Source organism: Chitinophaga sp. (assembly GCF_039596135.1).
Classification (GTDB): domain Bacteria; phylum Bacteroidota; class Bacteroidia; order Chitinophagales; family Chitinophagaceae; genus Chitinophaga.
Genome location: NZ_JBCNKH010000014.1, coordinates 1 through 57,671, shown reverse-complemented (window position 1 = coordinate 57,671; position 57,671 = coordinate 1). Strand labels below are relative to the sequence as shown.

The 57,671-nt window shown below is 46.1% G+C and carries 42 protein-coding genes and 1 riboswitch (1 of these 43 running past the window's edge); of the genes, 21 read left to right on the top strand and 21 right to left on the bottom strand.

Annotated elements, in window-relative coordinates; genetic code table 11:
• Positions 1-520, bottom strand: the 5' portion of a protein-coding gene (locus tag ABDW16_RS11720) for a carbon-nitrogen hydrolase (protein WP_343669927.1). Its footprint begins 356 nt before the window's first position; only the first 520 of its 876 coding nucleotides appear in the window; its start codon is at positions 518-520; its stop codon lies off the left edge, out of view.
• 47 nt (positions 521-567) lie between these two features.
• A complete protein-coding gene (locus tag ABDW16_RS11715) occupies positions 568-2,304 on the bottom strand; it encodes a hypothetical protein (protein WP_343669926.1) in 1,737 nt (578 codons plus the stop codon).
• 73 nt (positions 2,305-2,377) lie between these two features.
• Positions 2,378-2,570, top strand: a riboswitch (cobalamin riboswitch).
• A gap of 111 nt (positions 2,571-2,681) precedes the next feature.
• On the opposite strand from ABDW16_RS11715, the gene ABDW16_RS11710 reads away from it, so the two are divergent.
• The 7 genes from ABDW16_RS11710 (at position 2,682) to ABDW16_RS11680 (ending at position 10,234) form a co-directional block, all read left to right on the top strand.
• Complete coding sequence (locus ABDW16_RS11710) at positions 2,682-3,743, top strand: DUF5074 domain-containing protein (protein WP_343669925.1); 1,062 nt, start codon at positions 2,682-2,684, stop codon at positions 3,741-3,743.
• Between the two features lie 2 nt (positions 3,744-3,745).
• Positions 3,746-5,686: a TonB-dependent receptor gene (locus ABDW16_RS11705; RefSeq protein WP_343669924.1), complete on the top strand. Its 1,941-nt coding sequence runs from the start codon at positions 3,746-3,748 to the stop codon at positions 5,684-5,686.
• A 5-nt stretch (positions 5,687-5,691) separates the two neighbouring features.
• Complete coding sequence (locus tag ABDW16_RS11700; RefSeq protein ID WP_343669923.1) at positions 5,692-6,789, top strand: YncE family protein; 1,098 nt, start codon at positions 5,692-5,694, stop codon at positions 6,787-6,789.
• A gap of 3 nt (positions 6,790-6,792) precedes the next feature.
• Complete coding sequence (locus ABDW16_RS11695; protein WP_343669922.1) at positions 6,793-7,605, top strand: hypothetical protein; 813 nt, start codon at positions 6,793-6,795, stop codon at positions 7,603-7,605.
• Between the two features lie 63 nt (positions 7,606-7,668).
• Positions 7,669-8,772, top strand: coding sequence for a family 20 glycosylhydrolase (locus ABDW16_RS11690; RefSeq protein WP_343669921.1), 1,104 nt, complete (start codon positions 7,669-7,671; stop codon positions 8,770-8,772).
• Positions 8,773-8,844: 72 nt separating this feature from the next.
• The gene (locus ABDW16_RS11685) at positions 8,845-9,048 is read left to right on the top strand and encodes a cold shock domain-containing protein (protein ID WP_343669920.1); all 204 of its coding nucleotides are present in this window, start codon (positions 8,845-8,847) and stop codon (positions 9,046-9,048) included.
• Between the two features lie 109 nt (positions 9,049-9,157).
• On the top strand, positions 9,158-10,234 hold the full coding sequence (locus ABDW16_RS11680) for an NADH:flavin oxidoreductase/NADH oxidase (protein WP_343669919.1): 1,077 nt from the start codon (positions 9,158-9,160) through the stop codon (positions 10,232-10,234).
• A gap of 38 nt (positions 10,235-10,272) precedes the next feature.
• On the opposite strand, the gene ABDW16_RS11675 is transcribed toward ABDW16_RS11680, so the two are convergent.
• The 5 genes from ABDW16_RS11675 to ABDW16_RS11655 form a co-directional block, all read right to left on the bottom strand.
• The gene (locus ABDW16_RS11675) at positions 10,273-10,716 is read right to left on the bottom strand and encodes a polymer-forming cytoskeletal protein (RefSeq protein ID WP_343669918.1); all 444 of its coding nucleotides are present in this window, start codon (positions 10,714-10,716) and stop codon (positions 10,273-10,275) included.
• Position 10,717: 1 nt separating this feature from the next.
• Entirely contained in the window at positions 10,718-11,773 is a 1,056-nt protein-coding gene (locus tag ABDW16_RS11670) for a ParM/StbA family protein (protein ID WP_343669917.1), read from the bottom strand.
• A 260-nt stretch (positions 11,774-12,033) separates the two neighbouring features.
• Entirely contained in the window at positions 12,034-13,008 is a 975-nt protein-coding gene (locus ABDW16_RS11665; protein WP_343669916.1) for a hypothetical protein, read from the bottom strand.
• A 210-nt stretch (positions 13,009-13,218) separates the two neighbouring features.
• Positions 13,219-14,961: an ATP-binding protein gene (locus ABDW16_RS11660; RefSeq protein ID WP_343669914.1), complete on the bottom strand. Its 1,743-nt coding sequence runs from the start codon at positions 14,959-14,961 to the stop codon at positions 13,219-13,221.
• A gap of 162 nt (positions 14,962-15,123) precedes the next feature.
• Complete coding sequence (locus ABDW16_RS11655) at positions 15,124-17,724, bottom strand: M1 family metallopeptidase (protein ID WP_343669912.1); 2,601 nt, start codon at positions 17,722-17,724, stop codon at positions 15,124-15,126.
• A 152-nt stretch (positions 17,725-17,876) separates the two neighbouring features.
• On the opposite strand from ABDW16_RS11655, the gene ABDW16_RS11650 reads away from it, so the two are divergent.
• The gene (locus tag ABDW16_RS11650) at positions 17,877-19,496 is read left to right on the top strand and encodes a hypothetical protein (RefSeq protein WP_343669911.1); all 1,620 of its coding nucleotides are present in this window, start codon (positions 17,877-17,879) and stop codon (positions 19,494-19,496) included.
• A gap of 81 nt (positions 19,497-19,577) precedes the next feature.
• On the opposite strand, the gene ABDW16_RS11645 is transcribed toward ABDW16_RS11650, so the two are convergent.
• From ABDW16_RS11645 to ABDW16_RS11630, 4 genes are all read right to left on the bottom strand, one after another.
• Positions 19,578-21,374 carry an ATP-binding protein gene (locus ABDW16_RS11645; protein WP_343669909.1) on the bottom strand — a complete coding sequence of 599 codons (1,797 nt, stop codon included), beginning with the start codon at positions 21,372-21,374 and terminating at the stop codon, positions 19,578-19,580.
• A 438-nt stretch (positions 21,375-21,812) separates the two neighbouring features.
• Entirely contained in the window at positions 21,813-23,300 is a 1,488-nt protein-coding gene (locus ABDW16_RS11640; RefSeq protein ID WP_343669908.1) for a reverse transcriptase family protein, read from the bottom strand.
• A 413-nt stretch (positions 23,301-23,713) separates the two neighbouring features.
• Positions 23,714-25,360: an SWIM zinc finger family protein gene (locus tag ABDW16_RS11635; RefSeq protein WP_343669906.1), complete on the bottom strand. Its 1,647-nt coding sequence runs from the start codon at positions 25,358-25,360 to the stop codon at positions 23,714-23,716.
• 11 nt (positions 25,361-25,371) lie between these two features.
• Complete coding sequence (locus ABDW16_RS11630) at positions 25,372-28,605, bottom strand: HEAT repeat domain-containing protein (protein WP_343669905.1); 3,234 nt, start codon at positions 28,603-28,605, stop codon at positions 25,372-25,374.
• 142 nt (positions 28,606-28,747) lie between these two features.
• Between ABDW16_RS11630 and ABDW16_RS11625 the strand changes: the two genes are divergently transcribed.
• On the top strand, positions 28,748-29,785 hold the full coding sequence (locus tag ABDW16_RS11625; protein ID WP_343669904.1) for an SGNH/GDSL hydrolase family protein: 1,038 nt from the start codon (positions 28,748-28,750) through the stop codon (positions 29,783-29,785).
• 189 nt (positions 29,786-29,974) lie between these two features.
• On the top strand, positions 29,975-32,923 hold the full coding sequence (locus tag ABDW16_RS11620; RefSeq protein WP_343669903.1) for an FAD-linked oxidase C-terminal domain-containing protein: 2,949 nt from the start codon (positions 29,975-29,977) through the stop codon (positions 32,921-32,923).
• A 69-nt stretch (positions 32,924-32,992) separates the two neighbouring features.
• On the opposite strand, the gene ABDW16_RS11615 is transcribed toward ABDW16_RS11620, so the two are convergent.
• The gene (locus tag ABDW16_RS11615; RefSeq protein WP_343669902.1) at positions 32,993-33,880 is read right to left on the bottom strand and encodes a DUF4349 domain-containing protein; all 888 of its coding nucleotides are present in this window, start codon (positions 33,878-33,880) and stop codon (positions 32,993-32,995) included.
• Between the two features lie 93 nt (positions 33,881-33,973).
• Here ABDW16_RS11615 and ABDW16_RS11610 point away from each other — a divergent pair, with 93 nt between their 5' ends.
• On the top strand, positions 33,974-34,414 hold the full coding sequence (locus ABDW16_RS11610; RefSeq protein ID WP_343669901.1) for a hypothetical protein: 441 nt from the start codon (positions 33,974-33,976) through the stop codon (positions 34,412-34,414).
• A 297-nt stretch (positions 34,415-34,711) separates the two neighbouring features.
• Entirely contained in the window at positions 34,712-35,248 is a 537-nt protein-coding gene (locus tag ABDW16_RS11605; RefSeq protein WP_343669899.1) for an NAD(P)H-dependent oxidoreductase, read from the top strand.
• On the opposite strand, the gene ABDW16_RS11600 is transcribed toward ABDW16_RS11605, so the two are convergent.
• The 3 genes from ABDW16_RS11600 to ABDW16_RS11590 all read right to left on the bottom strand — a co-directional run bounded on the left by ABDW16_RS11600 (position 35,245) and on the right by ABDW16_RS11590 (position 38,052).
• Positions 35,245-36,252, bottom strand: coding sequence for a hypothetical protein (locus tag ABDW16_RS11600; RefSeq protein ID WP_343669898.1), 1,008 nt, complete (start codon positions 36,250-36,252; stop codon positions 35,245-35,247). The two genes, ABDW16_RS11605 and ABDW16_RS11600, sit on opposite strands and share 4 nt — an antisense overlap.
• Before the next feature lie 368 nt (positions 36,253-36,620).
• Positions 36,621-37,766: a hypothetical protein gene (locus tag ABDW16_RS11595; RefSeq protein WP_343669897.1), complete on the bottom strand. Its 1,146-nt coding sequence runs from the start codon at positions 37,764-37,766 to the stop codon at positions 36,621-36,623.
• A gap of 7 nt (positions 37,767-37,773) precedes the next feature.
• The gene (locus ABDW16_RS11590; RefSeq protein ID WP_343669895.1) at positions 37,774-38,052 is read right to left on the bottom strand and encodes a SelT/SelW/SelH family protein; all 279 of its coding nucleotides are present in this window, start codon (positions 38,050-38,052) and stop codon (positions 37,774-37,776) included.
• 104 nt (positions 38,053-38,156) lie between these two features.
• Between ABDW16_RS11590 and ABDW16_RS11585 the strand changes: the two genes are divergently transcribed.
• Positions 38,157-40,181, top strand: a complete 2,025-nt coding sequence (locus ABDW16_RS11585; RefSeq protein ID WP_343669893.1) for a tetratricopeptide repeat-containing sensor histidine kinase — start codon at positions 38,157-38,159, stop codon at positions 40,179-40,181.
• On the opposite strand, the gene ABDW16_RS11580 is transcribed toward ABDW16_RS11585, so the two are convergent.
• Positions 40,178-41,035, bottom strand: coding sequence for a neutral zinc metallopeptidase (locus tag ABDW16_RS11580; RefSeq protein WP_343669892.1), 858 nt, complete (start codon positions 41,033-41,035; stop codon positions 40,178-40,180). The two genes, ABDW16_RS11585 and ABDW16_RS11580, sit on opposite strands and share 4 nt — an antisense overlap.
• Before the next feature lie 100 nt (positions 41,036-41,135).
• On the opposite strand from ABDW16_RS11580, the gene fdhD reads away from it, so the two are divergent.
• Positions 41,136-41,936, top strand: a complete 801-nt coding sequence (gene fdhD, locus ABDW16_RS11575) for a formate dehydrogenase accessory sulfurtransferase FdhD (RefSeq protein ID WP_343669891.1) — start codon at positions 41,136-41,138, stop codon at positions 41,934-41,936.
• Positions 41,933-44,233, top strand: coding sequence for an FdhF/YdeP family oxidoreductase (locus tag ABDW16_RS11570; RefSeq protein WP_343669890.1), 2,301 nt, complete (start codon positions 41,933-41,935; stop codon positions 44,231-44,233). Before fdhD ends, ABDW16_RS11570 begins: the two co-directional genes overlap by 4 nt.
• Here the strand turns inward: ABDW16_RS11570 and ABDW16_RS11565 are convergent.
• Together ABDW16_RS11565 and ABDW16_RS11560 are read right to left on the bottom strand one after the other, a co-directional pair.
• Positions 44,219-46,069: a hypothetical protein gene (locus tag ABDW16_RS11565; protein ID WP_343669889.1), complete on the bottom strand. Its 1,851-nt coding sequence runs from the start codon at positions 46,067-46,069 to the stop codon at positions 44,219-44,221. The genes ABDW16_RS11570 and ABDW16_RS11565 overlap by 15 nt on opposite strands.
• A gap of 212 nt (positions 46,070-46,281) precedes the next feature.
• Positions 46,282-47,043 (bottom strand): DUF695 domain-containing protein, encoded by a 762-nt coding sequence (locus ABDW16_RS11560; protein WP_343669888.1) that lies wholly within the window; start codon positions 47,041-47,043, stop codon positions 46,282-46,284.
• A 147-nt stretch (positions 47,044-47,190) separates the two neighbouring features.
• On the opposite strand from ABDW16_RS11560, the gene ABDW16_RS11555 reads away from it, so the two are divergent.
• Positions 47,191-49,656: an outer membrane beta-barrel family protein gene (locus ABDW16_RS11555; RefSeq protein WP_343669887.1), complete on the top strand. Its 2,466-nt coding sequence runs from the start codon at positions 47,191-47,193 to the stop codon at positions 49,654-49,656.
• A 107-nt stretch (positions 49,657-49,763) separates the two neighbouring features.
• Positions 49,764-50,240, top strand: a complete 477-nt coding sequence (locus ABDW16_RS11550) for an acyl-CoA thioesterase (protein WP_343669886.1) — start codon at positions 49,764-49,766, stop codon at positions 50,238-50,240.
• A gap of 1 nt (position 50,241) precedes the next feature.
• On the opposite strand, the gene ABDW16_RS11545 is transcribed toward ABDW16_RS11550, so the two are convergent.
• Together ABDW16_RS11545 and ABDW16_RS11540 are read right to left on the bottom strand one after the other, a co-directional pair.
• On the bottom strand, positions 50,242-52,008 hold the full coding sequence (locus tag ABDW16_RS11545; protein ID WP_343669885.1) for an ABC transporter transmembrane domain-containing protein: 1,767 nt from the start codon (positions 52,006-52,008) through the stop codon (positions 50,242-50,244).
• Between the two features lie 193 nt (positions 52,009-52,201).
• On the bottom strand, positions 52,202-52,447 hold the full coding sequence (locus tag ABDW16_RS11540; protein WP_343669884.1) for a hypothetical protein: 246 nt from the start codon (positions 52,445-52,447) through the stop codon (positions 52,202-52,204).
• A 432-nt stretch (positions 52,448-52,879) separates the two neighbouring features.
• Between ABDW16_RS11540 and ABDW16_RS11535 the strand changes: the two genes are divergently transcribed.
• The 3 genes from ABDW16_RS11535 to nfi are packed head-to-tail and all read left to right on the top strand — an operon-like array spanning position 52,880 to position 55,434.
• Entirely contained in the window at positions 52,880-53,548 is a 669-nt protein-coding gene (locus ABDW16_RS11535) for an MgtC/SapB family protein (protein ID WP_343669883.1), read from the top strand.
• Between the two features lie 3 nt (positions 53,549-53,551).
• On the top strand, positions 53,552-54,757 hold the full coding sequence (locus ABDW16_RS11530) for a DUF763 domain-containing protein (protein ID WP_343669882.1): 1,206 nt from the start codon (positions 53,552-53,554) through the stop codon (positions 54,755-54,757).
• Between the two features lie 5 nt (positions 54,758-54,762).
• Positions 54,763-55,434, top strand: a complete 672-nt coding sequence (gene nfi, locus ABDW16_RS11525; protein WP_343669881.1) for a deoxyribonuclease V — start codon at positions 54,763-54,765, stop codon at positions 55,432-55,434.
• A gap of 87 nt (positions 55,435-55,521) precedes the next feature.
• Here nfi and ABDW16_RS11520 read toward each other — a convergent pair whose 3' ends face one another.
• Positions 55,522-57,213: a hypothetical protein gene (locus tag ABDW16_RS11520; RefSeq protein WP_343669879.1), complete on the bottom strand. Its 1,692-nt coding sequence runs from the start codon at positions 57,211-57,213 to the stop codon at positions 55,522-55,524.
• Between the two features lie 241 nt (positions 57,214-57,454).
• On the opposite strand from ABDW16_RS11520, the gene ABDW16_RS11515 reads away from it, so the two are divergent.
• Positions 57,455-57,671, top strand: a 217-nt coding sequence (locus ABDW16_RS11515; RefSeq protein WP_343669996.1) for a UbiA family prenyltransferase, incomplete at its 3' end; no start/stop codon positions are given.

The window sequence follows — 57,671 nt, the reverse complement described above, 5'->3', positions numbered from 1 at the left end:
ACAGGATTTCAGCACCCATGAGGGCGGTGATACGGGCAGCTTCAGGATACCACTGATCCCAGCAGATGAGTACACCGATGGTGGCAAATTTGGTTTTGAAAACTTTATAGCCTAAATCACCGGGCGTGAAATAGAATTTTTCGTAGTAAGCCGGATCGTCCGGGATGTGCATTTTGCGGTATTTGCCAAGATAAGACCCGTCAGCGTCCAACACAGCAGTCGTATTGTGATACAGGCCCTGTGCTCTTTTTTCAAAGAGGGAGGCGATGATCACAACACCCAGTTCACCTGCTACTTTCTGCAATGCATCTGTAGATGGACCAGGAATAGGCTCGGCGAGAGAGAAGTTGTCGTAATTCTCTTCATCACAAAAATACAGGGAAGTAAACAGCTCCTGTAAGCAAACGATCTGTGCACCTTTGGCGGCAGCAACTTTTACCTGCTCAATTGCTTTGGCAAGGTTTTCCGCCTTATTGGCCGTACAAGTCATTTGCACAAAACCTACTTTGACTTTTGACATTTACCAGTGTTTAAATTTGAAAAAGAAGGGGCAAATTTACAGAATTTTTAGAAGAAACTAAACCCTACATGCCAACCAAACCAACAGTAAAGGTTATCGCTGAATTTAATGGCCCCATATGGACCCGGTATCTTCGTCTTGTATCCCGCCACGTTGGCATTCTTATAATTAAAATACATGGTAAATGCTGGTCCTATAAAGATCCTCGCATTTTTACCGATCTCCTTATTCCATGCCGTTTGTAACCGCGCTATAGTACCTATCGTCTCCCAACTGCCCAGGTACAGGTTCTGCTCCGTAATCTCTACACTATAATCCTTAAAAGACTTTCCTATACCATACCCAAAACTATATGCCTTCGACCCCTCTATAAAACTAGCTCCCGCCAGCATGAGGCTATATAAGTTCTTATTTCCGGACTTGAACGCCAGGTTGAACGGTAATAGTTCTGTATTATATACCAATAACTGGTGGTACCCCCTGCGCACTATACTGACCACCCCGATACTATACCCATCAGAAGAATCTGCATAATTGACCACACCTATCTGCACACCTTTCAGGACCCGCGTTATATTCAACACACCAGCCGCCTGAACTCCTTTCGTTGTATCAGCCACGTTGAACACGCCTGCGGCCTGCACACCATTTTCCGTCATCCGCGTCATATTTCCTATTCCTGCCGCCATTACCCCATAACTATCCTTCCAATAAATATTGAACACACCCGCGGCTCCCACACCCCTCGTCACACCGGTAGACATATTAAAGATCCCCGCCAGCTGCACGCCTTCATAGCCCCTGGCAGTGATATTACCAAACCCCGAAGCCTGTAATCCTTTCACGGAATCCATGACCTGGTTATGCAAGCCACTCAGCTGCACACCTTCCATTTTCCCACCCACCACATTGAAAAGTGAGGCAAACTGGGCATATTTCACATCTTTCTGGTCTATATTAAATGCCCCGGATATCTCCACACCATTCAACCCTGCTGTATACCCCCCAATGAAGTTCAACGAGATCTTATTCACCACCTGGGAACTCAACTTACCATGTGTACCCAAACCGGGTATTAAAGACGACTGATAAGGTTGATCTGCAAAAAATCGGCTCAGGTTCAAAGACTGCATACGTTGTTTGGAAGTCAGGAAGACCTTTCCAAACCAGGTCTCACTCACCCGTGAATACTGGTTCACATCCACCGTAGTCAGCATGATCGGCGCCGCAGGCTTAATGCTCACACTGATCTCCTGGTCATACCCGCTCGCCACCATCATGATGGTATCTTTATAGAGCTCCTTACTCACTGTCAGCATCAGGGGCAAAGGGCGTTCCTTCTCCCTGAGTCGCAGGCGGTAATAACCCTGCTCATTCGTCATGGTCGAGATCAGCTGTACCCCTTCGTATACACTCGCATTATTCAGCGGTTTCCCGTTGCTGGCGTCTGTAACATGCCCGCTCACATAGAACCACTTTTCCCTGTTAGGTTGCAGCAACACCTGGCTGCCCGCGTCTTTATAGGCCATGCTTCCCTGGAACAACTGGTCCAGTACCTGCTTTACCGTTCTATTATTGACGCGTACCGACACAAGGCTATCGGCATGCACCATTTCACGTACATAAGAAAAGTGAAAATTACCCTGAATTTCTATTGCATCCAGCACAGAAGATATCGGCTGCCGGGTCATGGTGACTGAAACAGTCTTACTCAGGTTGCCCTGGGCGTAGCTATAGGTGACGCCGCATAGGAGGACCACAAACAGGAAAAGTTGTCTCAACAAAACGGATTATTTAAAAATTTGCGGCAAGATAGGCGAAAAAACGTTTCAATTTGGTTATTCCACCCTCATAGTGTAGGTTTGTGCCGCATTTGGTGCCTGTCACTAGATAGGCTTAAAAGGGAATCCGGTGCAAAACCGGAGCTATCCCCGTAGCTGTAACCTGAGAACGTAGTTTCGGCTCTACTCTATGCCACTGTCCACCACGGATGGGAAGGCCGCCGGAATATCAGGAAGCCAGAAGACCTGCCAGTATGCAACAGATCCATTCAGCGCTTTCGGGTGAAAAGCTTCAGGATATACTCAATGATATTACGCCTTATCATGCTGAATGATCTATTCCGAAAGGAACAATTCAACTATTACAATATTTAAACAGCATGCAAAGAAAATTACACGCATTCCTATTAGCATTCTCTGTATTATTAGTAGCATCCTGTTCAAAGGATGACGACACTGCTATTATTTCCAAAGGGAAATATGACAACGGTTATTTTATTTTAAATGAAGGTAACTATAGCGTAAAAGCCGGGGACCTGAGCTTCCGTAGTTATGATGCGGATACCCTTTCGCAGGACAACTACCTGGCAGTGAATCCTTCCGGCTCACTGGCTACCACCACCCAGACACCAGAGTATGGCACCATTTATAACGGCAAACTGTACCTCGTAACCAACTATGGCGGTCCACTGGTGGCAGCTGATGAATATTCCCTGAAAGAAAGCGCCAGAAACGCCAGTCTGCCTGCAAATGGACATGCCTTCATTGGTATTGACAACAGCAATGGTCTGCTCAGTACTGACAATGGTATCTATCCTGTAACCTTATCTTCACTGAGCCTGGGTTCCAAAATTGCAGGCATAAGTGGTGACGTCAGTGATATGCTCAAATCGGGTAACTATATATTTGCATTGACTGCCAGTGATGGCATCGTAGCACTCAAGACCAGCGACTATAGTGTAGCAAAGAATTTAGGTACCGCCATCGCAGGTTTTGCCCAGGGTAAAGATGGTTATGTATATGCAGCGCAAACAAACGCCCTGTTGAAAATCGATCCATCTACATTGAAGGTCGATACCATTACAACGTCCTTCAATGTACGTTATAATGAATTTGTTTTTACCAGCGGCTCTATTGTAGCTTCTACCCAGGAAAACGCTATTTACGTATTAAGCAGCGACCAGAAGGTGTACCGCTATGTATCGGGCAACAACAGTTCACTGGCCAGCGCTTACATCACCCTGCCTGCAGGTAGTTACTTCTATGGCAAAGGCATTGGCTACGATGCAGCGAAAAATACCCTGGTATTGACTACAAATGCCAGTGTATGGGGCAGCGATGTGAACAATACGCTTTACACTTACAGCGCCGCAGACGCTGGTTTAAAATCTACGATTACCTACACTGGCAATTATTATCCAGCCATGGTCGTGTTCCATTAATTATGAAGGAAACCAGTTTTATAATATGCCTCATTATGCTGTGCCTGCGTTTACAGGCACAGCATAATGATACGACCCATACTTTGCAGACGATTACCATCTTCTCTGCCAGACCTGGCGCCATTACGCCCGTTCAAACCCTCAGCGGAAAAGCACTGGAAAAGATGAACAGCCTCTCCGTGGCCGATGCTGCCCGGTTCTTTTCAGGCGTTCAGATCAAAGATTATGGAGGGGTAGGCGGTCTCAAAACCCTGAATGTACATAGCATGGGTACGAACCAGCTGGGCGTATTTTACGACGGCATTCAACTGGGCAATGCGCAAAATGGCACTGTAGATCTGGGCCGGTTTTCCCTTGATAATATTGAACAGATAGACCTCTACAACGCCCAGAAAGGCGTAATCTTCCAGCCTGCAAAAGGATTTGCGTCTGCAGCTTCTATTTATCTGCAAACGAAAAAACCTGTCTTTCAGGATGCTGCCACCTTACATGGTAAAGCCGGCTTTAAGACCGGTAGTTTTGGATTGATCAATCCTGCTGTGAGGATAGAGCAAAAGCTATCTGCACGCACATCTGCTGTCATCAGCACAGAATGGACCCGTGCAGACGGACAGTACAAATTCCGTTACCGCTACAATGATTATGATACCACCGCTGTTCGCAAAAATGGTGATATAGACGCATGGCGCATAGAAGCAGGTGTATATGGCAATGGCAAAGATAGCAGCAATTGGCACGTACAGGGCTATTATTATAATTCAGCCCGTGGGCTCCCTGGCCCCGTTGTAAAAGGGCATTTCGAAAACGGGCAGCGACAATGGGATAGAAATGCGTTTGTACAGGGAGGTTATAGTCAAAAATCCGACAGGTACAGCATGCAGTTGAATGGTAAGTATATGCTGGATTATGTGCGTTATCTCGATACAACCATTGTAACTACGAGCGGTCCGCTGATGAACCGTTTCCGCCAGCATGAATACTATCTGTCTTCTGCTAATCAATATCGCATCAAAGACTGGTGGGATGTGGCTCTCTCCGCAGATTTCCAGGTAAACCAGATGACAGCTGTGAACCTCGATCACTTCTCTATCCCCACAAGAGTAACCACGTTGGTAGCAGGTGCTACGCAATTACATTTCAACAGGATAGATCTACAGGGAAGCCTGCTGGCGAGTGTCATTAATGAAAGTACCAAACTTTATACGAGTGGGGGGAACAGGAGAGCTTATACCCCTGCAATGATTGCCTCCTGGCAACCATTTGCCAATCCGGCCTTGCGGGTGAGGGCCTTTTATAAGGAGATTTTCCGCATGCCTACGTTCAATGATCTCTACTACACCACTACCGGCAATCCCACGCTGAAGCCAGAATATAGCAGGCAATATGATATAGGTGGCAGTTATACAAAGACCTCCGCTGGCTGGTGGCAATACTTTGCTATTCAGGCAGATGCATATTACAGCAGGGTAACAGACAAGATCGTAGCAGTGCCGGGTAAACTCTTCCGCTGGCAGATGCAAAATATCGGGTTGGTGAATATCTACGGGATAGATGCAGGTGTACAAACCTCACCCCGGTTCTTCAAAGAAATTGGAACGAACTTCTCTCTTAAGTATACTTTTCAGAAAGCTACCGACAATAATGATCAACAGATCGTATACGTACCTTTGCACAGCGGGTCCTTTACCACCAACCTTTCCTGGAAAGCATGGGACCTGAATTATAACTTTGTGTATGTAGGATCCCGTTATTATGGCAGCGTCAATATTCCGGAGTATTATATAGCGCCCTGGTATACCCATGACCTGTCTTTGTCATGGCATATCAGTCAGCTGAAATTAACAGGAGAAATCAATAATGTATTCAACCAGTATTACGATGTAATTTATAACTATCCCATGCCGGGGCGTTATTATCGTATTACTGCCAGTGTAAATTTTTAACTGATATGAGAAAATGGATCTTCGTTTTACTGGTATTAGGTGCATGTAGAAAGAGTGGTACTGACAGCAGTTCCAGTGAGACTACGCACCTAACGGACGATACGAACCAAAGTTCCTTCTATTTATTAAATGAAGGGAATATGGGATTGAACCAGACCAGCCTTGACTATTTCAACGGGTCGAAAGGAGATTATAAACTGGATATATACGGAGAGATCAACCCTACGATAGTAAAGGAATTGGGAGATGTAGGCAACGATCTGAAAATATATGGCAATAAGCTTTATGCCGTGATCAGCGGATCGGATAGGGTAGAAGTGATGGATAAACACACCGCCAAACACCTGGGTGAGATCAGTGTGCGCAGCTGCAGGTATATTTCCTTTTATAATGGCAAAGCGTATGTGAGTTCTTATGCTGCGGCAAGTGGTAGCACCGATGGATCGGGGTATGTAGCAGAAGTAGACACGGCTACTTTTGAAGTGCTACGCACTGTGACCGTAGGCCGCCAGCCCGAGGAAATGGCGGTGACAGGCAGTAAATTGTATGTTGCAAATTCAGGCGGATATACTTCATCAAATTATGACCGCACGCTGTCAGTAATAGATTTAACTTCTTTTGCAGTAACGAAAACTATTGACGTAGCCATTAACCTGCACCACGTAAAACCTGATGGATATGGTAACCTGTATGTGACTTCCAGGGGAAATTATGCTGATATTCCTTCTAAGCTTTTTATAGTAAGTACCGCCACAAACGCGGTGACAGATTCATTGAATCTTGGTGTAAGCAACCTGGCTATACAAGGCGACTCAGCTTATATTATCAGTGTGCAATGGAGTAATAGTACAGGTGCAAATACCATTAGTTATGGCATTGTGAATGTAAAAACGAAATCAATTGTAAGCAATGGGTTCATTCAGAATCAGGCACTTACCACTCCTTATGGCATAGCTATTGATCCGGTAACGCGGGATATACTCATAACAGACGTGAAGGATTATTTGCTGCCCGGCACATTGTATTGTTTTGATAAGACCGGTGCAAAAAAATGGAGCGTTACAACTGGTAACATTCCCTCAGTGATCACCTTTATTCAATAATGTATGAGGAAGTGGTTATTTATCATATTGGGGTTGGCTGCATGTAAGAAGGACAACACAAATCCTGCTGATAATAGTAGCAAATATATCAGCACCGTATTTGAATACAAACCCGCACCAGGACAGTTTGTGAACACAAGCATAGGCGATGGTGCTGCTGCACAGCAACTGATAGGGAGCACGGAAAATGTGCTCACACTAGGGGCTTTTGGCGGCTATGTAGTATTCGGGTTTGATCATGGGGTATCGAAATTTGGCATTTACAGTAATACCATTGAAAGCCTGTCAGAGCCCGGTGTGGTAATGGTAAGCCGGGATGTAAATGGAAATGGAAAGCCGGATGATGCCTGGTATACCATTAATGGTGATCAATACAGCAGCGCTATAAAAAATTACAAAATCACTTATTACAACCCCGGTGGCTATGCAGATGTAAAGTGGAAAGACAATCAGGGTGACTCAGGCACCGTGGCTATCAATACATATCATACACAGGCGTACTATCCATCCTTCATTACAGCACAGGATTCTGTGTCTTTTACAGGAATTAAATTACCGGCTACCCTGAAGGATAGTTCAGGGGTTTATATCAATGCTGGTTTTGCCTTCGGCTATGCGGATAACTGGACCAGTGATTACAAAACGAATGGGTATAATAGCTTCGATATTGCTGACGCTGTAGATGATAATGGGAATAAAGTAACCTTGTCTTCAATTAACTTCGTAAAGGTATATACAGGTCAGAATAGCAAGGGAAATGGGACGATAGGGGAGATTTCTACAGAAATAAGAGGGGCGATTGATCTGAATATGTAATCCGGAAGTAGCCGTTGGTGTAATTTCTGTTTCAGAGATAAGACTATTTTGTACTTTATCAATATGAAAAACGTCATCTTTTTATCTCTGTTATTCTGCGTTATAGGACATGCTTCCTATTCCCAAATTCAGCCAGACAGCGTATTACCTGTTCGCGGTTTCTGTATCGGCGCACCCTCACCGGCTGGACTGAACGAATTCATTAAATTCATCGACCAGGAACTGGCACCCCGCAAGGTGAATACCCTGATTCTTCGCGTCGACTACAATTACCAGTACGAAAGCCATCCGGAGCTCCGCGGTGGAAACGAATTGTCGAAAGCTGACATCAAAAAGCTGGTAACTGTCTGCAGGAAAAATCACATCCGTTTAATCCCCCAATTCAACCTGTTAGGCCATCAATCCTGGGCTGGCAATGTCTTTAATCTGCTCATAAAATACCCACAGTTTGACGAAACACCCTGGGTAAAAATGCCGGAAAAATACGAATGGCCCAATCCCGACGGACTGTATTGTAAAAGCTATTGTCCGCTGGCCCCCGGTCTCCACAAAGTCGTTTTTGATGTAATTGACGAACTCTGTGACGTATTTGAAACCAATGCCTTTCATGCTGGCATGGACGAGGTATTTTACATAGGAGAGGAGAAATGCCCCCGTTGTGGCGGCAGAGACAAAGCAGAACTCTATGCCGGCGAGGTAACCACCCTGCGCAACCATCTGGCAGAGAAGAACCGCCAGTTATGGATCTGGGGCGATCGCCTGCTGGATGGTAAAACCACCGGCCTGGGCATGTGGGAGGCAAGTATGAACAATACCTACCGCGCCATAGACCTGATTCCCAAAGATGTAATGATCTGCGACTGGCATTACGACCGCCCGGAGAAAACACCCGCCTATTTTGCCATCAAAGGACTCAATGTGATCACCTGCCCCTGGAGAAAACCGGAATTTGCCCAGCAACAGGTAAAAGATATGATCGCTTTCAGAAATGCGGCCACACCCCAGATGAAAGACCGGTATCAGGGCATGATGCAGACCGTGTGGTCCAATGCGGAATCCTTTATGGACGAGTATTATGGCCGAAAAACACCCAAGGATACTTTGGAGAGTGCCAGCCGCTGTTTTAGGGTGATGTACAAGGATATTAATGTGGCACTGAGCAATTAATTGAAAATTAATATTTGGTAAGCGTATCTTAAAGGGTTACCTTTATCCTTTACAAATTTTTAATTTTTTCAAATGAACAACAAATTTCAAGGAACTGTAAAGTTCTTTAACGAGACGAAAGGCTACGGCTTCATTAAGCATGATGAATCCAATAAAGAGACTTTTGTTCACGTAAACGGTTTAATCCATGAGATCCAGGCAGACGACCGCGTGGAGTTCGAAGTGCAGGAAGGTAGAAAAGGATTAAACGCAGTTAACGTTAGACGTATCGACTAAGCTTGCTTTTTCATACACTGAAAGGAATATCCCGGTCCCACAAGGCCGGGATATTTGCTTTTCATAAGGCCTTTCTGCTTAAATTACAGATCAAAAGAAGAGCAATATTATGGCAGCACTATTTACGCCGCTAACGATTGGCGCAGTTACACTAAGAAATAGGATTGTAGTCAGCCCCATGTGCGAGTACAGCTCCACCGATGGTTTTGCCAATGACTGGCACCTTGTACACCTGGGCAGCAGGGCTGTGGGCGGCGCAGGACTGATCCTGACAGAAGCGATCGCCGTATCGCCCGAAGCCCGTATTTCCCCCGCAGACCTGGGTATCTGGAAAGATGAACACATCGAAAAATTAACACAGATCGTAAATTTCCTCCATGCCAATGGTGCCGTAGCCGGTGTTCAGCTGGCTCATGCCGGCAGAAAAGCCAGTACCAGCGAGCCCTGGAAAGGTATGAAACTCGTGCCGGCATCCCAGGGTGGATGGGAAAATATCATGGCCCCCAGCGCCATTCCATTTTCTGAAACCTACGGACAGCCCAAAGCGCTTGATAAAGCAGGAATCGACAAAGTTATCGGCGATTTCAAAGCCGCCGCCGTACGCACCCTCAAAGCAGGCTTTAAAGTGATCGAGATTCACGCCGCCCACGGATACCTCATCCACCAGTTCCTGTCTCCCCTGAGCAATCACCGGACGGATGAATATGGCGGTAGTTTTGAAAACAGGATTCGCCTGCTCACTGAAATAGTCAGGGCCATCCAGCAAGTATGGCCGAAAGAGAATCCCCTGTTAGTACGCATTTCTGCGACCGACTGGGTAGCAGGGGGATGGGATTTGGAGGAAGCCACCAAACTTGCCGGCATCCTGAAAGATGCAGGCGTACATTTGATCGACACCTCCTCTGGCGGGTTAGATACCAGGCAGAAAATCCCGGTAGGCCCGTTATACCAGACAACATTTGCCCAGCATATCAGGAAAGAAACCGGCATCCTGACTGGCGCCGTTGGCCTGATCACCACTGCCGAAGAAGCCGAAATGATCGTGAGTACCGGGAAGGCAGACCTGGTATTCTTAGCACGGGAAATGCTGCGGGATCCTTATTTCCCTATGCACGCGGCACATCAGTTGAAAGATGAGTCGTTTGTATGGCCGGTACAATATGAAAGAGCCAAACCAAGACATTAAGAAAAAGGGCTGTTGCAAAATGCAACAGCCCTATATTTTTAAAACCAACTGGTCGGCTTTTCTTCATCCGCAGGCAAAGGCTGGTCCGGTTCAGGCTCAGTATCTGGTGGAATCGCATTCTCCAGATCATTTACATGTTTTCGGATCGCGCCTTCTATCACAGCTTCTTCTTCCAGCTCCAGGATCAATGCCGTCACATCGCCCTTTATATAGGCTTTATTACTTATAATCGCCTTATTGGTGACATAGATATCACCATAGACTTTGCCGAAGTGGATCAGGTCTGTGGCATACACATTCCCTCTTATACTGGCGGTTTGACCTATGGTCAGCAACCCATCAGTACGTATATCGCCACGAACGGTACCATCTATGCGACCCGGAATCGGAGATTCGATAGCGCCCTGTACGGACACTTCTTTCGGTATCAGGAACATGCCTTTCCGAAAGGCATTTTTGAGTATTTCAATTATTGCAGACACGTCATATTTTTGAAACCGCAGATATATTTTCATCTTCAAACACAGAAATGATAGAGGAGGCATTGCCCAGATCCAGGCCCACACTGCGCTGATGCTTATCATCTGAGATACGCAGGGAGTTATAAAGATAACCTATACTTACAAGGTTCTCCGGATCAGGCGCCACGTCTACAGGAATAAAATCCTTGAATTCTTCCAGGAAGCAATCTGTCAGTTCACGATAATGTGCACCACCACCCATCAGGTAGATTTTGCTACAGGTTTCAAAATCCTGGTCAGTGAAATAGTTGCGCATCAGCGGTGACACCACTTCTTTATAATACTGTTTCAGCAGCGCTTTACGTGTTTCTTTGAGGTCAATACGCTTGCGGTTGGTAAAGATGGAACCCTTCATGAAGGCATCGTCCAGCTGATGCTCATTCTTCATATCCAGGTAATATGTCTTATTCAGCTCACGGGCCAGGTTGTTAATAGCATATTTGATACCGTGAGAACTGAAGCAGGTACGGTTAATTAAACCATCGGCCGTGGCCAGCCCACCTTCGATGGTACCGAAACCAAAGCTCACCGCAATGAAGTTGTCATTCTTTTGCTCATTGAGGGTCTTCTTTAAACCAATAATACCCCCTACAATTTCAGGAATTACCTCAAAGCGTTCAATATCCAGCATCCCTTTTTTGATCGTGCCTTTATTGTTGAAAGTCTGCGTATCATATTCTATCAGGAAATGTCTTTTACTCAGGAATTGTTCTGCTGCTCCTTTGTAAATATTATAGGTAGAAAAGGGGAATCCCATGGTGATAGACAGCGGTTGTTGCACCTTGTCCAATACATTGACCAATGCAGCTTTGAAGAGTATTTCATAATCGTCTTCCTGGGGAGCCGCATTAGTGATACGCCCCGGGTTGATGCCACCTCTTCTGGCAAGGTTTCCAACGATGTACCAGTTATCGTCTTTTTTGATCTTTAAACCATTCAACAGGTCTTTTGAGGAGTTTTCTGTGTTACCATACGCTGACTCGAACACGCTGGGAAAACTGATGGCAGATACTTTCATGATGCAGGATTATATGATTAAAACTTTCTAAAGTTTACAAAATTTTCTACCTGGGCAACCTGGAAACAGGGGAACCAATCGCTACAATAGCGGGAAGGGATTATTATTCCCGCACTACAATGACATTAAATATATAAAATAATATTAAACATATCCTAAAACAAATTCGGATATAACTGAAAATTATTGGTAATCAAGCGGGCAGAGCATAACGAAAACCCGCTTCAGCCCCGGGGCTAAAACGGGTTTTCACAGGGCAGTTACTCAGTTACATAATTGAACTCATATCTTGCTGTGTCATAGATGGACCAGTCCATAAACCCCCTCAGCATGGTGCCCATAGCATCCAGGTGGGTCTGTATGGCGGTATCAATCCTGATCCCAAATGAAGGTAACTGTGCCTTTAATTCATTGAATTGTGCAATCTCCCGGTCGTGGATCCGGGCTGTCTCTTCGATGGCCTGTTCAAGGGAAATGTTCCTTTCGTGTTCAATCACTACCACCAGGTTGTGCTCATCTCCATGCTCCAGCTCTTTGGAGAGCGAAAAAAGGTCGTTTGACCAGCAGATTGTTCTGCGCGCCAGTTCTACCAGGCGCTGGAATTCTTCATTTTGCAGCACAAAAACAGGCAGGTTCTGTTTGGTAGCTACTTCCAGCAGATCTGTAGCCAGGTTGGCCGCCGCAAAATAAGGCCGCATTTTCATGTATTGCAGCATACTCGGATGCCGTTGTGCACGGGAATTTTCTATTTCCCACATCCCCGCCTCAAATACCGCCTTCAGGCTAAGGGTGAACTGGCACTGCCAGGAGGCACTGCTCAACCGGCGCATCTTTTCCCAAAAGTCGCTGAAAGCCGCCATGATCGGGTTTACTGAAACAGGTACCCGCTTGTTGAATCGCAATACATTCACAAATCCCCCAATGATACCCTGTACATAATCCGCAGTTCTATAATCTGCGGTCTCTGAAGAAGCATGGTCCAGCAGATCGTCCATAACAAAAAGCAGGGAGTTCAGGTTGTTGGCTGCGCAAAGAAAATCGTAATCTGCATCCGGATAAGTCCTGCATGTCATCCAGGCAAATTTGTAATTCGCATACTTCTCGTACAATTCCTCCCCAGACAGGAGCTGAAATCGGTGTAGCCAATTGGTAGTGTGCCTGTCTACCCGGTCTACAAATGGACTGATCCTTGACTCAAAAGGACAGTAAAGCTGCGGAACATTAATAGTCTTCATACTTGTGTGTGTTTTATGAGTGAAAGAAAAACTCGCTTGGATTAGTTTCGGGATAGCACTGCGGGAACTCCGCAGCAGCACAAGAGAAGACATTCAAAAGTATAAGTACGGCATTAACGACTATGAGCCTGGCGAAGGCTGAGTAAATGACAGCATATTACGGGTTGTAAACCAATATTATATAACGTGAAGTTACGGGAAGTACAGGGATTAAAACAGGGAGGGGAGTTTGAGGCAGCTGTTGATTTCCTGGGTCAGTAAGTTGAAATCGATGGGTTTTGTAATATATCCGGCTATGCCTGCATTCATGAGAGCGTCTTTGGCTTCCTCAAAAACATCGCCGGTGGTGATGATAACGGGAACATCTTTTAAAGGCGGTATAATGGCTAATTTCTTCAGTAAAGTAAGCGCATCCATATCCGGCAGATGACTGTCGAGCAGTACGATATCAGGTGGCTGCTCCTGCATGATGGTAAGCGCCTGTTGCCCGGTAGATGCAGTCTGTAAATGGCAGCCCAGGCTGGAAAGATAACGCGTCAGGTAAATCTGGCTCATCTGGTCGTCTTCCACAATCATCATGCGGATGTTCGTAAACGAAGGCAGGGGCGGCATTTCCTTCATGACCGGCAGCGCAGGCTTATTGCCTTCAAAGGCTACCAGCGGGAAGGCAATGCAGAACAAAGTACCTTTTCCCGGTGCACTATCCGCCGTAATTGTACCTCCTAGCAAACTTACCAGGTAACGGGCAATGTGGAGCCCCAGCCCGGTCCCGTTCGAGAAATCACTCTTGCCGGAAAAAAACGGATCAAAGATCTTTTCCAGCTGCTCCTTATCCATCCCTTGCCCCGCATCCCTGATGCGGATGTAACAAATGTTCTTTTCAGTAGACACCTGGATGCATACCATGGAATTGTCCGCAGTGAATTTTATAGCATTGAAAAGGATGTTGTTAACGATCTGTGTCAGCTTCACTTTATCACTGTTAATCTGTGCAGGCATCTGCTGTCTGTCATAATCCAGCACGATTTTGACGCCCTTATTTCGTGCAATGTACTGGCTGGTGATCACGATATTGTCAATCCAGTTTTTGACATCAAATGGCTCGCGAAATACTTCATGAATTTTACCTACTTCAATCCTCGACAATTCAAGTACATTATTGATAATTTCCAGTGCATGATAACTGGCTGCACACAAATGCTCTGCCGTAGCACGGATAGGCGCCAGTTCCTGCTGCGATTTACTTTGTATTAATAATAACTGGCTGATTGAATGAATGGCATTCAGCGGCACGCGAATTTCATGATTGGTTTCCCGTACAAATACGCTCTTGTAGTCATTGGCCTTTTCCAGCTTTTCACCTCGTTCTCTCAGCTCCGCCACCAGTATGTCATTCTGGTTAACATAAAATGCGATGATGAGGATATTGAGACTAAATACCACTACGATAGCCGAGAAATGTATGATCCGCTGATTGGTATAGCCAAAGGTCAATGGCGTGATGATGTGCAACTCATCGTTTACCTGTAGCAAGATCACAACCGCTATGGTCAATGCAAGTGATATTGCCCGGTACTTCCTGTCTTTTATAATGAGAAAACTGGTACCTATCAGAAAGATGGCCAGCAGACTCGCTTCTACAACAGCCGATAAAATAATACCAAAATATAAGGTGGCTATATTGGGAATTAACTGGGCCAGGAGAGCGGCAAGATTATATTTCCCTTTGCTGTTGATCCAGATGATCGTGAAGTAAGCTACCCCCTCCAGGGAGGCAGCGACCAGGATTTCTATTTTCCCGGAAATTGCATAAAAGAACCATGCAAAGAAAGTCACCAACAACCCAATAATCAGCGACATCGTATTCACCTTGATGATACGGGTTCGCAGGTCCAGGTCATCCACATCTGACCCTGTGTGTGTAATAGTTGTAAGTGTATCTCTGAAGTGCATTCGCTTTTGGGTTTATTACAGCACGGCTAAACTTGTCCTAATTAGTTGAGCCTGATCAATTTACTGCAATATAACGAACTATAACATACAAAAATCGCTTCCGCCCGGGGGGCAGAAGCGATTCGCGCAAATTAATATATTTACCAGGAGTTGAATGTTAAATTATTTAAACTCGCTGTCACTCAGTCCACTGTTGATTTTTACCTCACTCACCTTGAAATTGATCTGCTGGTTGCCACCAATTGTATTGACAAGTGTGAATGGGAATTTAACCCCGCTAACATCCTTGTAATCACTGAATTCCAGCATACCGGTTACCTGGTCGCCCTGCCTGTTCACGGACTTCACCTTGTAATAAGTAGCTGCATCATAATACAGTTCTATCACTTCACCATCTGGCTCTGTCACGGTTATTTTGTAAGCATCCTTGCCGTTTACCTGGTCCAGGTCGGGAGACAGTGTAACCTTAGCGCCATCGCTCAGGTATTGTCTTTCAGGAATAATTTCCAGGCTGGATTTCAGTGCTTTTTTCATATCTGCATCCACCGGCATCCTGTTTCCCATTTGCTCTGCAATCACGCTGTCGCCATTGATCACCAGGCGGCTGGCATGTGCTCCCATGGCTGCGATGTAGATATCCATGAAGTATTTATCAGGAGATTTGTACTTCTTCACCATAGAGATCTCTGTACCCTGTACGGAGCCCAGGGCAGACATTGACTGATCCTTGATGGCATTCAGTTTGTCAATACCACCGATTGCGGCATAATAACGGTTGATGACATCTGTAGCGGTGGTACCTGCTGCTACTTTACGTACTTCACCCTTCCATACATTGTTAGAAGGATCCACATCAGGTAAGCCTTTGGCAGGATCGATCACCACACCTGTCAGTTTGGTAGTTGAATTATACCTGAACGTCCAGGTACCGGAACGTTGCCAGATTTCTGCAGGCAGGCGTACCGTATCTGTCTTACTATTGCTGTCGGTGATGGCCAATACAACCGGCAGTACCAGCTGATCACGGTTTTCGATGGTAATCAGGGCACCTTTGGCAGGATCGCCGTTTATATATTTCACATCTTTTACCGCCTGGTCCAGTGCCCAGTTTTCCAGGAACCAACCGCGCCAGAACCAGCTCAGGTCTTCACCTGCCGCATTTTCCATGGTACGGAAGAAATCCCATGGAGTAGGGTGCTTGAACGCCCAGCGTTTGATATAAGTACGAAACGCGAATTCAAAACGCTCTTTACCTAAGATATAATCACGCAGAATAGTCAATCCTGCAGCAGGTTTAAAATAAGCTGCCGTACCGAGGTAACTGTTCTGAATCACGTCCGGAATCGTCATGATCGGATCAGTGCCAAACATACCACGGCCGGTATTCTGTACCTGCATAGGAGAGTAGTATTCCCCCTTGTTGAATGCTTCGGTAGAACCCTGGTTGATAAAGGTGTTAAAACCTTCATCCATCCATGCGTATTTACGTTCGTTGCTACCCACAATCATCGGGAACCAGTTGTGACCAAACTCGTGGTCGGTTACCCCCCAAAGACCGGAACCGGTGCTGCGCCAACTACAAAATACAATACCCGGATATTCCATACCACTGATACTGCCTGCTACGTTAGTAGCTACAGGATAGGTAAACTCAAACCATTGCCTGGAATAAAACTCGATACAACCTTTTACAAATTCAGTAGATCTGACCCAGCCATTCGGACGCTTGATCGCCTCTGCCGGATATACTGACTGTGCCAGCGCCTTTCTGCCACTTGGCAGGTTCAAACGTGCCGCATCCCATACAAAGGCCTTGGAAGCAGCCCAGGATACATCTCTCGCATTCTTACACACAAAGTGCCAGGTCAGGTTACCTTTGCGGCTGCCAGAAGGGTTCACGACTTCGCTGCTATCCCGGATCATGACCGTTTTGTCGCTTTTATAAGCCTGCGCCAGGCGTGCCTGTTCTTTGGCAGTGAGTACTTCGGCACTGTTTACCAGTTCGCCGCTACCTACTACCACCAGGCCTGCAGGAGCTGTGATCTTATAGTCGAAGTTGCCATACTCAAGGTAGAACTCTGCTGCACCCTGGTAAGGAATGCTGTTCCAACCCAGTACGTCGTCGTATACTTCCATGCGGGGATACCATTGCGCAATCTCGTACACCCACCCATTCTGGGTAGTGAGGCGCCCCATACGGTCAGTACCGTATTGCGGAATGTCGAAAGCATACTGAATTTTTATTTGTAATGCAGCACCATTGGCAGCCTGTGGCTGAGGCAGGAAAATCTGCATACGTGTATCATTGATCAGGTACTTTACAGCAGTCGATTTACCATTGCTCACTACAGTTACGGATTTGATTTCATCGCCCTTGGTGTAAGTCTTATTGGCAAAACGGCCCCCGGTTACCACAGCAGTAGCACTACCACGGCTATCTTCCCTGAAGATGTTCTGATCCAGCTGTAACCAGAGGAAAGGCAGCTTGTCAGGACTATTGTTAGTATATGTAATCGCTACAGAACCTGTCACCCTGTGCGCACCAGTATCAAGGGTGGCATTGATAGCATAATCCGCCTTATTTTGCCAGTATTTATGGCCGGGAGCACCGGAAGCGCTGCGATACTCATTGCCGTTTGAAGGGTAGAATAGTGGATTAAATGCCGCATGCGGATCGTATTTGGGGGCTTCTGTCTGGGCCATGGCCGGACCCGCCAGACTTGCTCCTAACAGACAAAAAAGTAAGAACTTGTTGCTTCTCATTATATCATTCAATTATTAATAATAATGCATAAATATAGTAAAAGGGCTGAAAGGACAAGTAAAAAAGGATAAAGGGCAAACAATCAGTTTGTTCCAGTTAAACATTTGGGAAATTAATTATACATTTACATCCTTAACCTTTTACTTTACCTATGAGATATATCCGGCAAGGCACCCGCCTTCTTGCCCTGTTATTTGCATCACAACTTTCCGCGCAGGTACCACAGGTACAACTCAGTAATAGCTTTCCCGAACCGGGCGATGGGTTTGATAAAATTCTCCTGCTTGACAATAGCTATACCGCTTATCTACACTTTGATAAGAAAGCAGGTATCATCGTCAACATGTACGACGCTCAGCACAAGGTAACGGCTACGGATACAGTAACCAGTAAACTTTTCGATGTAAACGCACTCAATGACACCGAGATAGATGGTATCTATGAAATAAATAACCAGGTAGTAATTTTCCTGCAGCAACTGGAAAAATTCAAACCACGCCTCTACAGACTGGTACTGGACGGCAAAACCGGTCAGCTGGTAAGAGAAGACCAGTTAGGAGAACTGCCCACTATTCAACACAGGGATGTAGTGGTGCAGGACAACTATGCCTCCCACGACTTCTATGTTGCCAAAGACCCTCACAGTAGTTATTATGCCGTTGCTGCCTTTGCAGGTGGTGAACTGGATCGGAAAGAAGCACCGGGCGAAAGGGTACAGGTTTACCAATATTCACCTGATCATCAGCAGATTGGGCATAGTACTTACTACTTGCCTGCAGCTGATTTCCCTTATCATAGTTTCCTCGACATGACCGTGCACAAAGACCAGGTCTACCTGGTAACGGCGCCGCTGCGCATTCGCAGGAATGTAAAAGATACCGCCTGTATGATAGCCGTTTCCTCCATTCATGATACTGTGGTAAAGCATCAATTGCTGCCATATACCGCCAATATGCAGGATATTCATGCCAATATCCGGTATATTCCTGCTTCTCAGAAGCTGGTACTTTTGCTCACCAGTGCCACCGGCAAGGGCACTAAAACTCCTGGTGTAGATATGGTGCTCAGTTATCTGGACGCCAGTACATTAGAAGAATATCGTCATCAGCCCCTGACCCTGGATAAAATCAGTGCTTATGCCCAGCAACAAATGAAATATACAGGCGCCTATTCCGGTGTACCACAACGCATGTTGACGAATGAGGATGGTAGCATCACCCTGCTGCTGGAAAATATAACCCTGTTCAGTTCCGGCAATGCCAATGCATGGAATAATATGCATACCAATATGAATGATATTGGTATCATGACCCTGGATAGTGCCGGTACTGTGCAATCAGGTATTGCACAAATCAAAATGCAGGTGGCAAACGGGCTCTATGATCCAATGTTCCTGTATCGCAGAATGAAAGGACAATGGATGTTCCGCAACAGGATCCAGGCATTGAATACCACACCATTCCTGTCATTTGACTACCTCACTACGGAACGTGGTAAGTATATCATTTTCAACGATTACCTCCAATACCTGGACCCGGGAGGTGTGTATACGGATAAGAAACCCCTGCGTTATCTCACTGAAGCTAATACCGTTTGTTATAATAATGCCGGTGAAAGATTGTTCCTTTTTGGTACACCTGAAACCTTCAAAGGCTTCTATACCATGCTGGGCGCCAGCGATTTTAAGCAGGATAAAGGGCAGTATGTGACACTATTGATTACGAGAAAGGGAGAGACGAAAACAGCAAATATTGCCTGGGTGCAATTTTAAATAGAAAGGCCGCTCACCATACAGAGCGGCCTTTTTTATGCTGAAAATTGTTTTCACTATATTGGTGAAAACGCCCTCTTTCTATTCTATATATTTCGTGAGTGTGGCATGCAATGCCTTGAACTCAATCGGTTTTACCAGGTATTCATTCGCCCCCGCATTGATCATTTCTTCACTGGCCTCATTAAAAGCATCTCCACTGGCTATAATAACCGGCACATTTTTCAGCACATCATCCTCGCGGATATGCGCAAGTGTATCTTTGCCACTCATGCCCGGTATGTGTGCATCCAAAATGATGATATCCGGTTTGGACGCCCTGCCCAGCAGCATACCTTCCACACCATCACTGGCCAGCATAACCCTGCTACCCAGGCTGCAGAGAAACCGTGACAGTACCATCTGGCTCATTTTGTCGTCTTCAATAATCAGGATGCTGGCAGCATTCAGGTTCAGCATTCTTTCCGGCCATTGTTTCAGATCCTTGCCTGGCAGCATCTCCGCACTTTCCAGCGGCAGGCATACAGTGAAAGTAGTGCCAATGTCTTTCTGGCTCTTTACTTCTATAGTACCACCCATAGCTGCGGCCAGGTGACGGGTGATGTGTAACCCCAGGCCGGTGCCTTCCAGGAAAATATTCCGCTCTGATACGAACGCCTCAAAAATAGTCGCCTGCCTGTCTTCACTGATACCTTCTCCCTGGTCAGTTACGGTAATATACAACCGGCCTCCCTTCGGGAAAATATGAATGGTAACACTGCTTTCTGTCGCGGTAAACTTAATGGCATTTGACAGGAGGTTATTGAGCATCTTAGTGAGCAACAGCTTGTCGAACAGGAGGAATTCCGGTACATCTTCCGAAATATTATACCGGATCCGGACCATTTTTACCCCGGCAATATATTGATGAATATTCACCACATTATCCAGCCATTCCCTGATATCCAAAGAAGAGTTTTGTGCCGTATCTGCCTTACCGGCTTCGATCCGTGAAAACTCCAATACATTGTTAATAATTTCCCTGGTATTGAAACTGGCGGCATACAGGTGATCTGCCAGCAGGCGGATGGGAGCGAGGTTTCTGTCCTGCGCTACCTTGAGCTGTAAGAGCTGACTGATACCAAAGATGGCATTCAGCGGGGTGCGGATCTCATGACTTGTTTCGCGCACAAAAACGGTCTTGGCATCTGTGGCCCTCGCCAGTCTGGCCGTGAGTGCTTCCAGGTCAGCATTGTGCAATCGTACCGTTTCCAGCATTTCCTGCACATGCAGCATTTCCCGGTTGCGCATCCGATCTACATGCTTTACATAAAAGGAAAACACCATCAGGTCCAGGATCAGGATAGATGGAATAGTCGCCCAGCGAATGATGAATTCAATGGGAAAAAAAGCCGCAATATCCAATACGGGGGGATAAAAACCAAAGTACATATTGATTTCACCCGCCATAAAACAGCCAATAGTAATACCGATAGTTACCCTTCTCAGAAAAGGTTGCTGAAATAGCAGTAAGGATAACCCAATCAGGAAAATAAGCAGGAGGTGCACTTCTGTGACCCGGCCCATGACCGCACTGTAATATTGAATGGTCACATTGTGGACGATGATCGTGAGCACGCCGGCGAGGGTATGTTTTCCAACCCCGTTCAGGCAGATGATGGAGACAAAGGCAACGGCTTCTGCAAGGGCCGGCCAAACAAAAATCTGGTTTCCAATCAGATAGTGACAGCAAATACTGAAGGATAAGGACATAACAGCACAGGTCAGACATAGCGTATTCACGATCCGGATAGTTCGCTGTGTGTCTTCAACCTCCTGCAATGAAGTTCCCTTCACGTTACTGCAACCAGTAGTAACGATTCGTTGTAGTAGGTTCATGTACCGATATTTTAAATTAACGGAACATAACATTTTCATAGACTTAACGACAAGTTCCCGGCTTGTACAGAAAATCCAATCAATGTAATGATATCAGAGTTAAGAAGCAGGCAATGAGCTGAAACTGATTAATTTTGGGGCGGATAGCTACAATTGCTTTTACAGTTTAGGTAATAAAAGGAACCCCTTTGTCATACATTTTCATGGCGATTTGTTTTGTGATAACGGAGAAACTACGTTGATTAAGCTTCTTTTTTACAAAAAAACAGAGGACAGTTAGCTTGTGTGATCAACTAAAAAATTAACAGTTGATGACGCAAAATAGTTCAATTGTGATAGGAAATAGTTAATGAGGGGTTAATGGAGGAAAATTGTTGTTTAAACAGGGATGCATCATAGGTTTGATACATCCCCGTTTTTTCTGGCGGAGTGTAGATATTACACCACATTCCACCAATTATTATCGTCTTTTTTGGGCTGATTCTTTTCCGGAGCAGGTGCACCCGTCATCATAGCACGTGCCTGGGCTTTAATATCGTCCCGCTCCAGGAGTAATTTGAGTTTATCTTTCAGTTGGCGGCCGGTTTCAGGTTTTACCATGGCCACATAGTTGGCAAAGCCTTCCATACTGCTGATAATGTTGCCATTGCCCCATTGTTTATTTGCCAACCCTGATACACCAATCTGGTGGAGCAAAGCCCTGAATTGACGAAGGGTTTCCCTGTCCAGGCTCAGTTTTTCATTTACCACAATCCCGGTTACCTCTCTTTTATCGCCCTTGCGCATCACCTTCAATTTATCTGGATGCAGGTGGAAGCCTTCTTCTTTTACAACCTGTTTTACAGACCAGAGCAACTGGCCTATTTTGTCTGCAGGTTCGCCTTTGGTAGAGAAAGTCATATCGTCGGCATATCTGCTATAAGTATACCCAAATCTTTTTGCCAGCCCTTCAAAACGCTTATCCAGTCCATAGCAGATGAGGTTTGTGATGGCCGGACTGCTGGGCGCACCCTGCGGCAGGTGGCGGGGCGTATTGGCCACAAAGTATTCCCTGCCATCCAGGGCTACCTGGTCTACTTCAGGTTCAGTACACAGGAGGCCGAGAATGGTGGCCAGTTGTTCACTGTAACCCAGTTTAATAAAGAGCCCTTTTACACGTTTATATTCGATAGTCGGGAAAAAGTCTTTGAGATCTATATTGATCACCACTTCCTGGCCCACGTGATGAGCAGCATTTGTCACGATAGATTTGCCGGGTACGAACCCATGTGCGGCATCACTGTTTGGTACCTTATAGAGGATATTTTCCAGCACCCAGTACTGCGCTGCTTTCAGTTGTGGCATAGGAGCAGAGATCAATCTGCGGCCACCTGACTTTTTAGGCAGATAAAAGCGTTTGTAATGGGAGATGGTACCTACTTTCCTGTCAAATGCCAGGAAGCGTAGTTTACCAAGGGTAATACCCATGGCAGCGGAGAGCTGTACAGCATCGTGGAGCAATGGGAGGCCGAAGCGTTGTAACTGTTCAGTATTGGAAGTGGTTTTATTTAAGCCTGCAGAAACGTCTTCACCGAGGTAGACGATGGATTTCGTTTTTTCCTCAGCCCAGGCTGCGGCTCGCTGCTGGCGTTTTTCTTCATTCCGTTTTTTGGTCTCAGCACGTTTGGCTTTGGCAGCAGCCATGCGGGCTTTGCGCATGTCGGTGAGCACCCGTTGTTTATTCCTGTATTTGGCTTGTTCGCTGAGGAGTTGGTTCAATTCTCTGCGCAGCTCACCTTCTTTCCGAATAAATGTTTCGGGTACATCAGGTACCTTTTCATTTTTCGCCCAGAAGCCAAGGCGCATCATTTCATCCAGGATTACTTCTTCTTTGGAGGAAGCACGGATCTTATCATATAATTGTTGACGGGTCAAACCTGCTGACATAATTCCAGTTCAGATAAAAATGATGAATGAATGTAAGCAGGGGAGCAGAAGAGAGAGAGAGCAGTTATTTTGTAAAGAGGAAATGGCCTTCGTGCAAGCCTTTGACTAAATCAATCAACTCCAGGGAGGGGCGTACTAGTGGTGAATTTAGGGCCCCTGGGGCGAGTACTGTAAATTCATCACTAGTACGCCCCTCCCAAAGTAAAGATTGCATTTAGTGAAGCATGTATAGTCATGTTACCTGAATGACGAAACATCATTCGTCCCTTTTACGGGCGCAAGTGCAATCATTTCCTCTTTACAAAGAACTTTTATTTCTGAAAACAGGATTCATCCTTGTTTTCCTGAAACTTTATTACGGGATTAAAGGTACTTTCTTTTCTTCAATTTTCTGCTATTCCCTGCTATTTTTTTTATGCTTTTTGTTTTTCCTGCTCGTATGCCATTCTCAATGCCAGCATATGTTCACAGGGGCCTTTGTGCAACTTGTTCATCTGGTAGTGATTACAGTCGCAATGTGCGGTCGCCATACGTTCATCTGCATCGATCACTATAACGGGACGGTATGAACGATGCTGTGCCGCTACCACACCTTCCAGTTGTAAACCGGCACCCGGTACTTCCTTAGCGGTGTACTTTACCTTGCCCACAATCCTGCTGGCAGCAGCTTCTGCCGGATTGGAGAAGCGTAATGCATCTAAAGGCAATGGATCCCGGCTCAGTTCACGCAGCCGGTAAAAACCTGTATGTAAATCATAAATTGCTTTTCCTGCCTGTGTATAGATCCCCAATGCCGCCAGTACTGCTGCTTTGGGAGTACCTGTACGTGCAGCTATCTGTTCGGGTGTACCAAACCAATGTTGCTGCAGATCTCCATAAATAACCTGTTTGGTCGCATCATCTACAATACCCCTTGGCGCCATGAGGTCAAATTGGCCACAGCGTGACCAGTCGTTTGCCGTCCAGCCGGACAAACCCAGTGTGAACTGCATATCTCCCAGGTCTGCGATATAAAAAGAAGGCAGCCCATTACCTGTAAGGTGAACAGTAAATTTCTTTGCCACAGGAATGAGCCGTTCCAATATCAGGAGACGGCGGCGGCCCCATATCCGGATCTCCCTGCGCTGTGCACCGGTATATACTGACCTGGCGCAAACGATCACCGTACCCCAGGGATCAAAAATGGCTTTTACTGGCTGACCGGGTTCCAGTATGAAACGAATGGAACGGGGCCCTTTCTTCTCCTTGAAACGACGCAGTTGCTGGCAGAAGTTATACACGTCCATCGGATGCAGGTCAAAGCTGGCAGCGGGCAAGGTCATGGCTGAACTTACCTGCAGGAAACCTCTCACCCAACTATCAGGCAGGTCTATCTTTACTTCTTTGAAGAGTTCTTCCTTTGTCGTTTGCACAGCAAAGCCGGAAGGATCTACTGTAAAAGTGGTTTCCTTATAATCACGGATCTTCTGGAACTCATTATAGAGATTCGCAGAATAGTCGATATTGGTCGTACCACATTGAAATTCGTTGACCTCTTTGAATACATTGTAACTGGCGCTCAGTTTGCCGTAAGCCGATTCATCCTGGCTAAAGCACTCGAAAAAGATTTCGTCCGGGTGTACACTGATCACCGGGTCCAATACAAACCAGGCATCCCTGTCTTTCTGATACAGGTAGTCGAAATAATTACGGCGGGCTTTGTAATAAGGAGCCATTAGTTTGTCCCGCTCCGCATTTACAGCAGTCAGCTCTTCAGTGATCAGTTTGATTTTGTGCTGGGCTGCTGCTGCATCATACCCGCCCATGAATTCGGCCAGCCACACAGCTTCCTGTTGCGCTGCCCATTCTTTATACTCCGTTTTATCTTTGGGCTTGAATCGCAGATCTGACACAACTACATCGTGCAATGCAGAAATAGCTTCCCTGAAGGCGAGTTTTTTATGCAGCTTTCCGTTGAAGAAAGTTGGCTCCCGTCTTGTATCAGGTGAAAATGAAATTCCTGCTGATGTAGCATTGCTATATACCTGCGTGCTGCCGCTATATCTATAATTGAATAACATGTGATCAGGGTTTAAGATGAATGCTCAGGAATAGCGATGAATTGAACAGGCAGCATAATATCAGGGTATTGCTGGTGAATATTGCGCATGATCCGGATACAACGGGCTTTGTCGCCAATAGCCACCGTTGCAGAGATATGTGCAATGATCCCGGCAATGTATTGCGCCGCTGCATCAGATTTCAGGGATTCCTGTTCCAGGAATGCAAAGATGCGTTCTTTGGCTACTCTTGCCTTATTGACCCTGGACAGTACAGAGCGGAAATAAAACTCAAGTTCCTGCAGACGTTCCAATTGACCAGCAGCATATTGTGCCAGGTAATTGGTTGCAAATGTCTGCATATTTACTCCCGGATGCTGACTGAGTTTCAGGAGGTAACTGAGACCGTCTTCTGCTTTGAAGAAACGGGTCAGCAATTCCCTGCCGAATGCCTGTACGATTGGGTGTACGCTATCTGCAATGGCAACGAGTGTTTCCGGTGTCCAGTCTTCATCCCTGAAGTGGGTACGGAAAAACTGCATGGCAAATGTGCGGGTATCATCCCATTTCGCATCCAGTAAGCCGATAGCATCATCTCTTTCGTAGCGGATGCGTGGAAGCTGCTGCTCAAAGAAACGCCAGCACCATTCGCGTACTTCTCTTAGCTCATGATTCCCGGTAGCAATTACCTGTTTGAGGGTTAAGGCTGCAGGTGGAATATATTTTTCCAGTACCAGCACACCAAATGCCTGGGTAGCGCGGTAGTTGGAATAAGTAAGTCTTAATGCAGTGGCCTTGTCAATATCGTGCAGGTGACCAACCAGTTCATTGCCCAGTATATTGGCAATGTCATTGTGCAAACCCTCGGAAGTCTCGGTACGCATGAGCAAGGGAACGAGTTCATTCACCAACCATACCGCGAGGTCGTTGTATTCCTTTACAAGCCTTGCCAGTACCGGGCGAATGCCCTGGCGAACATCGGTGTAAGACGCGGTGCAAACCTGCAATAACAATGCAGGGCGGGTGATGAGTGCATCATTGCTCAAACTGCCTAATATTGCAATACCACCTTCTCTTACAGGCTGGTAGGCATTTTCAAGGATGCCTGCTATCAATTCGTCAGATAACTGAACCGGTTGTTTTTGCAATAACAAGAGGCGTACCCCAAATGCTTCTGCAGGTGGAATACCAGATTGCAACAGGTCTGCTACGACTTTGGTATCTATTTCCTGCAATGCGGCTACCAGGTATTGCTCCAGCACGCGGCAACCTTTATTGAGCAGGTTGTACACCGCTTCATTTGGTTGGCGCTGTGCCAGTAATATGCTGACGGCTCTGCCTATTATCACACGGCTCTTATCCAGCGGCAGGAGCGTGGTGGAGAGGCGGTCTATCGCAATTTGTCTTACATCATCATAAGCTGCAAAGATCAGCGCAGCAATAAATTCCGTATCCTGGAAACAGAAGCCGATATGCGCCCTGATCCATTCAATACCCAGTTCACGGGCTTCACTGAATGGGCTGTTCATCATGGCCACAAAGAGTGGGAGAGAAGGAGCTGCCGGGTTATATTTTTCTTTGGCCAGTGATAAACCGAACCGCTGCGGAATCTGGTATGGATTAATCAGCAGACCGGCGATGACATTGGCATCTATCTTTTCTTTGATTGCTTCATACTGCGGGCTGGCTTGTAATTCAGTATACGCAAAGGCATGAATTTCTTCCATTCTGCCGCTGATGAGCAGCTGGATAAATGCCTGTGGTAACTGGTGCCAGAGCGAGCGATAAGGAATATCGCTGTGTGGTTCTTCACTTTCTTTTACCACCTTTTCCAGCGATTCCTTAGGCTGTATACCTTCGTCCTTTTTAGGGGTTTTGAAGATATTGGAAATTTGTTGGAGGAAGCCTTCCTTTTTAGGTGGCGCTGCTTTAGTCTGAGCTGCAGGCTTTTCCGTTTCCGGATCCCTGAATTCCCAGCAGGAATTCCCGCTTACAAGGTGTAAATCAGGTTGGTTGCCTCTTAAAATATAGTTCAGGTAAACCGCACTGGAATTAGCCGGGTAACGGATAGTCCGGGTAGTATAGCGGCGGGTTGTATAATCGTATTGGTAAACATTTCGGCTGTAAGCGGCTTCTTTATACAGGTTCCCGTCATATTGTAATAACAGGGCAGTAGCCAGTTTCACATATTCCACATCCGTACGTTGTCCCAGTTCTTTCAGGTGGCGCAGTGTCCTGTTCCTGAAATGGCGGCGGGTACGGTTAGAATATGCCAGTTTACTCATTGGCTTTTTCAGTTCAGCAGGTGGTTTGCCCGAGGTGCTGAACAAATGTCTTTCCCTTTCAAAGCGCACCGAGAAGAGTGCTGTCAGTCCATGGTCATCCCGCATTTCTGCCTGTTTGTATAAATGGCGGATATGGCGGAAGTAGGATGGACGTAAAGGTAAAGCGGCGAATAAAGCGTATAAAATCTGTCTTACAGGAATATTATCAGCCGCCACGATATACAGGTCTTCCAGCAATTGGTAGGTTGCCTCATTGAGCTGTATTACCCGCTGGTCCAGCAATTGGGTGAGGACCTGCATATGCTGTCCGTTGATCGCCTCCTGGAACTCAGGGGGCAGTGCATGCAGAAAACGCGTGATGAAAGTGGTACGTTCTTCGCCAGTCAAAAGTTGCAGTACTGCGTTGGCAGCCATCTGCCGCAGGTATGGCGGGTATGTACTGTTATCAATATAAGAGCTGACCAACGACACGGCAACCGGATCTCCACACCTGCCCAATGCCCAGATAGCGGCATAACGCTGCATGGCATTGCCTTTTTCGATCAGGCGCAGAATAACCGGTGCGGCCGCACGAATTTTTAATTCCCCAGCTGCCCAGATTACACGGGATGTGGACCATTTGGTTTTAAAGGATTGCTTGCCCGTCACGGCATCGTCCAGTCGTTTCAGAATTGCTTTGTGGGTGGGATCCGCTACATCGTCGACAGGAACACTGGTATAAGCGGTGGTGGCCACACCATCCTGCTCACCGGTATATCCTTTACTACGTTTTTCCTTTTCCAATGCATCGAAAATAGCGGTAGCTTCCTCCTGGGAAACGGGGGTTGCAGTTTTACTACCTTCTTTAAGCGAAGCTCCACGCTTGCCGTAGCGGAAGTTCACAATGTATTGTCCAGGGCCAGTTTCACATAGGTCTATTTCGTAAGTTTTGTCAGATGTCCCCTCCTTAAAGTAAAGCACGGTTTGCTTAACAAATCTCATGAGCTAACAACAATTTTATATATATAACTGCGGCAAAGTAAATATTTATTTTCGAAATTTAAAGATTCTCTATTAATTTCCCTTTCCGACAAATCCATTAGATATGAAAAAATGCTTTTGCCTGTTACTTACATGCATGATAATGATTCAATTGCATACACAGGCGCAATCCACTGTTATTAAAAGCAATGATCCACACATTCATTATATGGGCCGTGTCATTCAGACAGATAACAGCGCCCAGCTATCCTGGTCGGCCACCACGGTAAGTATAAATTTTAAAGGAACAGGCGTGAAAGTACGGCTGAAAGACGAACGGGGAGATAACTTTTATAATGTAGTGGTAGATGGGAAGGTTATCAGCAAATTCCAGCCTGACAGTACCGTACATACCTACACGCTGGTGAGTGGACTGAAAAACGGGAAACACACCTTACAGCTGTTTAAACGTACGGAATGGGCGATGGGCAAATCATGGCTGTATGATTTTGAAATAGATGGTAATTTGCTGCCAGCACCTGTAACTAAAAAAAGGAAAATTGAATTCTATGGCAATTCCATTACCTGTGGTTATGCAGTAGAAGACAGCAGTGGCAAAGATAGAGGTACTGCTCCCTATGAAAATGCTTATGTCAGTTATGCATCGCTCACAGCCAGGCATTTTAATGCAGAATACCATCTTGTGGCAAAGAGCGGGATAGGAGTCCTTATCAGTTGGTTCCCGCTCATCATGTCTGAAATGTACGACCGTGTGGATGCGACAGATCCGGGCAGTAAATGGGATTTCGACAATTATACCCCCGACCTGGTAGTGATCAATTTATTTCAGAATGATAGCTGGCTGGTGACAAAACCGGAACATGAACAATTCAAAGCAAAATTTGGAGACAAGGCACCGGATGCGAAGACGATTGTAGCAGCTTATAGTGACCTGGTTAAAAAGATACGTGCCAGTCATCCGAAAGCACAGATCATTTGTGCGTTGGGCAATATGGATGCCACACGCAAGGGATCTCCATGGCCGGGATATGTAAAGGAAGCGGTGCCAGCATTGCATGATGCAAAGATTCATACCTGCTTTTTCCCGTATAAGGATACCCCGGGGCATCCGAATGCAAAGGAACAACAGGCGATGGCGAGTCAGCTGATTGCGTATATCAATAAGAATATAAAATGGTGATTAAAGGGGATTGCCCCCCGGGAAAGATTATCGCCCGGCGCAAAGGTGCCTGGAATGCCATTAAAGCTTCCCGCCGCGCAAAAAAATGGCTGCTGCCGAAGGTAGCAGCCATTTTTTTTGCAGTTTTATGCAGGTTTTATTGCATTTTTATGCCTGAATGTTCTAAATTGGAAGCCGTAAATTTACGGTATGATCAAGGAACAACTCAAGCAGGCTTTTAAGGAACTCAAACCGCAACTGGCAGGCGATCTCTACTTCTCGGAAGACTCACTGGACCGCACTATACTCATGGCATACTCGACAGATGCCTCTGTATACCAGGAATCCCCATTGGGCGTCGCACTACCAAAAAACAAAGCCGATATCGCTGCGTTGGTCCGATTCAGCCACACACAAAAAATCCCCCTTATTCCCCGTACTGCAGGTACCTCGCTGGCGGGCCAGGTAGTGGGTCAGGGCCTGATCGTAGACATTTCCCGCTACATGAATCGCCTTTTAGAGGTCAATAAGGAAGAAAAATGGGTCCGGGTAGAACCTGGTATAGAAAGAGACGTTTTGAATGAACTCTTACAACCCTACGGGCTTTTCTTCGGTCCGGAAACCTCTACCTCTAACCGTGCTATGATTGGCGGCATGATCGGGAACAACTCCTGCGGTCTGCACAGCATGGTCTGGGGTGCTACCCGCGATAATCTTCACGCTGTAGAAGTGGTACTCGGCAACGGCGAAATCACCATTTTTGAAGACATAGACCCACAGGGCTTACAGCAAAAAATGCTGCTCAGCAACCTGGAAGGCCGCATTTACAGATCTATCCACGCCCTGCTCTCCAATAAAGAAAATCAACAGGCCATCCGGGATGGATATCCCACCCGTACGGTAAAAAGAAGGAACAGCGGCTATGCACTGGATGCCCTGCTGGATACAGCACCTTATGGCGGCCAGGCGCCTTTCAACCTCTCGCACCTGATTGCCGGCTCCGAAGGTACCCTGGCATTCGTGACAGAAGCGAAACTCAAACTCCTGGATGCACCGCCAAAGGTAAATGGATTGGTGGCCGTACATTGTACCAGTGTAAAAGAATCCCTCCAGGTAAACCTGATCGCTGTCAGGCACCCGGTAACCGCTTCAGAACTGGTAGACGATGTGATCATGAACTTTACCAAAGATCATCCTGAGCACCAGCAAAACCGCTTCTTTATGGAAGGCGAGCCGGGAGCCATTCTCATGGTAGAGTTTATGTGTCACACAGAAGAAGAACTACAGGCGCAAACCAGCGCGTTCATTAGCGAGGTCAAAGCAAAACAATTAGGTTATGCTTATCCATTGTTGCGTGGCAATGATATCAATAAAGCCTGGAACCTGCGTAAATCAGGTCTTGGTTTACTCCGCAATATCAAAGGCGATGCACAGCCGGTGAACCTCATCGAAGACTGTGCAGTAGCGCCTGAAAACCTGCCTGAATACATCGACGACCTGCAGCAAATGCTCGCGTCTATGGAACTGAAAGCTTCTTACTACGCACATGCTGGCGCCGGTGAACTACACGTAGAACCTATTATCAATTTAAAAATAGAAGCAGGCAGAAAACAATTCCGTGCAGTATTGGAAAAAACGGCCGCTATCGTTAAAAAATATAAAGGCTCGCTGAGTGGTGAGCATGGCGATGGCCGTCTGCGTGGGGAATTCATCCGCTTTATGATGGGGGATAAGTGTTATGATTGCTGCAAACAGGTAAAGCAATTGTACGACCCTGAATACCTCTTCAATCCTGGCAAAATCATTGATCCGCCACCAATGGACCAGTTCTTCCGATACAAGGAACCAGCGGCCGGCGGCAAGGTAAAGACATACTTTGACTTCTCTGAAACCAACGGCATCTTATCGCTCGCCGAAAAATGCTCCGGTTCAGGAGATTGCCGTAAAACACATTTCGCCGGTGGTACAATGTGTCCCAGCTATATGGCCACCCGTTTTGAAAAAGACACCACCCGTGCCAGGGCAAATGTATTACGTCAGTTCCTTGCACAGGACAATACGGCGCAGGCATTCAATCATGCAGAGATTGGTCATGCCATGGATCTCTGTCTCAGTTGTAAAGGCTGTAAAACAGAATGTCCGTCCGGTGTGGATGTATCCAAACTGAAAGCAGAATACCTGCAACAGAATTATGACATCAATGGTACGCCTTTGAAAGCGCGGATGATAGGGGAGTTTCCTTTTCTCAGCAAAATGGCGTCTATAGCGCCAGGATTATACAACTTCGCGTTCTCCAATAAATTTACTGCCGGCATACTCAAAGGCATGATGAACATGGCGCCGGAGCGCCATGTTCCGGCTTTACAACCGCAAACATTGCGTGCATGGTATAAGCAATTCAAAAAGCAACAGGCGGGCAGAACTTTCCAGCACAAGGTATACCTGTTCTGTGATGAGTTTACCAACTACAACGATGTTCATATCGGGCAGCGTTGTATAGAGCTGCTGACCGCACTGGATTACGAAGTAATTATACCAGATCATATTGAAAGCGGCCGCACGCATTTGTCCAAAGGATTGGTAAAAAGAGCCAGGACGATAGCAGCAAAGAATGTGCAGCTATTATCATTCCTGATTGATCAGCCACATTATTTGATTGGGCTGGAACCTTCAGCCATCCTTACTTTCAGGGATGAGTATATCGATCTGCTTTCAGGTGAACTGAAAGAGAAAGCAAAAGGATTAGCACCCCGCGTTAAATTGTTTGAAGAGTTCTTATCAGCAGAAATGGATGAAGGCCGTATCCGGAAAGAGTCCTTCAGGAGTGACGCACGTAAGATCGTGATCCATGGGCATTGCCATCAGAAGGCATTGTCATCGGTCAATTATATCAAAAAGGTGCTGTCATGGCCGGCGCATTATGAGGCAACGGTGATTAATTCCGGTTGCTGTGGGATGGCCGGGTCATTTGGCTTTGATAAAGATCATTATGAAACGTCGATGAAGATTGGGGAACTTGTTTTGTTTCCTGCTGTAAGAAGTCAAACGGATGATGTGATAATAGCTGCACCTGGTACTAGTTGTCGTCATCAGATATTGGATGGTACCGGTAGGACGGCGTTACATCCGGCAGAGGTGTTGTTTGCAGCGCTGGCGTGATTGCCAGAGATACCGGTACAGTACCTGGTGGCTTCCTTACCAATTCTTTGTAAACAATAGTACTGGTGATTACTTGGCAGCTACCTTTCTGGCCGTAATTTTTTTGTATCCAACCACACCTGCAATGGTCAACAATACAAACGGCCATAACTGCAACAGGAATAAAAACACATTTCGCAGAGCTGTTGCACCAGTACCCAGTGCTGTCAGCAGCTCTGTTCCAAACCCTGCCCGGGTCACGCTTTCAGGGTTTACAATCACCTGCACATCTGCCTGCTGGGGCTGTGATAATTTCACCGTCAAAGTCGCAAAATTCGCTTCATCCAGGATAGCAAAATTTGCAATCTTCCGATCAATACTTTCATTACTTTTTGTCTCCTGGTAAGTAGCAGTAGCGATTGGATCAGACTTTTTTGTCACTGCTACAACCGGTGCCGGCACCTGATTTTTCATAGAATTCCCCAGGTATTCCAGTGTTTTATCCTCATCCTTCAACGTACGTGCACTTACAAAAGTAGCGACATTGGTAAGCGTACTCACAAGCGAATCCAGCTTTTCAACAGGCACTTTCATCGTTAAATTTGCTACTGCTGTAAAGAGTTGTACATGCTTCAGGGAATCGCCTTTGTAAGCAATATCCTGTGAGCTGCCAAATTCATTTGAAAGCGTACTTTCCACCACATAACCATTGAATCTGTTCGTGGCATGTTCAAGCGTGGTAGCCGCACTAAATACATTGGCTACACGGCAATTTACATCAGCCGTTCTCACATGTTTCCGTGCAGGAGAATTGAGTGCAGGCACCTCTTCGCCCGCCGCTGCTGCGGCTTTCACGGCCTTTGTATAATTGTTGGAATTTTGTACAACTGCGCTGTCCAAAGCGCTTTCATAACTACCGCCAGCAGAACAGGCATAGAGGGTCATGGCGGGGACCACCAGGTAACAATAAGGACGCATAAGAATGTGTTTTTCTTTTTATACTGCGAACCAGCAAAAGGTAACCTTGAAGGAAAAGTTTAAAAAATGTTAAATTGGGTTAAACCCATTCAAATGAAATATCTGTTATTATCCCTGTTCATCTTATGCAGTAGTATCACGTTTGGACAAAACATAGAAGACACACCGTTTAAAGGAGCCACGAAAATAATGGCCGCATATTCGATGCAAGGGGAAGAATTGTTTACTTATTTATGCCAGCAGTTACTTGACTACGGTTACACACCGGACAAGATGAACAGGGAGTTTCATTTCATTACAACAGAAGAAAAAAATAAGGGAAGTAGGGTGTATGTTATGCGAATATACATCAAGGGAGATGTAGTGGAATTTAGTGCCAGGGAGGCGCCGGCGAATGAAAATAGTGTACATGAAAAGCAGCAGACGGAATATGGTCCTAATAATTTAGGATTGTTTGCACATAATGAGTGTTTTAATGAAATGGTGGAGTTTATCAGGAGCACCAAACCTGAGAAGATTAGGTTTACCAGATAGGATACAAGAGGCGAAACCGACCTCAATAAGCAATTTATCCGTTTAATATAAGCGGCAAATCAGCGCTAATAAAGTAGTATTTAAAAATTATCTATTTAACATAATATAAATTATAAGTACTAAATAGTAACAGGATTTCTACACCCACACAGTGATTCAGCAATTCGTCTCCTCAAAATTATTCGTGCGAATTGGAACATGATGCAAACCTGATACCATCTGTTTCTTACTTTTGTTCCGCAACAAAGTTATTCGTGACAGCACCTCCTTGTACGTGCTTACAAAATTGTTAGGTATATGTTTAAGATCCTGTGTATTTCCGGCAGCCTGCGCCCAACTTCTTCAAATACAGATATTTTAAAGGCCATCCCGCAATTAGCAGCATGGCCCGATATTTCATTTTCAATATTCGAAGGCTTAGATCAGTTACCATATTTCAGCCCGGAGCTGGATTACGAAGACGCCACGCCAGCCGCCGCTGTAGCGGATCTACGTGCGCAGCTGCAAGCTGCTGATGCTGTGATTGTATGCACACCGGAATACGCCTTTGGCGTTCCCGGCGTGCTAAAAAACGCGTTGGACTGGATTGTTTCCAGCGGGGAATTTGTTGGCAAACCTACAGCCGTTATCAGCGCTTCGCCTATGATGACTGGCGGAGATAAAGCAAATGCCTCACTGGTACAGACATTGAAAGTAATGACAGCAACAATTACAGCCGATCAGATCCTTACTATACCCACCGTACGTACGAAAATCGATGCTGATGGCAATATCACTGATACTACGCTTAAGGCAGACCTGGTTAAAATTGTAAACAGTTTAAGGTCTGTCTAAAACCTCCACCTCAATCCAACATTTCCGCCCAATCCGCCAATATTAATATAAGACTTCAAATCATTCGAAGGCTTATTATCATCCTTATAAGTCACCTTCGCACCAGACTGGCTCACCGGCGTATTAGAATTCTGATCCAGCGTTGTCTGATACTCTGTATGCCTTTCCGCCGTAGACATATCCGCCAGCCCACGATGTTGTGTAGCAATCACCTGACCGGTAGTCGAGCTTATAATATTCGTAGTCTCATCATACGCGGTCACTTCCTTTTTCTTACTGCGCACCGGTATATTCCGGTACTCAGTCTCTACAAATACATCCAGCTTCGCAGCCACCGGGAATACAATTCCAAAAGCCCCCTGGAATCCAACAGTTACATTCGGATCTACCCGCTCATCACGTGAAATAGTCGTCTTTGTAACCACCGGCGAACCACCAACCACTGCAGAACCTGTCTGATTAGCATCTGTATGGATTTTCAACTCTCCCCACAAGGGTACTACCAATCCAACACGTACATATGGATCGACCTTAGCAAAACCGGGATGAATCACCACCCCAGGTGCAAAATCAATTGCATTTACATAACCATGCGATTCAATCCTGCCCAGTTCCGTACTTGAACCTGCCAGTACGGTTACCTCACGGGTCATGAGGTTTTTCTTACTGTGATAATAATTGAATGCAGCTTCTACAGCAATGTACTGGTTAATATTCCAGCCGAAGGAGAGCCCTCCCCTTGCGCCGGCGCCATACGATCCGGTCAGGACTTTTTCTGAAACTGTCGTTGTTGTTCCCGTCGATGAGTTATACTCTTTCCGCTCATCATGGGGCTCATACGAACCGACTTTGGGAAACTCACCAGGAAAAACACTGAAAAAATAACCACCAGCTATTTTGACATAAAACTTTGATGGCACCGTTATTTTCCGGTCTTGCGCGTGTAAAGTGTACGAGCTTGCTACCGTCAGAAATAACGTGGTTAACAGGGTTAAGCTTTTCATTTTAGTGGAATGTTTGGGTAAAAACTAACGTGTTTTATGAATATAACGAATTTATTGGAAAAAGAAAAAGGCTATTGGATTCTGTTGCAATAACAACAAGGTGAAAGTGCTATAAGCGTCAAATTAGAACTCAACTAGAGCACAACTATAGTACCAAATCGTTACCATAACGTCACCAAAAGGGCACCTCAATATCCCTTCGATATTGAGGTGCCCTTTTGGTGTAGTAGTAGTAACCTTATAGCACTATAGTTATGATATAGGTATAAACTAGTTACACACTAATCATACCCCCATAAAAAAAGCCAGTCTATGACTGGCTACACTTCTGTAAATTCTGATTATCAGGAAATATCTTCAATTGCTGCCTAAAACGCCTCCGCCAGTGACAAATACAACCCCGACTGCCTTTCCTCTCCTGCCCGCTTCTCCCCCCAAGCATAATCTATACGTATCGTCAACTTAGACCCCTCATCATAAAACCACCTAACCCCCAATCCATAAGCCGGCTTAAAATGATCCACCCCAAAATCATGATTATTAAACACTGCCCCCGTTGCCCCAAACGCTGCCAGCGCAAACTTAGGCTGCATATGCAAAAACCAGATATTGATGGGAATCTTCGGATCCAGGAAATACCGGTACTCCGCCTGGAAGGCCAGATAATTCTGATCCCTGTAACGACCGGTATAATACGCCCTCATCATGAGGTCATTCCCCATTTCAGGCAATAAATAAAATGGTAACGTACTCCCCTGCAATGAATTGAATAACCCATTCACACCCAGCGTACTCTTACGGGATATCGGCAAAAAATGCTTTGCCTGCGCATCAATCTTCCACAACGGATGTTTACTCAAAAAAGATGGCGCATACGCCACATTCAGCCGCACCCAGGACCCCGTGTGCGTATAATTCTGATTATCACGGTTATCAAATATCCCCGTTGCCCCAATAAAAGTCACATACCCCCCGTCTTTATCTGTCAATGCCATGCCCGGGTAAATCCCTTTGCTCTCATTCGCCTCATAATTATCATGCTGGTACTGCAGTGACAACCCCGCGTAAAAATGTCCGCTCAGCCGCCTCTCCCCTTCCAGCAATACTTTATACCGCTGGTTGCCCAGCAATGTCCCATCTGCCTTGTTGGTCGTATCCCCAACACCATAGAAATAAATCGGGAAATCATGATAACGGAGACTGCTTTTGAAATGCCAGTTATTATGATCTGTCCAGAAATCAGTCTTTAACTCAATTTTATACTGACTCTTCGTTGTCAGGGAAGGAATTAAACTAATAGTGGAGTTGCGCAGTAATGGATCATTTTTGTCTGTATAAAAAGAATACAGCATGGCCGCCCCTATTTCCAGCCCTTTCTCAGGAGAATACCCCAAAACAGGCAAAGGAAAAAAGCTTTTCTTATGTACTATAGAAGTATCGTCCTGCGCTTTCAGTGATCCACATAACAACAACAATAATAATACAGCCGTACAAGAGAGTGAACGTGTCTTCAAAATCGTCTTATTTTCTATCAGAATGGCCCAGGCTTTTCTCAGGGGCTACTTTGTCTCTTACCTGTTGTTTAACTTCTTTAATTTCAGGGAAATGTCCGATCACCTTACGGTCCATCAGCACCTCATCATTCACATAAATGATATAGCTGCCACCAACTTCACTGGGTTTCAGGGTTACCCCATGCAGGTCTTCTGCAAATGTGGTCAATAATTCCTGCGCCATCCAGGCTGCTCTCATCAGCCACCCACATTTGGGACAATATTCGATTGTAACTGTCGGTTTCATGGCCGGAAAGTTACAACGATTCCGGTAAATATACTTTGCATCCAATTTTTTTATAATTTTAGCCCAGCATTCGGGTTACCCTAAGAAAATTATTTGTGCCGACAATGAAACTTTACTGGCAGAGAAGGAATTCTGCCCTATACTCCATTTTGATATTGATGCTGGCATTGTTCTTTATGAAGCCGGTGGCATCTTATGCGCAGTCGCAAGTGACTGATAGTCTGACAAAAGTGCTGGCCGCCCACCCCGTAAAAGATACCACCCATGTCGCCATCCTTAATCAATTAAGCCGTTTTCTCTTTACCCAGGCTCCTTCCCTGACAGAGACTTACGCAAAAGAAGCTTTTCATATCAGCGATAGCCTGCACTATCTGCCTGGTAAGCTATGGGCTACCCGCAACCTGGCCCTGGCCGAAAATGCCAAAGGCAACCTGGAAAAACAGATGGACCTGACCCTGGCTGCCCTTAAACTGGCCGAACAACTCAAAGACCTTCGCGCCACTGGCATCCTCAATGCGGACCTTGGCAATATTTTCATTGAACAGCAACAGCCCAGACAAGGGTTAATCTACCAGAAAAGAGCCCTGGCCATCAAGCAACAAGGCAATGACCAGGCCGAAATAGGTAAAACCCTGAACGGGATTGGTACCAGTTATATGGTGCTCAAAGAATGGGATTCCGCCCTCCACTTCCTGTACGCCTCCGAAAGGATCAAACTCGCTCTCAACGACCACCGGGGACTGGCATACGCCTACGAAAATATTGGACAGATCTTTTCTGTAAAAGGGAATTACCCGGAGGCACTGCGTTACCATACCATGTCCTCCCGATATTATAAGGAGTCCGACAATATCCAGGGAGTGATAAAATCAGACCTTAACCTGGCTCAGACCCATACATTCCTAAAAGATTTTGCCGCAGCAGAGGAAGATCTTGCGCATGCCGCCCAGCTGAATAAAAACATGCAGAACGCCCGCAATGAAATGATCTACTACCGGTACCGTTCCATGCTGGACTCTGCCAGGGGCAATTTTGCCCAGGCACTGGAAGACTTCAAAGAATTCCAGGCACTGAGTGAGGATGTCTTCAGCGCAGAAAAGTCTAAGGTCATCGCCAATTCCAAAGAGAAATACGAGTCAGAAAAGAAACAACATGAAAATGAGCTGCTGAAGAAAGAACAGCTGCTTCACCTGGCCACGATCAAACAACAGAAAATCTTTGTTATTTTCTGTATCGTGTTGTTCCTGGCGCTGGCCACCTTCACTGTATTGCTCTACCGCGTGTTCAAAAGGCAAAGAGACCTGTACGGCCAGTTGAATAACCGGAACCGCCGCGTACAACAGCAAAACCAGATCATTCTTGACCAGAATGCTGCACTGGAAAGCGGTAACCAGGTAAAAGACAAAATCTTCTCTGTGATCTCCCACGACCTCCGTGCACCGCTGGGCATCCTGGAAGGAATGCTGTTCCTGCTGAGAGATGAAAAGATGTCGCAGGAACAATTCAAACAGTTTGTAGATGAGTTGTGGAGAGATATGAAAAATACCTCTTCCATGATGGATAACCTGTTGCAATGGGCTAATAGCCAGATGAAAGGTATCCGGGTAATGGCAGATGATTTCAATATCACAGCACTGTTAAACAGCGAGTTTGAGCTGCTGCAAACCCTGGCCAGGCAAAAGAATATTCAGCTGAATAATTACCTGCCGCCTGTCATTCATGTTTATGCTGATAAGGATATGATTCGCATGGTGCTGCGCAACCTGATCAGCAATGCAATTAAGTTTACACCTAAGAATGGCAACATTACGATCGATTACCGGCTAATGCCTGATAAGGTGGAAGTAATGGTGAAAGATAATGGGATTGGGATTCCTTTTGAAGATCAGTCAAAGGTGTTCTCTAATATCTATTATTCCACAACCGGTACACAAAATGAGAAAGGGTGTGGACTGGGATTACCACTGTCTAAAGATTTTATTCAGCGAAATAATGGGCAGATCTGGTTCCATAGCTACAAAGACAAAGGCACCAGTTTCCACTTCACACTTCCATTGTCGGAAGAAGAGGAAACCAGTGCCCATGGTATGACAATTATTTTACACCCTACAAGGGATTATTCAAATTAAAGATCACTCGCATTAAAAGTATCACCATCCTTTATATTGCCCGTATCAAACCCTTTCTTAAACCACCGCATCCGTTGGGCAGATGTACCGTGCGTAAACGCATCCGGTACCACCCTGCCATTAGCCGCCTCCTGCAACTTATCGTCTCCCACTGCACTAGCCGCATTCAGGGCTTCTTCTATATCTCCTGCATCCAGTATATTATCCATTCTTTGTGCATGGTGTGCCCAGACTCCTGCCAGGAAATCAGCCTGTAGCTCCAGTTTTACGGACAACTTATTATATTCCTTTTCACTCAGCTGTGAGCGCATAGCCTGCACCTTCCTGCTAATGCCCAGCAAATTCTGGATGTGATGACCTACTTCATGTGCAATAACATACGCTTTGGCAAAATCGCCCACGACTTTAAAACGCTGCTCCATTTCGTTGAAGAAACTCAGATCCAGGTACACCCTGTCATCTGCAGGACAATAAAATGGCCCCATCGCAGATTGCGCAGTACCACAGCCTGACTGGTCTACATCCGTAAACAATACCATTTTAGGTGCCTCATACTGCTTGTTCATTTCTTTGAACAGCGCTGTCCATACATCTTCTGTATTGGCCAGCACGGTGGATGCAAATTGAGCTTCCTCATCACTGGCTTTCGTCACAGTCTGAGAAGTAGTTTGCTCCGTGCCGCCGGTACTTTGCTGTACCTTGTTCAATAACGCCTGGGGACTTTGTTTGGTAATGAGTGCCAGTACAACGATGATGATAACGCCACCGATGCCGATATTCCTCATACCACCACCACCGCCGCCACCGCGGCGATCTTCCACGTTATCGCTAAGTCGTCTGTTTTGCCAACGCATATAGATTGTTTTTTGATTAATATGGACCGAATGTACGAAAAAATCGTACCACCCTGAAGGGGCTGGCACAGCAACCATATGATTTGTGTACCTTCGATGCATGTCAAATCCCGCTATATCCTACGCGCACATTACAAGGGTAACGGATACACTTGTCACAGCTACCGAAGATGCCCTGGCTGCCGAGGAACCCCTCGAAATACGCCTGGTGCATAATGGTCAGCAGCAAAGCATTACTGTTACCATGCGATCGCCCGGCCAGGACGAAGAACTCGCTGCCGGCTTTTTATTCACAGAGGGAATCATTACCCGCTACCCGGAAATAAAGACCATTCATTATAATAATAACGTAGCCACCATCACCTTACAACCTGGTATTACGCCCGCCCTGCAACCCGCACAGCGCAATTTCCTTGCAAATGCAAGTTGCGGCGTTTGTGGCAAAACAGACCTGGATGCAATCTTTGCCCCTGTCAAAAAAACAATCACCAACATAAAAGTCCCCGCCGCCATTCTTCATGACCTGCCTGCGCTATTACGTGGTCAGCAAGCGGTATTTGATAATACCGGGGGACTGCATGCAGCTGCGTTATTTGACACAGCAGGGAATTTACTGCATATAAGAGAAGATATCGGCAGGCACAATGCCGTCGATAAGTTGATTGGCGCCGCCTTAAAACAGGAGCTCCCTTTTAGCCAATATGGTTTACTCCTCAGCGGCAGAGCAGGTTTTGAATTAATTCAAAAAGCCGCCGTTGCCGGCATTCCCGTCATTGCTGCCGTAGGCGCACCCAGCAGCCTGGCTGTAAAAATGGCAAAAGAATGGAACATTACCCTGATCGGCTTCTTAAGAGAAGGTCGTTTTAATATCTATCACGGTCAAGAAAAAATCGCTTTATGAAACAACCCAATGCTGAAAATCCGGAAACATTCACAGGACACTTTCGCCTTGGCAAACCCAAAACAGTAGCTGCCGGTCTCCCAGGTGTACTTCATGCCGCCGGGCATATCCTCGCAGAAATGGACGCCATCAGGGGCTTTAAAGCGTTGCATAAACTCAATCAGAAAAATGGTTATGACTGCCCGGGTTGTGCATGGCCGGATCCAGACGATGAGCGGTCAGGTATTGCTGAATATTGTGAAAACGGCGCCAAAGCAGTAGCTGAAGAAGCTACTACTAAACGCCTGGATGCCACCTTCTTCGCTCAAAACAGCGTAGCAGAGCTGGCAGCCCACACCGACTACGAAATAGGTAAAAAGGGGCGTGTGGCCCAACCTATGTACCTTGCAGCAGGCGCCACTCACTATACTCCCATCAGCTGGGACAATGCGTTCGAAAAGATCAGCACACATCTCAACGCCTTGTCCTCCCCCAACGAAGCCATCTTTTATACCTCCGGCCGTACCAGCAATGAAGCGGCTTTCCTATATCAACTATTCGTCAGGGAATTTGGTACAAACAATCTGCCTGACTGTTCGAATATGTGTCATGAATCCAGTGGCGTTGCCCTCGCTGAAGCTGTCGGTATCGGCAAGGGCTCTGTCACACTCGATGACCTATACGAAGCTGACGTAATTTTCATACTGGGTCAAAATCCCGGTACCAATCACCCCCGCATGCTCACCGCCCTGCAAAAGGCAAAAGCAAATGGCGTAACCATCATTTCTGCCAATCCATTAAAAGAAACCGGCCTCCTCGGCTTCATGAATCCGCAAACGGTGAAAGGCATGCTCCACATGGCCAGTCACCTCACAGATATCTACCTGCAGGTAAAGATCAATGGTGACATGGCCCTCTTAAAAGCCATCAACCTATTGCTCTTACAGGAAGAAAACAACCATCCCGGCGCCGTGTTCGACAATGAATTCATCAATAACAACACCAGCGGATACGGAGCCTATATCGCTCATTTACAGGAACAAAACCTGGATCAGTTAGTCAAAGACTGCGGTGTTCCTTTAGAACAAATCCAAAAAGCCGTTAATGCTTTAATACATAAAAAGAAAATCATCGCCTGCTGGGCTATGGGCCTTACCCAGCACAAAAATGCCGTTGATACCATCAGGGAAATCGTGAACCTGTTATTACTAAAGGGCAGCATTGGCAAACCCGGCGCTGGTACCTGCCCCGTTCGCGGTCATAGTAATGTGCAGGGCGATCGTACCGTCGGCATTTTCGAAAGACCTACCCCGGCGCTCTTAGATAAAATACAGGCAGTATACGGTTTCAACCCGCCCCGGGAACATGGCTGGGATGTAGTAGCGGCTATTCGTGCCATGCGGGATGGACAAGGCAAGGTATTCTTTGCCATGGGTGGCAACTTCCTTTCAGCTACCCCCGATACCGTGCAGACAGCCAACGCTTTACGCAATTGTAACCTGACTGTACACGTATCTACTAAACTGAACAGAAGTCACCTGGTGCATGGCAAAGAAGCCATTATCCTGCCCACCCTTGGCCGTAGTGACAAAGACATTGTAAATGGAGAAACACAGTTCGTGACCTGCGAAAACTCCATGGGCGTAGTGCAGATGTCCAAAGGCAACCTGACCCCCATTTCTGACCAGCTGCTCAGTGAACCATTGATCGTATGCCGGCTGGCCATGGCGACTTTAAAAGACCGAACCGTAGTGGACTGGCCGCTATACGCCCGGCACTATGATTATATCCGCGACGACCTGGAAAGAGTGATCCCCGGGTTTAATAATTATAACCAACGGGTACGGCATCCCGGTGGCTTCTATTTGCCAAACGGCGCCCGCGAGGGAAAATACAATACCGCCAACCAGAAAGCGAACTTCAACGTAGCCCCTGTGACGCGGTATGACCTGGCAGCTGATGAGCTCATGATGATGACCATCCGGAGCCACGACCAGTTCAATACCACTATTTATGGTCTTGATGACCGGTACAGGGGTATTTACCAGGAGCGGCGTGTGATACTGATGAACGAAGCGGATGCGGCGAAGCAACGGCTAAAAGGTGGAGATAAGGTGGACTTATACAATTATTTCGGGGGAGTAGAACGGGTGGTCAGGAACTTCCTCGTGGTCCTGTACGACATTCCTGAACGATGTACTGCCACATATTTTCCGGAGGCAAATGCACTTGTACCATTAGATAGTGTGGCTGATAAAAGTAATACACCTACTTCTAAACTGGTGATAATAAAGATAAAAAAATCACCTGAAGTTTAAGAAATCCGGCATCTTCAAGGTAAAGATATCGAACCTGAAATCGACGGTAGTAGTGATTTCAAAGTAGATCCTATTTACAGGGTAAGGAGCGTTCGGAAAATAGTTGGCATCGATCATCAGGGTATTAATAGGCAGGTTTTCATTTTTGATCTTACAACCAAGACCTATCCCACCATAAATTGGGTTCTTAAAGAGGTTATTGCTATTGAGGGTCAGCTGTGTTGCCTGCAGGGTGGTATACAGGTTGAACTTAAAGCCCAGTATTCGCAGGGGACTGTAATATACCGTTTCGGATCTTAAATTCATGCGCTGATAGCCGGCCAGTGGTACACCTTTATATCCATAGATCCCGTATTCCATATTCATACTCAGGGGTTTATAAAAATATGGATTGAGGTTACCCAGGTAGTCAAAGTAAGTGAATTCCCTCAGGCGGCCACCACCCAGGCGAAATGCACGGCTATAGTATTCCAATTTGGCATGAATGACAGCATCCTCTGTCCGCCCATTCTGGTAAAAGCTCCCTATCCCGAACTGGGCATTAAAAATACCCTTCATCTTCGTGGCCCAAAACTTCTGTGTTTCAATACCAGCATATGCCCGGGTACGCCCTTTCCAGGTTTCCCAGCCGGAGGTAAAGCTTGCACTGTAGCCCAGGGGAATATCCTCTGTTCTGCCAAAGCCAAAGAAATGGGTGGATTTGAAGAACTCATTTCGGAATACAATGGCCTGGGCCAGGTAATACCGGTGATTATTATAGACAGGGTCGTACTTGTAAATCGGTTGCCAGGGCCTTTTCAGGAAAATCTGGTTGGAATGCCCCAGCAGAATAGCCAGGTTGGGCCGTTGGCTGTTTAAACTATGTTTATCCTGCTTGATCAGGTTATAGCCACCCCATACTTCCAGCAATTCATACCGGTAATCCCTGAAGATAGTATCCGGCCGCTCACGGGCATTGATGGCAAAACTATTTCTCAGGCTGATTCCACCTGCCCAGTCGGCAGACGAGTTGTACAGGGGCCTGTTGATATTGAAATAATAGGCCCCTTCAAACACACCGGAATCCAGGGGATAATAGTTGTTCAGGGTGGTATACCCCAGCGATACGTCGGCAAAAGTGCCCAGGGCATTGTACTTTGTATACCTCAGTTCTGACCCCCACGGCGGGTTGTAACTATTATTCCAGTAGGCGCCCACACGCAGCTCCTGTCCGGCGCCGAACAGGTTATTATTATAGATGGTAGTGCGAACGGCCGAAGTACTGGCTTCCCCGATGTCGATACCATATTCAAACACGTCTTTTGTGACCACCAGCAAATCCAGCGAGTCGCCGGCATTGATAATATACAGGCGGGCATCCTGCATATACGGCCGGCTACGCAGGTAACGCTCGTTGTCTGACATCTCATAAGGGTTCAGGGTATCGCCCGATTTGAAGAACAGGGCCTGCCTGATCACCCATTCTTCCGTATTATAATGAAGGCGGTTAGCGAGTTTGATGAGGCGCATGGAAGTCGTAAACGCCGTATCCCGGATGTTCTGGGGGCCAAATACGTTTACCTTGCGGTAATAGATGTCCCTGATCACCTTTCCGGTAAAAGGCATGAAATACTGTTCACTCTTAATAATACTGCTATCGGTGGTGGGTGGTTCCGGTACATTCTGCCGGGTCATTTTTCGGATCAGGGAGTCCCGGTATTCTTTGTGGCGCAGGGAATCCCTATACTCCGTTACGCGATGGAACCAGCTTTTGGCTGGCGGTTTCGGCTTAAATAATGGAGCGGGTATGGTATCGGCCATTGTGCTACCGTAAGCATGCCGAACGAGTAACGGCATAGTCAGGCAACAGCAAACCAGAAAGTGTAACAATATTTTGTAGCGATTTCCCACTCGTATATTTACTTATATGCCCTTCCTTCGCAAGAGCATACAACACTTGTAACCAAAGATTGTAATCTAAAGAAAAATCCCGAACATGCATGCGCGAAAAAATCGCTTATGCCAAAGACATAAGCGATTTTTCCGGAATACGGACTATCGGAAACAGGTCAACTGCTTACTACCACAGTTTCCCAGCCATTATAATCTGCATTGATGGCTTGCGCCAGTTCGAACAGTAAAAGCACCACAGCATTGATACTGGGTTCATCTGTGCGATCATGCCTGGACACATGCAGGCTATAAGGCCGTTCATCATTGCCACTCAAACTTCGCTGCTGAACGACAAAACCTTCTTTACTGATCTTCTGCCAGTACAGTTCCCTGTCTTCTTCAGTCACGAAATAAATCCAGTGATCAATGTGCCTGGCTTTTTCTTCAATATCCCCATGTTCTTTCAACGTGCGCAGCACCTTGCGGTTCTGGATACGCTGGAACTCTACCTTATCTGGTAGCAGGAAGTCAAAATACAATTCCCAGGAGCGATCTTCCTTTACTCCAAAATCATATTGATAATTTGGAAAGCCGATCATCACGTCAGCTATATGCTTATCATATAATGTGGTGTCGCCGGAATAAAAATAAAAATCTCTTACACCATTGGAAATCGTCCTGCCCACGAAGTGAGCATTCAGGTTTGTTTCCAATCCTTTGACCAGGCTATCCTCAATTTCACCCAACACTTGAAACTCTTCTCCCTGTGGGAACCCATCGGCCCGGGGAGTATTCAAATATACAGACACATAAATAGCATGCGGTTTACTGTTCAGCGGTGCGAATCGCCGTAGGTCGAGGTCTAGCCCTATAATGGCCGGGTGGTCATCTATGTGACAAGTGTATAAATCCCAATCTGGCTGGTAGGCGTTAGACATAAAAATTTGCTATTCGAAAATGTAACGGTCCGGCTGTAAAGATACATCAATCATGTTCGCCATTCATCCATAATCGCAGGAAACTTTTTATAAATCATTTATTTTTAGCTCCAGTTACAGGCTAACATTAGAAAAGTTATTAGGATCATGCACAGATTTGTCTCGTTATGTTTGGGAATGACGCTGTCATTTCTAACGTTTTCTTATGCTCAACAAAACAACCAAAAATCACCTGAAAATGGGTCTGTTCAGGGAAAATTGATGGATGCACAAACCAATGCTCCCATTGAGTATGCTTCCGTCGCTGTATTGCGTGCGGCCGATTCAAGCGTATTGACCGGTATGCTTTCGAAACCAAACGGCGATTTCAGTTTTCCTGAAATTCCTTTGGGAAAGTATTTGCTGAAGGTAAATTTCATTGGGTACACTACCGTTTATAAAGCAATTGGGCTTACTTCAAAAAATAACATTATAGATGTTGGTAATATCAAACTCGGCACTAATGCCAAAGTATTGGCCGCAGTAGAGGTGGTAGGTGAAAAACCTGCTTATACAATGGCAATTGATAAGCGCGTTTTCAATGTGGAAAAAAATATTTCCAGCGTAGGCGGTACTGCTACCGACGTATTGAAACAGGTACCCGCTGTAAGTGTAGACATTGACGGTAATGTCACTGTCAGAAACGGATCTCCTACCATCTTCGTAGACGGCCGCCCTACTACCCTCACCATGGACCAGATTCCTGCAGATGCGATTGCTAATATCGAAGTGATCACCAACCCATCTGCAAAGTACGATGCGGAAGGTGTGAGTGGTATATTAAATATAGTGTTGAAGAAAAACAGGAAGGCAGGTATCAACGGTCAGGTGAACGCAGGTATATCTTCTTTAGGTGGTGCGAATGGTGGTTTCGACTTCAGCATGCGTCGTGAAAAGTTCAACCTCTCTCTTAGTTATAATGTGCGTACCCGTAAAGGTGCTTCAAAAGAACACCTGTTCCGTAAAAACATAGGTACGGATACCACCACCTACCTGGACCAGTATGAGAACGGTGACCAGAGCCGTAAATTCCAGTATGGTCGTATCGGTTTTGACTGGTTCATGGACAACCGCAATACTTTTAGTATCAGTACCAGTATCAACGCGGGCGACTTTCGTGATGATAATAACCTGACCCTCTACAACCTGAATACAGGCAAAGAGCAGGTAAGATATGGCTCCGGTATTGACAATGACAATCACAACTTCCGCAACTATGCCGGCCAGCTGGGGTACAAACATACCTTTGCCAAACAGGGGCATGAGCTGACTGCGGATTTCAATTACAACTACGCCACCAGCGATGATGGTAGTAATTATTCTTTGCAATATTATACTTTGGACCATATTGCAATCGATACACCAACCGCACCAGCTAAGCGATATGCTTATGGTGGCGGGAATACCACCTACGTGACGGGCCAGATCGATTATGTGAATCCACTGTCTGAAACGTCAAAGGTAGAAGCAGGGTTGCGTACCACCAGCCGTATCTTTAATAATACGCTGACTACCATGGGGCTGAACAATGCTACCGGAGACTATGTTTTCGATAGCTCACTCTCGAACAACTATCATTACAGGGAAACCATCAATGCGGGTTACATCAGTTACTCTGGTCAGTTGGGCAACTTTGGTTACATGGGTGGTTTGAGGGGGGAGCAGTCTTATTACAGTGGTGATATGACCAGCACGACCAAAAGTAATTATAAAATCAGCTACCCTATCAGCCTGTTTCCCAGCCTGTTTCTGTCTCAGAAGTTCAAAGGCGATCATGAGCTGCAGCTGAATTACACACGTCGTGTACGTCGCCCGTGGTTCCGTGATCTGCTGCCCAACCTGAATTACAGCGCACAGAGTGCAAGCCGTGGTAACCCGACATTGAAACCGGAGTTTACGAATTCATTTGAGTTTAGTTACCTGAAGGATTTCAACAGAAAGCACAATGTAATGGTATCATTGTATTTCCGTAATACACAGAATGCAATCACTGATTACTCTACTGATACCACTATTACCGTGAATGGTACTGCGCAGAAGGTAGTATTAACTTACCCGGTAAATGCAGATACCAGGAATGCATATGGTGCGGAGTTTACCGTCCGTAACCAGCTTACAACCGACTGGGATGTGACCACGAACCTGAACATGGCGCAAACGAAGATCAATGCTTCCAACCTGTCTAACAACCTGACGAATTCAGGGTTTATCTTCTTTGGAAAGATCAATACTAATTACAAGTTGCCATATAGAACCACCTTACAGGTTACTGGCATCTATGAGTCCAAACAGATTATGGCCCAGGGAGAAAGGGCGGGGAAATATACAGTGGATGCAGCCCTGCGTAAGGAGTTCCTGAAAGACAGGTCACTGGTGGTATCAATGGGTATCAATGATATTTTCAATACAGATCGTAGCATATCTTATACAAACACGGAGTATTCTGAACAGGAATATTATCGCAAGCGTGCCACCCGTGAACTGCGTGTGAATGTATCCTGGAGATTTGGTAAGATTGATGCGGGAAAGAAAAAAGAGAATAAAGGGCAACCTGAAAATAATACTGATTTCTGACAGGCAAGCTTCAGGGATCACTTAGTTTGTAGTTTACAGCGCCTCCAATATTTGGGGGCGCTGCTTTTTTTAATAATGAGTATCTTGCAATGTTCAAATCGCGCACTATGATAGATACAATTAGTAACACAGTGACCCTGCGTTTCCTCGCAGAGCCATCGGATGTGAATTTCGGCGGAAAGGTTCACGGCGGTGCCGTGATGAAATGGATTGACCAGGCAGGATATGCATGTGCAGCAAATTGGAGCGGTCAGTATTGTGTGACCGTGTATGTTGGAGGTATTCGTTTTATCCGCCCTATCCAGATCGGCGACATGGTAGAGATCAATGCAACGGTGATTTATACAGGTAACACCAGTATGCATATCGCCATCAATGTGTCTGCAGGCAATCCCCGCCAGCGTGACAGGATCAAAACTACCCACTGTGTCATGGTGTTCGCTGCCGTAGATGATAGCGGCAAGACGGTGCCGGTACCTAAGTGGCATCCGGAAACGCCTGCCGCTCTTGAAATGGAAGCTTATGCTAAAAAATTGATGGCACTGAGAATGAACATTGAAGAAGAAATGAAACCTTATCTCTAAATCAATGAGTGAACTGCATCTCACTCAGGCTTTTGTATAAGCCGCCATCTACAGTGAGCAGCTCCTGGTGAGTGCCTTGTTCTACAATGCGGCCTTTGTCCAGCACGATAATCTTATCAGCCTGGCGCACAGTGCTTAGCCTGTGGGCAATTACAATAGAGGTACGACCGCACATCAGTTTTTCGAGTGCATCCTGCACCAGCTTTTCTGACTCAGAATCCAGTGCAGACGTAGCTTCGTCCAGTATCAGGATTCTTGGATCTTTTAATACTGCACGGGCAATGGCAATTCTTTGCCGCTGTCCGCCAGATAGTTGTATACCTCTTTCACCTACTACAGTATCCAGCCCTTCGGGAAAGCGTTGTATAAATTCCCACGCATTGGCTTGCTGTGCTGCGGCGATGATTTCGTCTGTGGTAGCCCCCGGTTTGCCATAAGCAATATTTTCGCGGATGGTACCGCCAAAGAGAAATACATCCTGGGGCACGATGGCCATCTGGCTTCTCAATGCAGACAATGGGAAGTCCGCCGCATCCCGGCCATTGAAAGAGATACTGCCGCCGGCCGGTTCGTACAATCTTAATAATAAAGAGACGATGGTACTCTTGCCGGCTCCACTTGGACCTACCAACGCAACCTGCTGATCGGCTTCGATGTCGAAAGTGATATCCTGCAGTACCTCCAGGTCCTCCCTGGAGGGATAGCGGAAAGCGAGGTGATTGAAAGAGATCTCTCCGTTCAGGAGGTCTTTGGGTGCCACGAGTGCACTGTCAGTAATAGGTTCTGCCGGTTCGTCGAGAATTTCCAGCAGGTGCTCGGTAGCGCCCAGGGTCTTTTGAATGGTGGCATATACTTCGGCAAGGCCGGCTACAGATGCACCGATAAAGGTAGAATACAAGACAAATGAGATGAGTAACCCCGGCTGCAGGGTACCCATTGCGATCAATGCAGCACCTCTCCATATCACTGCGACGATCGCTCCAAATACGCCCAGGATCATGAAGGCGGCAAAAGCGCCCCTGTAAGTACCGGTCTTGATACCGGTTTTTGCTACTTCGGTTGTTTTGTGTTGATATCGCCGCATTTCAAAAAACTCATTGGCAAATGCTTTGACATTCAGTATCCCCTGCAGGGTTTCTTCCACAATAGTATTAGCTTCTGCCACCTGGCTCTGTGCCTGTTTGGAATACCTGCGCACTACCCGGCCAAACAGCCAGGCAAGAATCACAATTACCGGCAGGGTACCCAGCATGAGAACAGTCAGCTGGGCAGAGGTATGTACCAGCAATACGATACCGCCTACAATGATAATTACCTGCCTGATAAATTCTGCAACAGTGGTGGTGAATGTTTCCTGTAATAAAGAGATGTCAGAAGAGATCCGGCTCCCCAGTTCTCCCACCCTGCGGTTCAGGAAAAAACTCATGGGCAGGCGGATCAGGTGATTGTACACCTGCTGGCGGAGGGTGGCCAGCGAGCGTTCGGTAACGCGAACAAAGATATTGATCCGGAAGTACCCTAAGATCCCCTGCACTAAGAGTAACCCGATGAGGAGTAAGCCCGTGTGGTTGATAGCGGGAATATTTTTCGAGTGAGTACCATTGTCTACCAGGTCGCCCAATAAACGGGGAAATGCGAGGTTAGATAAACTGGTAATAAATAATAATAGCATGCCTGCGCTGAACATAGGCCAGTAGGGCCTGATGTATTTGTATAAGCGAAAGGTCTTCTTAAAAGATGCTTTTTTAACGTTCTGGTGTTTTTCCATAGCATGTAGACGTACTGTGATATAGGTTATGACGGGGTGGAATGCTAAATATTGTACAAATATGGGAGAAATTTCCAAAACGAAGGCGCCCTGCCAAAGCAGAAGCGCCTATAATCCAAATTCACTTGTATGTATTGTCAATTATGGCCCGCTTCAAAAAATAAATGACGGACGATCCTCCGTCATTTATCATTTATTTAGGCCTTCTGTTTTTAGAGCTATCTTGTGCACCGGTGCCATAGCGTGATGAATCTTCACCCGGATTCGGTGCACCTGCCGGCACATTTGCTGCCGGAACCGTATCAGGGTTAATACCGGTGGTCGACGTATCTACGGTTGTCGTAGTAGAATCTGTATTAGCGTTTTTCCCGTTTCCACACGAAGCGATGAAAGCGCCTCCTATAAATAGTATAATATATACCCAATGACTCTTTTTCATAAAAAAACTTTTACATTACCACGAATATCAATGTATTATGAGGAATTATTTTCCCCATTTAGTAGCGTAAATGCACCAGCTTAGTGCTTAGGTATTGAATCTGGACGGGCAGATGTATCGGCTGGCATAGTCGCTGTATCTGCAGGTACAGTGTTAGTCGTATCTGCCTGCAAAGATGTTCCTGTACTATCGGCAGAACTTGTTTCTCTGCTGCTTCCACAGGCAAATAGAAAGAGGCTGAGAGCTATAGCAAAACAGGCGGTTATACACACTTTACAAATCGCAAGACGAAAAACAATTGCTCGGGTTCCCAGGTCTTTTTTTTGCATTTTCATAATTAACCAGATTATCAGGATGAACAAATAATGTCAAGTACATTCAGATATTTGAAATAATTGTGCCAAGGCACACTTGTTATAATTAGTACAGCTTATGGAAAACACTTTATTTCAATTGGTTGAGTCCACGACGCTACTAAAAGTAGTAGTTTCCTGTCTCACGGGAGCGTTGCTGGGAATGGAACGGGAGTTTCACCACAAGGCGGCGGGTATGCGTACGCTTACACTCATCTGTGTAGGCAGTACACTGTTCACGATTCTCTCGGTGGAGATCGGTTTTCCCAATAGCCCGGATCGTATCGCTTCCAATATTCTTACAGGAGTGGGTTTTATTGGGGCGGGTGTTATTTTCAAGGGTACTTATAGTATTGATGGCATTACGACTGCCGCTACCATCTGGATTGCATCGGCGTTAGGAATTGCAGTGGGTATGAGTCACTACGTGCTGGTGGCTATTTCCCTCATATTGGTGCTACTGGTCCTCCAGGGATTGAAAGTGATTGAAAGGAAGATAGCACGGATCAGGGAAAAGAAGATGGTTTGTATATCTTACGATGCTACTAAGCTGGAAGGACTTGATTTTCATTCCATATTTAAGCAATACCACCTCTCTCATGTACATATGGCAGTGTCCCGTAATCAAAACATTGTTGAAAACCGGTTTGAAATAAAAGGTAGTCCGGAGCATATGAAAGAAATGAGTCATTACCTGCAGAATAATCCCGACATTTGTCAATTCGAAATGCAAACAAATCCATTGTAGATTATGTCACGTGCGTATGCAGATCTTCCCTTACATTATGGGCATGTGCCACCCTGGCTGGCTGCCAGAATGAGCCTGTTGGGCGGCGCAATCATAGAAACCATTGTCGCAGATTATGGTAAGGCGGAGGTATTGAGAAGACTGAGTGATCCCTGCTGGTTCCAGGCGTTGGGATGTGTATTGGGAATGGACTGGCATTCTTCAGGTATTACCACCAGTGTGATGGGCGCTTTGAAAAAAGCATTGAATCCCAGGGCACATGAATTGGGTATTTATATATGTGGTGGGAAAGGGAAGCATTCCCGGCAAACGCCACAAGAACTGTTGCTGATTGCTGACAAAACCGGGTTGCCGGGGCATGAGTTAGTTAAACATAGTAAACTGGCTGCCAAAGTTGATAATACCGCCCTGCAGGATGGGTTTCAATTATATCTCCATTCCTTTATTGTATCTGACCAGGGTGACTGGGCGGTGGTACAGCAGGGTATGAATGATAGCAATGGTATGGCCCGGCGGTATCACTGGCACTCAGCAGTGGTTCGTAGTTTTACAGAAACACCCCATTCGTTTATATATGGTAAAAACCAGGGGCAGATCCTGAATCTTACTGACAAGGCAGCAATGCCCACAAAGGATGGATTGCTGGAACTGGTAAAAACTTCGCCGGGGCAATTGCTTCCGGAGATTCGCAGAATTACGATGCCTTCGCATCATGATGTGCGGGGTGAGAATGTAGATCTGAAGCGATTAGGTGCAGTGCTGGCAGTGGCACATGAAAGACAGGTGCTTGATTTTGAGACCTTATTACTGATGGAGGGCGTGGGTCCGAGAACATTGCAGTCACTGACACTGGTAAGTGAGGTGATTCATGGTACGCCTTCCCGGTTTACAGACCCGGCGAGGTTTTCTTTTGCACATGGCGGAAAGGATGGACATCCGTTTCCGGTTCCCCTGAATGTGTATGATGAAACGATCAGTGTGATGCGGGAGGCGGTCAGCAAGGCGAAGATTGGTCAGCATGATAAACAGGAGGCGATCAGGAAATTGTCGGTGTTGTCGCAGCAATTGGAAAAGGAGTTTGTTCCAAATGAACGGTTTGATGAGGTGATTAAGCGGGAGCGGGATGATTCCTGGCGGTATGGAGGGAGAACGGTTTTTGGGAAAGAAAAGCCGCCGGAGAAGAATAACCAGTTAAGTTTATTTGATTAGGCGTTATGACAATTACAGAAGCTACACAGGTTCAAATTGAATTAAGACAAAAAGTTATCATCCAACCCATTGATTACCCGGTAAGTATCATCGCCGGGGCAGATATTTCCTTCAATAAGTTCAGTACGACCGTATATGCCGGAATTGTGCTTTTAAGCTTTCCCGGGATGCAGGTTTTAGGATATAGCCTGGTTAAGAAGGAAGTACATTTTCCATATGTACCGGGGTACCTTGCTTTCAGGGAGGTGCCGGCATTGTTGGATGCCTGGGAGCAGCTGCCTTTTAAACCAGACTTGTTGGTAGTAGATGGTCACGGCATTGCCCATCCTCGTCGGATGGGTATTGCAGCACACTTTGGTGTGGTAGCAGATACGCCGGCGCTGGGATGTACCAAAAAGGTACTGTGCGGCAAGTATGAAGAACCGGGATTGACAAAAGGAAGTTTTACCCCTTTAATTCATAAAGACGAAATTATAGGCGCCGCCCTTAGAACAAAAGATAAGGTAAAACCGGTGTTCGTATCACCTGGTAATAAAATTGACCTGCAGGGGGCAATTAGTATCATTAATCAGTGTGCCGGGAGATATAGATTACCGGAACCTACCCGGCAGGCACATAATGCCGTGAATGAGTTCAGAAAAGGCAATCTGCCGGCTGGTTTTACCCCAGTCCCGTGAGCCGTATAGGCAATAAACGACCTAAAATAGCATATTATACAATACTGGTTATCAATTAAATAACAAATACAGTTTAACAATTAACCTTTATTCTCTCACATACACCTCTATAATCGCATGCGTTGGCCTTCTGGGTGCCAGAAAAACATCCGCCTTTTTATAATGTGCCTCCAGCTCATAACGTAAGGCAAAAGGGAAAAAGTTATTATTTTCCGGCGCATATTCATACAGCACCACATCATAATACCCACTCCGCACCTTTTGGGTAAACACACTTAGCTGTTTATTGAACATTCCCACCCCCAGGTGATACCAGAGCGGGCTATCGCTACCCGTTTCCGGCGTATAAGGCATCTCTACTGCCAGCGGGGTTAACTCAGTCATGTTCAATACTTTAAGATGCCTTTTGTTATTTTTTACTACCGGCATATCCAGCAGCTTACGCATACCTTCCACCGTTTGTGGGGGCATATAAATACCCTGGAAAGCCTTCAAGTCTGAAAACACCCATTTGGAAGTCGGCACATCCGTCGTATCCCATTCGATCATATAGTTATTCCTGGACACCACATTTTCCCCCGTCTTACTCACCATCGGTTCATACGCCGCAAAAGAAGTATCCGCTTTCAGTGCCGGCAGTTTATTCGCCGATTCATCATGTGGCAATAACCGGCTTGTTACCTTATCCAGGTATTTCCAGAAGGTACCTGACCACCATAGCAACACTAACAAGGCTGCGCCTGCAAATGCAGGTTTCCTGCCCAGGTCAATATGCAACTGATCCACTAACCGGGACGCGATAAATGCAAAAGCAAATGCATGGAAGAAGATATTATTATCTGGCGGCGTGTAACTAGTGACCTGAAATATAGCAGATTCTGCCAGGATACCTAAAGTCAGCAGCGTGAACAACATCGCCTGCTTATCCTGCCAGAATGTTTTAAATTGCTTAAAAGCAGGCAGCAGTACAATCACTATCATTACGATATAGAACTTAATCCATTGTGACTGGTACAATACTTCCGATACGATATCATACAGAGATAACCGGCTGTTATGCGGCGCCTGCCCGTGGTTAAACCAATAGCCAAATCCATAGGGAATAAACGGCACAATGAAAATCGCCGCAACTATCCCATAAAAAGTAAGATATAAAGGTACCTCCCATAAGCGCTTCTCGTTTAAGCTGTTATAAGCCAGCAAAGCCAGTGATAGCAACAGCGCCAAACCACCACCATCCTGCTTGGTAAAGAAGGAAAGGAAGGTGAAAAACGCAGCAAGCAGCAAATTCAAAAACCTGATTTTACCCTGCGGTCCCACCAGATAACGGAACAAAAATGCCAGTCCGACTAACTCATATACAATCACCGTCTGGTTGTACCAGGGCCAGAAATTAAAGAAAGAATAAGACAAGACGAACAGCAACACAGACAGCACCCTGATTGCCGGCTTTACATCCAGGCTTTTCAGAATAGAACGAAAAGCGACGCCAGCCAGGATATTCATGAATACCTGTGCCTTGACCAGGGTAATCAGCTTAGCCCCAAAGATCTTAAAGAACAATGCGGGTACGATCCAGAAACCATAACCTAATGGCAACCCAAAATCACGATAAGGAACCTGCCCCTGGGAAATGCGATACGCCCCTTCCCAGGACAAAAAGATATTGACCCGGTATGGTAAGGGCACAAAAAGAGGGAACAATGCCAGGCCGATGATGATTGCTAATTCTGTAATAAAAGCGCCCTTTCGGCTAAACGGAGCATAAGTAGAAGGCATACAAAAACGGGGATAAAAACGAGTGTAAAATTGTATTGAACGGACCAAAAATAGGAGAATTAACCGGAAAATAGCTTTTTTTCACGCAGTTGTTCCATAAACCATCGTATATTGGCACGGTCATAAAGAACTTATCCCCGTGCAATATTTAAAATTATTAAGACCCTCCCATTGGGCAAAGAACCTCTTTTTATACATACCCCTTTTCTTCGCTGGCGAAATTTTCGACATCGCCAAAGTCATGGAAGTGCTCATAGGTTTCTTCGCATTTAGTCTCATCGCCAGTAGTATTTATATTATTAATGATTATAATGATGTTGAGGCAGACCGTCGGCATCCTGTCAAGTGTAAACGGCCCATTGCCTCCGGGGCTGTCTCCAAACCGATGGCGCTCGTATTCTTTGTACTTTGCCTGGCTATTGGAGGTTTGCTGGCCTGGTATGTAAAACCAAAGTTCC

Coding starts and splice junctions, on each gene's coding strand:
- ABDW16_RS11635 (WP_343669906.1), bottom strand. CDS start 25,360: ATGTTATTCAATTATAGATATAGCGGCAGCACGCAGGTATATAGCAAT.
- ABDW16_RS11550 (WP_343669886.1), top strand. CDS start 49,764: ATGATAGATACAATTAGTAACACAGTGACCCTGCGTTTCCTCGCAGAG.
- ABDW16_RS11630 (WP_343669905.1), bottom strand. CDS start 28,605: ATGAGATTTGTTAAGCAAACCGTGCTTTACTTTAAGGAGGGGACATCT.
- ABDW16_RS11650 (WP_343669911.1), top strand. CDS start 17,877: ATGAGATATATCCGGCAAGGCACCCGCCTTCTTGCCCTGTTATTTGCA.
- ABDW16_RS11615 (WP_343669902.1), bottom strand. CDS start 33,880: ATGCGTCCTTATTGTTACCTGGTGGTCCCCGCCATGACCCTCTATGCC.
- ABDW16_RS11625 (WP_343669904.1), top strand. CDS start 28,748: ATGATTCAATTGCATACACAGGCGCAATCCACTGTTATTAAAAGCAAT.
- ABDW16_RS11620 (WP_343669903.1), top strand. CDS start 29,975: ATGATCAAGGAACAACTCAAGCAGGCTTTTAAGGAACTCAAACCGCAA.
- ABDW16_RS11570 (WP_343669890.1), top strand. CDS start 41,933: ATGAAACAACCCAATGCTGAAAATCCGGAAACATTCACAGGACACTTT.
- ABDW16_RS11545 (WP_343669885.1), bottom strand. CDS start 52,008: ATGGAAAAACACCAGAACGTTAAAAAAGCATCTTTTAAGAAGACCTTT.
- ABDW16_RS11610 (WP_343669901.1), top strand. CDS start 33,974: ATGAAATATCTGTTATTATCCCTGTTCATCTTATGCAGTAGTATCACG.
- ABDW16_RS11640 (WP_343669908.1), bottom strand. CDS start 23,300: ATGTCAGCAGGTTTGACCCGTCAACAATTATATGATAAGATCCGTGCT.
- nfi (WP_343669881.1), top strand. CDS start 54,763: ATGACAATTACAGAAGCTACACAGGTTCAAATTGAATTAAGACAAAAA.
- ABDW16_RS11585 (WP_343669893.1), top strand. CDS start 38,157: ATGAAACTTTACTGGCAGAGAAGGAATTCTGCCCTATACTCCATTTTG.
- ABDW16_RS11695 (WP_343669922.1), top strand. CDS start 6,793: ATGAGGAAGTGGTTATTTATCATATTGGGGTTGGCTGCATGTAAGAAG.
- ABDW16_RS11590 (WP_343669895.1), bottom strand. CDS start 38,052: ATGAAACCGACAGTTACAATCGAATATTGTCCCAAATGTGGGTGGCTG.
- ABDW16_RS11680 (WP_343669919.1), top strand. CDS start 9,158: ATGGCAGCACTATTTACGCCGCTAACGATTGGCGCAGTTACACTAAGA.
- ABDW16_RS11540 (WP_343669884.1), bottom strand. CDS start 52,447: ATGAAAAAGAGTCATTGGGTATATATTATACTATTTATAGGAGGCGCT.
- ABDW16_RS11605 (WP_343669899.1), top strand. CDS start 34,712: ATGTTTAAGATCCTGTGTATTTCCGGCAGCCTGCGCCCAACTTCTTCA.
- ABDW16_RS11535 (WP_343669883.1), top strand. CDS start 52,880: ATGGAAAACACTTTATTTCAATTGGTTGAGTCCACGACGCTACTAAAA.
- ABDW16_RS11565 (WP_343669889.1), bottom strand. CDS start 46,069: ATGCCGTTACTCGTTCGGCATGCTTACGGTAGCACAATGGCCGATACC.
- ABDW16_RS11685 (WP_343669920.1), top strand. CDS start 8,845: ATGAACAACAAATTTCAAGGAACTGTAAAGTTCTTTAACGAGACGAAA.
- ABDW16_RS11665 (WP_343669916.1), bottom strand. CDS start 13,008: ATGAAGACTATTAATGTTCCGCAGCTTTACTGTCCTTTTGAGTCAAGG.
- ABDW16_RS11705 (WP_343669924.1), top strand. CDS start 3,746: ATGAAGGAAACCAGTTTTATAATATGCCTCATTATGCTGTGCCTGCGT.
- ABDW16_RS11530 (WP_343669882.1), top strand. CDS start 53,552: ATGTCACGTGCGTATGCAGATCTTCCCTTACATTATGGGCATGTGCCA.
- ABDW16_RS11700 (WP_343669923.1), top strand. CDS start 5,692: ATGAGAAAATGGATCTTCGTTTTACTGGTATTAGGTGCATGTAGAAAG.
- ABDW16_RS11655 (WP_343669912.1), bottom strand. CDS start 17,724: ATGAGAAGCAACAAGTTCTTACTTTTTTGTCTGTTAGGAGCAAGTCTG.
- ABDW16_RS11645 (WP_343669909.1), bottom strand. CDS start 21,374: ATGAACCTACTACAACGAATCGTTACTACTGGTTGCAGTAACGTGAAG.
- ABDW16_RS11560 (WP_343669888.1), bottom strand. CDS start 47,043: ATGTCTAACGCCTACCAGCCAGATTGGGATTTATACACTTGTCACATA.
- ABDW16_RS11670 (WP_343669917.1), bottom strand. CDS start 11,773: ATGAAAGTATCTGCCATCAGTTTTCCCAGCGTGTTCGAGTCAGCGTAT.
- ABDW16_RS11580 (WP_343669892.1), bottom strand. CDS start 41,035: ATGCGTTGGCAAAACAGACGACTTAGCGATAACGTGGAAGATCGCCGC.
- fdhD (WP_343669891.1), top strand. CDS start 41,136: ATGTCAAATCCCGCTATATCCTACGCGCACATTACAAGGGTAACGGAT.
- ABDW16_RS11555 (WP_343669887.1), top strand. CDS start 47,191: ATGCACAGATTTGTCTCGTTATGTTTGGGAATGACGCTGTCATTTCTA.
- ABDW16_RS11600 (WP_343669898.1), bottom strand. CDS start 36,252: ATGAAAAGCTTAACCCTGTTAACCACGTTATTTCTGACGGTAGCAAGC.
- ABDW16_RS11710 (WP_343669925.1), top strand. CDS start 2,682: ATGCAAAGAAAATTACACGCATTCCTATTAGCATTCTCTGTATTATTA.
- ABDW16_RS11520 (WP_343669879.1), bottom strand. CDS start 57,213: ATGCCTTCTACTTATGCTCCGTTTAGCCGAAAGGGCGCTTTTATTACA.
- ABDW16_RS11660 (WP_343669914.1), bottom strand. CDS start 14,961: ATGCACTTCAGAGATACACTTACAACTATTACACACACAGGGTCAGAT.
- ABDW16_RS11690 (WP_343669921.1), top strand. CDS start 7,669: ATGAAAAACGTCATCTTTTTATCTCTGTTATTCTGCGTTATAGGACAT.